This is a genomic window from Paenibacillus sp. J2L1-98 (assembly GCF_056269405.1).
Map to the genome: position 1 here is coordinate 57,672 of NZ_JBWDNW010000013.1, position 57,671 is coordinate 115,342.

The following is a 57,671-nucleotide window of genomic DNA, read 5'->3' on the forward strand; positions in this document are numbered from 1 at the left end:
GACCATGAAAAATGGCTAGAACAATTTGATTGCTAATATCCTTCCACTGAGGATTGGGACGTGCAAAATGCCCATATAAGTATTTGTTCTCCTTATCCAATATTAAAGGTAAATGAGTAGCAAAGGGTACTCCATTTTGTAGTGAAAACAGTGTTGCAAAGCTGTGTTCTTTGATAATATCGTAAGCGACTTTTATTTCATCAATGTGAAAGTGTGAAGGAATATACATGGTTTTCTCCTCCTCGTTTGCTCTTATTGAGCATCCCCATTCGCTCGAACAAGACAAGCGTGAGATGTTCCACAAGCAACCCTCCCGCCGCATTAACTGAAAGCCCTTTCTATAGCGAAAACAATCTCTTTCCTATTTTAGGATAAATGCTTATTCTTGTCCGCGCAATCTTTTAAAGGAAATATCATCATTCGGGTTTGCAAACGTAAATGCATTTCATATCAGCCAAATTTTATGTATGTTATGGAACAGGCCGCCGAGAAATTCTCGACAGCCAGTTATTTCAAAGTTTAATTAATACATCAGCAAGTGCTGAATATTAGGTATCTGCCAACTCAAAAACTTCTACATCTGTTCATCCATTTCATCCAGCCAATCCAATTCATTTAGTTCGCTGTCCATCCGTTCGCCATTCCAATTCGTCTTTTGAGCAACCGGGCTGCTTCTTTTCTGGTTTGCAGCTGGATTTCGATATCCGGAGCCTCTGTTGATAGCATGACTGATCGATTTACGATTTTCGGCACCATTTATTTTTAGATCCGGGACCGGGCTTCTGTCTCGTTTTATTACTCCGTCTCTTTGGCGGTGACGGCTGCGGTTCCGATTGAAACTCGGTTTGCTAACATTCGACAAATAATTGTTCGTAAAATACGGGGCTGACTTCCTTATTAGCATGCTGCAACACACCACCCTTACAAAAAATGGAACCATTCAGCATATTCAAAAATTAAGTTAAGTCTACCGACAACTAATAAAATGTATTTATACCTACGGGCCAGACTCCAGCACGCAATGAGCGGATGTGATGTATTAGGTAACAGATTCAGATTAAGATTCTAACTTCCCGCTTCAATCGTTTTGCGATGAAGAAATACTCCCAATGAGCGTCGCTCCCCGCTCCTCTTCCTTGAGAGCAACCTGAATCATCGCGACGAATACGGCGATACCGATGCTGTTCGTAATAACCATGGGAACACCTACCCGATTGACTAGCTCGATAGCTGTTTCCGAGGAGGTGGTGACATTCAATAGGACTCCCATCTGAAGGATAGGAGCAAACACCCCGATGAACATCGATTTGATCGGGGCGATAATCCGTTCTTCATAGAAAAAACGAGCGACGAATCCCGCCAGAAGGCCGATGAGCGGAGAAGAAAAGGCATAGGAAACGCCGGCAAGTCCCCCCAAAGCATAAGCATGCAGGCCCGTCAGAAATCCCGCTCAGGCACCGACATAAACGCCTCCGAGCAATCCGACCTTCACAATGCCGATGAGTGCGCTCAGGCGCGGTAAGTTAGTTGGACTTGAGTGAGAACATATATATCGCTAGATAATGGCATCCTTGAAGTAAAGCAAAGCATTTCACATTCGGTAAGACAGTTGCCCAAATTCTCTTGTCTTTTTCTTGCAATATATGAACATGATTAATGAACCTTATCTTTAGCAAACTTCCTTGTACATTTTTCATTTTTTCCTCCTATTTTCTGTTCATACAAGTTGTTTCTTTGCCCCGTAGGAATTTGTCTTTCATGTTGTAACTCGGAATAAATAAAGTAGCATTAAGCCTAATCAAATGAAGGAATTTGTCCCGCATTGTTGAATAAATTAAAAACTTAAGAATAAAAAATTTCAATAATATTAGGTGGGTGTATTTGTGATTACTGATGAGCACATAAAAGAAGGCCTAAGTTTAGCATATATTACAGCAGTCGCTCATATGGCAGGTATGGATATTGGAAATACGAAATTTGATTATGGAATAGATGGCACGTTCGAAGACATTAAGAGAAGAGATGGAGGTAGGCGAAACAATACGGGGTATAAAATTGATTTTCAACTTAAATCTACTGTGAACCTATCATTTGATAAAGATTGGGTTGTATATAATTTAGAAGCAAAAAACTTCAATGATCTTGTAGAAGAGGACATAGGTACACCACGGATATTAGTAGTCTTTTATATGCCACACGACAAGCATAATTGGATAAACCTTACAGATAAAGAGTTGGTTATGAAACATTGCGCTTGGTGGACATGTCTAAGGGGTCAGCCTTCTACGAAGAATAAAAGCAAAATAACAATCAGAATACATAAAGATAATTTATTTAATGCAGAATCATTATCGGATATGATGAGCCGGCATAAGGAAGGTAGGTTCTATGCAGGAATATAGAATTAATCAATTAAAGCAAAGGATGTCTATAGAGCGAATTAAATCTTACTTGACGGTTAAGGGGTGGAAGTATAACGACAATTATCCTTATAGGAACCTGCTTATCTTTGAATCCCCTAGCTTACAAGAAGAATTAGAAACGATTGTATTACCTTCCTCAATGTCATTTAAAGACTTCGACAATCGGTTCTTTGAAATGTTAGAAGAACTCAGCCTAATTGAAAAAAGGGATAAAGAAGAAATTCTTTATAATATGCTCAACCCAGAGACGGACAGGTTAAAAATACGAATTCAATCTGAATCAACATTAAATGGTGCCGTTCCCCTTAGTTATGCTAAACAATGTATCGATGCAATTAAACAGCTAATAATTTCTTCTATTAATAACGAGATTCAGCCGCGACCACATTATCGCAGACCTAGAAAACAAGTTTTTGAAATTGCGGAACAATATTGCCTTGGCCAAAGTGAGTTTGGAAGTTTTACCTTTGTAGTTGAGGCTCCTGTCTTCATCACGAGGGAAGAATCTAATTCAAGTGCTACACCACAAGCGTCGCAAGAAACAATGAGCAGGCGAGTTATTAAACGTATAATTAGTGGAATACAAGAGCTAGAGTCAAAAGAAACGTTTGACGATTCAAACAAGTACTTAAAAGGACTTAATTCTAATATGTGTGATGCACTTTTAAAGTTAAATAACCCAAAAAAACAATCTGAGACTAGTATCGAGTGTAGTGTTTATTGGGCGTCTCAATTCCCAATTTCTGATAATAAAGACTATTCCGTTGTGTTATATCCAAGTACTTTTGAAAAGCTACAAAGGGTTTCCGAATTGTTACGTGACCATCCAGAATATCATTTTTACGAAAGTGCAGCTTTAGAAGTTGCAGATAGAGATAGGTTAATGCCACCGAAGATAGTCGAAGATAAACCTACAACACATTTGCTGAAAGAAAATGTTACAATTACCGGCAGAATAATAGAAGTGAGACCTGATCATCGTAGCCCTTATTTCGTTGTTATGGAGGTACAGGAGGGAAGTATGTTCATCGGTGCAGCTCTTGACCTACAAAACTTCATAACAGCATGTGTTGCCTTAGAAAGTGGTGCTTTTATTAAAGTTACTGGTACATTGGAGCAGGAAGGTAATCAATATTTATTAAGCGATTTATTTGATTTTAAAATTGAAAATTAATTTTACGTTTAGCTAATGGAGCAATATAACCAAAAGAAGACACCTAAAATAACATGTTTTTCTCGAATTTTTTAGGAAATATCATCATGATAGAATAAAAGTTATTGAACCGTGAAAATAAATCAAATAACATAAAAACACCTGATAGTAACTTCAGGTGTTTTTATGTTATTTCATCAACAAACAATCAACTTACTATTTACTCCCCTCTCTTTTTCTTATCTATGACTACTGCCTAAACTCACTCCACCGATCTCAGCGATATGTACCAATTACTCACGAACAAAGCCACCGCTTCTCCGTCATCGGTATGCGATTTCTTTAAGGAGAACAAGTAAACTGTTCTTCCTATTCTTGAACATTATTACTACTAAAACGGCTTTTAGTATGATAAACATATGATATTCCATGCGCATTTATCTGGTTTCTTATGTTTATTTGATTCTTAATGTAACCAACCCTGACCATTGCAAATATTCCAATACCTAGACCAATCCACTTTATGTGTTTTGGAGCTGAAAGAGCACTTATTCCTATTCAAAACCTATACTTCCTTATTTACAGTTATTCGACTCCGAATGTGAACCCGTAAATAATGAGCTTTGTGATAATGGCGTTGTAGGTCGAAGCACCTTCTCCGCTCTAACACCGCGAATATGGTTTAGCTTTGAATAGACGTAGGTTAACACCTCGCCTTGCTCATCTAGCTGTAGCTCCTCATATTCCGACTGAACTAGGCTATCCTTTAAGGTAGCTATCATCTCGTTGCAGGTCCGAACCTGCGCGAATATGGCCTCCTCATCATTGCTGTTTTGTTCCCGTACCGCCTTCAGCACCCTGCGGGTGACCATAGCCTAATAATTCGAAAGCAGCTTCCTCGCTTCCTCGGGATCTAGTAATTCCTTCCCGATTTCATACAAAGACGGATCCAAGTCAGCTAATCTTCATGAGCATTTTCGGTCCAATAATAACTTCCGTTTAACTCTCTTCCTTCAATTACCTTCTTATTAAAATTTTCAATACTCACATGCGGGCAATCTATTACATGAACTTTTACTGTCTTGGTAGGTTTATCACTTATCGTAATATAACCTTTCTTCTTTCTTAACATTTCAAACTCGTCAGATGTAGTAATTTTCATACCAGCCTCCATCTAAGCGGATTTATCCGATTATTTACTCATTGATGTATAGCAAGCCATTTCATAAAGAAAGGTCTGTCATTCATCTTTATATGTCTTAACCATGAATAGTGAATAGAGTAAAGATTCATCTATTTCAATTTTTATATATAATTTTAAACCTCATTCGAACTATCAGCCTTCTTCTCAAAATACCCATGCAGCCGATACTCGCAAATCTCCCTCGTCCAAGCATAGACCAGCTCTGCGTGCTCCGGCTGAATATCTAACTGAACCGTAAACTCCCCATTGTTAAACGCAATCTGTCCCTTTGAGCTTCCGCTCCATTTGATCATAGGCATACGCGCTATATGCGCCGCTACCTTCTGCTCGTCATACTCAGTTAGCCGGAGCGTCTCTTTATCTGAAAAATCGATCCGCCGCCGATACTCCTTCTCCGTCAAATAGCGATGGAAGAACGGAGCTGCCTTTTGCGGAGTAATCGGAGCATTCCAATCCAAAGCACCTCTCTCCAGCATTGCCAGCAATAGCACCATTTTGTAGCTTTTGTTCATTAGCGTGCTTTCCACTTCCTTGAACCACCGCTCATAGCGCAGATAGACGGATTCTTCCGTCTCATCCAGCTCCCCGCACCAGTACAGAAAACCGACGTATGAACCAAACTCCTGACGATACTCCTTACTGCTCGTCTTTCCCAGCAAATGCAGCTCCAAATAATGAGGCCAGCGGCCGAGCTCTTCTTTAACCTCTAAGTAGACACTACGCAGCTTATCCTTACGAGGCTGCTTCTTTCGGGCAAGCTCCTCCAGCATATCAATAACGCTTGTCTCCAGCTCGATTACGCAGCCTGCCGGTGGGATTGACGTTACGCTTTCTCTTTTTCCAGTAGCTTCATCACTTGCTCCCGTGTCAAATAAACTCAGCTTAATATCCGCATTACGGTAGTTGCCGATCAGATCGATAATCGTACATGTCTGCTTCCCGGCATGAAGGCGGAGCCCTCTCCCTACCTGCTGAGTAAAGATCGTAAGAGATTGCGTCGGCCTTACAAACAGCAGCGTATCGACGGACGGAATATCAACACCCTCATTGAACAGATCCACCGTAAATATAATTTGAAGCTCTTCATTTTCCAGCCTTCTAATTGCTTCCTGTCTCGTCATCGAGCGAGTATCCGAGTGTAAGCTTAAGCTTGCTACACCCTGCTTCGAAAAATAGTCGGACAAAAAATTTGCCTGTATAATCGATGAGCAAAATCCAATCGTACGCGTCTGCTTATGACGAACCCAAGCCTCATAAATGTTGAAGGCCACCTCTTCACGCAGCTGAACGGCGAGCAGCTCGTCTTCATCATATTTCATCCCTAGCCAGGTAAGCTGGGAATAATCCGTAGCGTCATATACGCCGTAGTAATGAAATGGAGACAGCCAACCCTTTTGAATCGCCTCGATAAAATGCAGCTGATACGCTACGTTCCCATCGCAAATGGCAAAAACATCTTTCCCGTCCATACGATCTGGCGTAGCCGTTATGCCTAGCAGAAATTTAGGATGAAAATAAGACAGTACCGTCTGGTATGATTTTGCGGCGGCATGGTGAAATTCATCGATTACAATAAGATCGAAGGCATCAGGATCAAAGCGTTCACGGTGCATTTTCGTGCTCAAGGTGTAAATGGACGCGAACACGAAATCCGTTCCGGTTTCTTTGTCAAGCCATTATATAATCCAGCCGTTTTGTCTGGCATAATGTGCAAGAAGGAACGCTTCGCTTGGTTCAGAATTTCTTCACGATGAGCAACGAACAAAACACGTTGAAACCTTTCTTTGGCGAAAAAGCCAGCCAGGTACGTTTTTCCGAGCCCTGTCGCCATAACGACCATCGCCTTGTCATAACCTTCCGCATAGGTAATATCAAGCGCTTCAAGCGCTCCTTGCTGTGCGGCTCGGGGAGAAATCAAGGCCAGCTTCTCATTGGGCGCGGTGTCCTCCTGCTTATAATCCTTTTGGGGGAGCATGAGCTCCGACTCCTCCATCTCGGAAATCGACTGAATAAGCTCTGGATATTTCTGATGATAAGCCTTGTAGGCCGTTTCATAATAGGAGATGGTTGTTTCGTTTAATGTCTGCGTAAATTCGTGATAGAAGTTTTTCATAAAATTGTCTAGCGCATGCCGGAATGTAAAGGGCTCTGCCTGAGCGTTTACGGCCAGATTCCATTCCACGCCCATTCGAAAAGCAGACAAAGACAAATTGGACGAGCCCACAATGAACAGCCCTTGTCCGTCGCCGTAATCGAATAAGTAGGCTTTTGGATGAAAGGACGTGCCCCGACTGCATAATAGTCCGTTTCTTATCCTGTTTCTTTGCCAGTGATACAATTGTTTCATAGGCAATCTTTTGCTCATCAAGTAAAACAAATTCAGAGTTGCCTTCAAACAGAGCATTAATATGATCAACCAGAGATTTAGATGGAGTTATTTTTCCATTCTCCATATCATAAAGGAGTTGTAACCCTTTACCTTTACCCACATATTTAAAGATAAACTCTTGTAGTTTTTTTGTCTCATGTTGTAAGAATAATGGAGCTTCCATTATCGTCTTCTTGTACTTTTCCGCTTTAAGTGGCTCCGGTGTTTTCTCCCGATAATTATGTAGAAATGCCACAGAATGTGCTGTGACATCTTTGTCATACACAGCCGAATTCATATCAACTATAAACTGTCTGTAAGACCAAGCTTGATAGGATGGATGAGTCGTTTCTCTAATTGCACCATTTATAGAGGTTTTGACGATATCCTCTTTATCGGTGGACCACGCTTCTTCCCACTGCTTTAGCTCTACAATAATAAAATTTCTATTATGCTGATCGTCTTGTCCAGCGATTACGAAGTCGATTCGTTTACTTGTAGATGGAATATTATATTCAATCATAACCCCACAGTCGTCAGCAACCCTCGAATTACGGATAATACGCTCCATAAACTGCATAGAATTATTCCATGAACGCCATTCTGATACGGACGGACGCTTACCCAGCTTCTCAATAAACGCCGACTCAATATTAATAGCGATTTTATTATCATCGACTGCCTCTTTAAATTCAGCAACAGAACTGCTATATACGATCACTAGGGCACCTTCTTATGTAAGTGAATCCTATTATTTAAATCTCATCTTCATTTCGCTTAAATTTAATAGACGGCAAGTTAACCTTCTCGATGACCCACCCGGCAAATAACCATGCTTTAGCCTGGGAATGTGAGAAGTCATTTGACCACCAAGCTCTGTGCTGATGCGCAGATGCTGGCAGTTTGAATCCAAGTATGTTCTCAAGCTCCTCTATTGTGAGCATTATCTCCGTAACTTCCAAAGTAATCAACCAAGAAAGTAGCGGAGCATATTTTCCTATCTTTGTAGATGTGATTGATGTCTTTTTTGACACTGACGATTGTGATTGTCTCATCATGTCTTGCTCTGTATTTGCCTCATCATTAGATTCTAATGATTGGGTTAGCCTCTGAAGCATATAGCCAATGCCCTTACAATCGCTTAACGGCAGAGATAAGTTTTGATGTTCTTTTAAAAGCGCGTGAACACGTTTAATGTAATGTTTACCACCAAGCACAACGATTTCATCGTACTCATAAAATCTCTTGTCTACTGCTTGTTCCCGTAGCGCTTCAATTGTAATTTGTTCATCTGATGCCTTTATGAATGATACGTTATATGGTTCTCGGACATAATCATCTGGCATTAGAAAGCCATGCTTAGCTGATAATATCATCCAGTTTCCATAAAAAGCTTTTGCATATCTTTGACATGCTGATGCAAAAACTCCTGTATAGACGAACTGCGCTTCTGTTGCTCCTCTATTCGGTTCTTTATCCCATATCTTCGCTGATCCGCATGGTATGATGCACAGCTTGTTATCTCTACTCATACTAACGCCGCCAACTTCCGATAATCCTGTTCGGATAAAGGATCCTTGAATAGCTCATTGACTTGCCATAGACCACTTGCTCTGATCTTTTCTACAGGGGACGATAGACAGATCCAAGCTTTAGATGCCTTACAGTGTTCACATAAAGAAATCGTTGAAATTAATCTTGCTTCCATATATAAACGTTCTTCCTTATCTTGAACTTCTAGCACACAGAATGAAAAATGATCCTGTATATATTGACTAACCTTTGCTTCAATCTGATTTTGATATTCACGGTCAACTAAATGACCATGTTGGGACTTAGCTGCGGAAGTTGTCAAATCCAGCTCCCACAATTTCAGATAGGGATCATTCGAACGATTTAGAATGCTTCTTCCTATATTTTTACGAAAGATACTTCTATCCTTATTCGTTTGGATAAAATGTTGTTTTAACCGAGAACGTAGCTGATTAACTCCTGTATGGGTTCCAACTCGGACGATACGCTCTCCATCATGTCCTTCCTCACCTCTTTCAAAGAGAAGATAGATACCATTTCTAGGTATCTCTTTCTGGTCAAAATGAAACTGATATCGCTTTAGCGACCGCGCTAGCAGATGTATGTTCGCACAGAACTCGTACAAGGGACATTCTCTCCTTTACTTTGATATAGCTTTAGACATATTCACCTTCTGAATATGCTGAGCACTAATAACAGGGTCAGTAATATTAACCGAAGCGATCCTATCTTCTATAGCCCAGACCTCATCCTCCGTAAATCGTGGGGATGGCTGCTCTATTTTTAGTCTCGCTATTTTCCGCTGTATAAACTCTGTTAGCTCTACATCATAAACAATAAGCTCATCTGAGCCGATCTTTCGAAGTTCAGGATCAATGCCGAATCTGCATCTCATCGTGAAGGAGATCATTGAAATGTATCTTATATTCATAAGCTCAGCGAGCAGCAGCTCTACCGCTTTAATATGACCATAGTTCTGCATCAACGGATTATATAGTTTAAACCGATTGCTAACACTCCAATAACGATCCGCACGCATCCCCTTAGTCTCACCCTTGTAATTTTTGGTTTCAATAACAAATAGAGCATAGGGAGAAATAATGAGATGATCAATCTGAGAGTAACCTGAGCATGACTTGGAATTTGGAACAAGTAGATCATTTAGATGGTGACATTCCTTGGGCAGCTGATCCAATTGAATGTTGATTTTATACTCACCCAACTCCCCAATTCGAGTAGGTTCAACTTTAGGCTTGGATGGCTTTTTTGTTTTGGTGGCTGCTGATTCTAATTTTGCCGGTTTCGAAATGAATAGGGAAAGAAGCTTCTTAAGCAAGTAGGGACTCCTTGGAAATGTTTATTTCGTTTTGGTACAATTCGACAAATTGGGTAATGAGTCCTGCTTAAACGACCTATTTCAAGGGAAATAGTGGTAGGGCACTATGCAGTTGGATTCTATAAAAAATAAAAAGCCGTTCTTCACTTTTGATCGTGACAACAAACGGCTTAATCTCTTATTTGAATAATAGATATAACTAAATTCCAGGTTCATTAAGAAAGCTTATCCGGATCAAAATACAACATCCTGTCCTCATAAAATTTTGCAAGCCATTCCCTTTTGCGATCGTTCCATCTGGCATTAGACAAAATCACATTCGCGCAATCATCAAAGCTCAGGAATGCAATTCGTTGACTGATTTCATTCAGATAATCGACGTTATCAAAATACTTCTCCAATCGTGGAATGTCCCGCGCCAAAGATTGGGGATCCTCACGATACTGTTTCATTTTGAAATAATAATAGCGACTTCCTGAGTCTTCCTGATATCTGGCTGGTGTTAACATAAGAAAGAAAAACTGATTGATATCATCCGGAACTGATGCTAATCCGACATCACTACAACGGGCAATCTGATTTCGAGAAGTGCAATGAGTTGTATCTATTGAAATGTCTGATGTGAATTTCGCTTCTACGAATACATTTGCCTGATTGGGAAAGGTAATAATAGCGTCAAAAACAGTGGGGACTTCCCAGTTACGTTTTCTTTGCGCGGCTTCCCTCACATATTTCACCGGATGTCTCATGACTTCCCTTTCAATGGACTGCATAATTTCCACTGTCGGTGATACCGCCTTCTCCAGCACAATATTGATATTGTCCGCAGGCCAATCCGCATCAGGAAATACCTTCATCAGCAGCCCAGCCAAAGCCTGCGGTCCACATAAAGCCAACGCTGCGGTCGTTACCAAGGTTAAGCTCGGCTCGTCTTTATTGACCTGCAGTGATCTCTTCATCGAATGTACTGCTTTCACACCACTATCTTCTTGTTGTTGGAGATCCGCCTGATAAAGCAAATTTTCGAAATGAACGATCCTCGCTTCTTGATCAGCAGAATACAAATTCAAAAGTTGTTGTTTATTGAAAATATGCATGAATTGTTCCTCCTTAGATTTGAGTGAATCTATTATATTCCTCGAATTTCTACACATAATTGTCCTTTCCTTTTTAGATCGTAAACAAATTATATAAGGGTCGAATAACAACTAGACATCGGGCCAGAAAAAAAGAAGCTATGCTCTCGCAAAGCTTCCATGTTTCCTACTATTATTTTATAGAAATCTCATACTTAGACCCCGCATCACCAGCGAAAACAATGGTACCTTTCTCAGGCAGCACAACCTTATGATCGCCGCTGATCACGGTGAAGTTCACACACATGCCTTTCTCGTCGTATACGACAAACGAGCCGTTTGCTGGCAGCTTCACCTGCATGGTCTTGCCTGCGGCCTTATCCGGAATCGTGTACCACTTGGCATAACCGTTCGCCGGGATGGTTGTCGACGACTTATGGCCGGGATAGATCGCCTTCACTGCATCTTCGCGCACAAATAGGCTGCCCGCGGCTTCGAGGTACTCGATTCCATCCTCCATATAAAAGTTATATCCCGTAATGTCTCTGCCGGCTACAACCGGGATTTGTAAATCGCTGACCGCTGTGTTCGGGCCTGTTATTTTTTTGTCCAGAACATAACCTGGCATCTCCTTAACCAAATCCAGATTGATAGTGGACATGATCAAGTACGCTACCGATGTATATTTTTCATTGATCAGGTAATATTTCTTACCGTCACGTTCCTTCCAGGCGGCAGCCGTTTCTTCGGATATGTCATGGGCCGCGAGCTTCTCACCGGAATAATGCGACAAGGCCATCTGGCCAAGCCCAGGAAGCGAGACATAAAGTCTGGACCACAAGTAGGTACGTCCATTCTCTTCCGTCACGAAGCTGACCTTCGTATTCCCATCCGCACTAATGAAAGAACCATCCGCCGTATACATATATTTCTCAGCCGGAATGTCCGGCAATTTCACCATAGAAACTGACATTTCGCCGACTTTGCTGATATCTACCTTGATCAATTGATTCGTCATTCCGTATATCCCCGCATGCTTCAGCAATGTCTCCGGCATATCCGCCTTTACGGGTGTTCCGTACGACTTCTCAGACTTGAATTCGGCAATAGTTCCTTTCTCTTTCAACGCATGAAGCAGCATTTCATTCGCCAACAGTTGATTTGTCGTACTGGAGCCGCCGGAAGAGAGAACGGCAACAGCCATGTCATGCTCAGGAAGCACAACGAATGCTGCGTGATAAAGAATCGTGTCTCCGCCTTTCGCAAGCGCCTTAATGCCGTATTCATCGAAAGGGAACAGGTTGACGCTGTCCCAGCCGAGTCCGTAGCCGACAGACGTGTCTGCCTCATCGGGCCAAAAGCCTCTCTTATATTCTTCTTGTCCCATCGCTTTTACCGATTTGTCTGAGAGTATTCCTTCAGCTTGTCCTGTGAAGATTTGCGAGAATCGGACCAAATCCTCCGCTGTGGAATATACGCCGCCCGTTCCAATGACGTTGACCGACTCGTTTGGTAATTGTCCCTCATAGGTAGGATAGTAGAGTCCCGCCATTTTGGATGCGCCCAGCTTATCCAGCGGTGTCTTCGTATCGGACATTTTCAAAGGATTCGTAAAATGTTGATGGATATAAGAGGTATAGTCCATGCCGCTGACTTCCTCTACCATAATCTCGGCTAACGTAAACCCGTCGTTGCAATAAACCGAATAAGCGCCCGGATCAGCTTTCAAATTTTGCTGGGCCAATTGTTCTATCAATCTATCGTGGGCATAAGTATCGTTGTCTTCAAACAAAAAAGAATTGGTTAACGTCGATCCGTTAATACCCGAGGAATGGTTGAGCAGCATGCGCGGCGTAATCTGCTTGTATCGTTCGTCTTTCATCTTAAAGTAGGGGATGTACTTGACGACAGGCGAATCCAGATCGACTTTCCCCTCATCTACCAGTTTCATCACGGCCGCGGTAACGAACATCTTGCTCGTCGACCCGATGCCGTACATCGTTTCCGCCGTCAGCGGCTTTTTTCCTTTCTCATCGTTTCGACCGGATTGACCGGATACGACAATGCTGCCATGATCGATAAGTGCATATTGAACGCTTGTCGTACCGTAAGTTTCTGTGAGCAGCAGGGCTTTCTCCGCCGCGGCCTTCCGCGTAGCATCGTAGGTAAGCCCATTGCTCTGGCCTGCAGCCATCGCTCCCGTTGGAACAAGTAACGTTAGCACAAGTACCACTGCCATCATCCAAGATCTTCTTTTTTTCATTAGAACCTCCTTAGGGTTTAGTCTATTTTGTATACGTATAGTAATTCCAAAAGTATTCATTTTTGGTAAAAAATAAAAAGAACCTCCTTTGACTAGGAAGTCCTTTCATGTTCTAAGTGAAGTGTTCAATACTGACGGCTCAATATTCTATCTACTACAAAGTGGACAAATTGGGCGGTCTCCGAATAAGTTTCTTCATGTTTACTATTTTCGTTCCGGTAATCTTCACGCCATTTTAAAGCGTTGTCTATTAACCAAGCATATTCGGGAAACTCTTTCTTGAACCACTGTGCCGCCTTTATTTTAGAAACTTGTTCGCCATATTTTAGTGTATATAATGCCCTGCACATCGTTAGAATGGCATATCCTTGATAGGGTCTGGAATGAATGGTGTTTTTAACATATTCTCTCCACTCCAATGCTTGTTTTTCTATAGCCTCTATGAACTCTTCTTTCGAAATGGGTTCGATGAAAGTATTGGGAGCAGGTCCAAATAGAGTAACACCGTAATCTTGTACAAAATACCAATTCGGTAACCACTGTATACTCGCCTCTACAATATGAAGCGGCTCACCGGGGCTAATAACTGCCATTTGGCCAGGTTTTATTTTAAATGTCTTTAATGCGTCAGTCGAATAATACTGCACTTCAATCCTGTTATCCCATTCCTTATTGCGCTCTGCAAAATCGGCATGCATTTTTTGTAGGGTTTGGAGTTCGTCTTCATTAATTTCCGAGGAGACCGCCGCCAGTAAATCAATATCACTGATTTCATAATCGAAATCTCCCCATGCCAAAGAACCATATAAATAAAGTCCGATAAGCTTATCTCCGAGCTCTTCTTGTATTTCTGTGAACAGCGACTGGAGCAATCTATTTACACTCGGATACGAGGTTGGTTTCATTAGGTTCCCTCACTTTATTTTTGGATTCATACGCACTCTTGATTTAAGTCAATGACCCGTCATCATCTTCCTATTAAAATGAAATTCAACAATGCAATATAGGGGGCTATTTTATGGCTAACTCAATAAAAGAACGATCGTATCAGCGGAAATCTGCTCTGACTGCCGGCACATCACTTATCATCATGGCACTCGCCGCATTTTTTTCCTATGGCTTTGTCCATGGAAGTCTCGTAGTGCAAGGCAATGCCAGTACTACATTTAACAACATAATGTCATCCAATATGCTTTTCAAAGCTGAAATCTTGGGGTGGCTCATCATCCTAATTCTTGATATTATGGTCGCCTGGGCTTTCTATATCTTCCTGGAGCCGATTAATCGAAGCCTTTCGTTGCTCGGTGCCTGGCTCCGTCTTACCTATGCGGCTATATTGGGAATGGCTATCCTGAATTTGATATTTGTGCTGCTACTCTCGTCGAAAAGTATCGACTATTTATCATCATTTAAAATCGATCAGCTTCAAGCGCTTACGATGCTGTTTTTTGAAGCATTTGAATCGATTTGGTCTATTGGTTTGATCATTTTTGGCGGGCATCTAATGATTGTGGGCTATTTGGCTTTCAAATCAGACAGCATACCCAAAGTCATTGGTATCTTATTGCTGCTTGCTTCAATAGGCTATATTGTTATTCATCTATGTAAAGCGTTTCTTCCACAATATGACGGGGTCATTTCCATACTTAATATTGTATTTAGTGTGCCAATGATTGCAGGAGAATTGGGCTTTGGGATATGGCTGCTTTTAAGAGGAGGAAAAGTCTCTAAAGGTGTATGAACAGCTTTCTAAAATGTATCTTTATTGATCCGTTTCTTGATTCTGCTTAATGACTCTGGGGTAATACCGAGATAACTCGCCAATTGATGCTGGGGTACTCGGTCGACTAAATGAGGCCGTTTCCGTACTAGTGCTTTGTAGCGTTCTTCTGGTGAAGATGCGATAAAGGAAGCCAATTCATCTTGTACTTCGCCAAAATTTTGCTCAATCATCATGCGTGTCATGGCTTCCAATTGTGAGTATTTGTTATACATGTCCTTTTCGGAATCAAGGTCACCAACAACCAATATACAGTCTTCTAGACAAGTTAAAGAGTACGCGGATGACTTATCTTGTTTATGATGATTAAAATTCGCAATGGCTTGTTCTTCTGTGTAGAAATTGGATGTGACTTCTTTACCTGTTTCATCTATAGAATACTGCCTAACACATCCCTTCAATACGAAGTAACATTTAGTCGGAACATCTCCTTGGCTAAGGAGCATTGTTCCTTTTTTATATTCCTCAACAAGTATCTCTTCAGCGATGGCCTGTTGTTCTTCTTCGTTAAGGGTTGTAAATCTAGTCATATACTTCAGTAATATTTTTTCCATTTTGTTTTCCCCTCAACTTTTTGGCTATCTATTGTTCCTTACCGCGTTCCTTGGATACTTGGAGTCCGCATTGATTTTATCTCTCCATGTGTATCATCAAGCTCTTTAAGTGCTCCACATCCAAGCAATTCACCTTGTTCCTATTATAATTGATAAATCCCATGTTCGATTCGCTGGATGCAATATTTGGAAAATTCGTTTTTCATTTTGCAATTGACCGATTTATGCCCTTCTTTTATAGTTACGCTAAAGCATTAATGCGATTATGCACTGCGTGATCGTTTCGAAACCGCAGAAATTTAAAACCAAGGAGGATCCCTATGAAGTTTACAGCCACACTTGAATTGAGCAAGAAAACAGCGACCGGCATTCAAGTACCGGAAGAAATTGTCGAATCTCTCGGAGCTGGCAAAAAGCCGCCCGTCAAAGTGACTATCGGAGCTTATTCCTATCGCAGCACGGTAGCGTCCATGGGCGGAAGGTACATGCTGCCGGTTAGTCAGGAGCATCGCGAAGGGGCAGGTATTCAGGCAGGGGATGAAATTGAGATCGACATCGAGCTGGATCTGGCGCCGCGCGAATTAAGCGTACCGGATGACTTCACTGAAGCATTGGATACTCATGCGGAGGCTCGTCAGTTTTTTGACAGCCTGTCTTACAGCAACAAACGCCGGTTTGTATTGAATATCGAAGGCGCAAAAAGCGCCGAAACCCGGCAACGACGCATTGAGAAATCCGTTAACCTGCTGAGCGAAGGCAAACTTCAATAGAGTACTTATGGTACGGTTCTCCGTAACATCTATAAAGCGAATTAGAACAAAATCGATCGACCTCTCCTTTATGGAAGCGCAAACCATTTGCGCTAACGACATATCTGATGATCTCACTCATAAGGTTATTCTGAAAAACAAAGAAACCGTTTCTTCGTAAATAGGCGTGCGATCACCCCTTTACGAAAGAAACGGTTTTTGCATTTTGCTCAAGGAAGCGGCCACGTCACCTGTCCAGCCCGGAATCCGCCATCAGGTGCTGAACCCCGCGATTGTCTTAAGGTCCGCCTGCTTATCCCCTCAAGTATGGTTTACTTAATAATGACGTATTCCAAGTTAACCAGCTTGGCGTAGGCTACGATTTGGTCTGTCGTCAGGTTTAAGGAAACGACGGTATGGTGGCCGCCGCCATTCTCGATCCAGGCTTTCACTCCATCCTGGAAGTTCGGCTTCACCGTCCACAGGACGCGAGCGACAGGAAGGTTAGGAGCCGGAACCGTCGGCTCGAATGCGGAAACCTCGTTGATCAGCAATTTATAATGAGTGCCGAAGTCAGCCATGGATACGACGACGCCTTCGCCGGCTTTGCCGTCGAATACCAGACGCGCCGGATCTTCTTTATCGCCGATTCCGAGCGGGGAAACAATAATTTTCGGCTTGTTGCTTGCCAAGGACGGATCTACCTCGAGCATATGGGATTGCAGGATGGCTTCCTGACCGGCCGCCATCTCGTAGGTGTAATCCTCCATAAAGCCCGTGTTTTGATTACGGCTCATCACTTTCAGCAAGCGATCGAGCGCGGCCGTCTTCCAGTCGCCCTCGCCGGCAAAGCCGTAGCCCTGCGCCATCAGACGTTGGACGGCAAGACCAGGAAGCTGTTTCATTCCATGCAAATCTTCGAAGTTCGTCGTGAAGGCATTATAACCTTTCTCGTCGAAGAAACGTTTGAGGGCGATTTCATAGCTTGCTTGGACTCTTACGCTGGCTTCCCATGATTCTTTGCTGTTCGTGCCGTAATCGAATTCGTAGAGCTCCGCATATTGGCCCATCAGATCATCGATTTCATGCTCCGTAACGGCATTCACGTATTGCACGAGGTCGCCGATGCCGTAGTAGTCCACGGTCCATCCGAACTGAATTTGGGCCTCGACTTTATCGCCTTCCGTTACGCCAACGTTGCGCATGTTGTCGCCGAAACGGGCCACTTTGATGTTGAAGCTTTCGTTATAAGCAACCGCTACGTCCATCCAATCCGCAATTTGCTGCTGCACTTCCGGACGTTCCCAGTAGCCTACGACGATTTTATTTTGTTTCTTCAGACGGGCATTGATGAAGCCGTATTCGCGGTCGCCGTGAGCGGCCTGGTTCAGGTTCATGAAGTCCATGTCGATCGTTGCCCAAGGAATGCTTTCATTGAACTGGGTTGCCAAGTGAAGCAGAGGCTTCTGCAGCAACTTCGTACCGCGAATCCACATTTTCGCAGGCGAGAACGTATGCATCCATGTGATGACACCCGCCACTTCATCGCGATAGTTGACCTCTTTCATGATACTTGTAATTTTATCCGCGCTGACAGCCAGATCCTGCAAGACAAGCGGATAAGGGAGCAGACCGCTATTATTCAAGGCATCGGTCATCGTCTGCGCGTGGGCTTTCACTTCAGCGAGCGCTTCTTCCCCGTACAAATTCTGCGAACCTACGACGAACCAAAACTGTTTAGCTGCTGTTACTGACATCTTGATCATCCTCTTTTCTGTATTTAATAATAATGGGTAAGGCTATCACTTCTGCCCGTAGTAAGCGTCTTTCCCGTGCTTCCGGAGATAGTGCTTGTCCAGAATGCCTTGCGGAAGTTCTTTGGCGAAATTGTTCAATTGCCGCGCGTACAGATTCATTTTGCACACTTCCTCCAGCACGACGCTGTTCACGACCGCCGACTTCACGTCTTTCCCCCAAGTGAAAGGCGCATGTCCCTGGAGCAGGACGGCCGGGATCGCCATGACATCCAATCCGCGCTTCTCGAATGTTTCGATAATAACGTGACCCGTCTCCGCTTCGTATCCCCGGTCAACCTCCTCTTGGTTCAAGAACCGTGCGCAAGGCACGGCGCCATAGAAGGTGTCCGCATGCGTCGTTCCCATGACGGGTACATCCAGTCCCGCTTGCGCCCAGATGGTTGCCCAGGTCGAGTGGGTATGCACGATGCCGCCGATTTGCGGATAGTGTTTGTACAAGACAGCGTGAGTCGCGGTATCGGAGGAAGGTCTCAGGTCTCCCTCGACCACCTTACCGTCAAGGTCCACAACTACCATGTCGCTTGGTTTCATCTTCTCATAGCTGATTCCGCTCGGTTTGATCACGAACAAGCCGCTTTCCCGATCGACGGCGCTCGCATTGCCCCAAGTGAATTTCACGAGGCCGTGCTTCGGCAAATCCAGATTCGCTTGATATACCTCTTCTTTCAGTTGTTCTAACAACGTTAGTCCCTCCCGTTCTCTAGCAGATGGTCTACAGCGGCTTGTTCGATGGCAAGCCCTGCTTGGTATCGTTTGATGAATACTTGGAACCCTTCGACATCCGCAGCATCCGGAGCAATCTCCTGTCCTTCGGCATCTTTGAACACCTTCTGCTCGAGGAAGTCCTCCAGGCTCTCTTCTTGATCCTTGCCCGTCATGTAAGAAGCCAGAAGCGCCATGCCCCATGCCCCGCCTTCGCCGGCCGTGGACATGACCGAAATCGGCACGTTCAGCGCAGCGGCTAATACTTTTTGTCCAACGACAGGAGTCTTAAATAGGCCGCCGTGAGCCAAGATGCTATCGATGGCCACCTGTTCGTTTTCGGTCAAAATGTCCATGCCAAGCTTCAACGCTCCGAAAGCCGTGAATAGATGCGTTCGCATGAAGTTAGCCAAATTAAAGTTGCTTTCAGGCGAGCGAACGAACAACGGCCGGCCTTTATCTATTCCCGTTATATTCTCGCCCGAAAGATAGCCGTAGCTAAGCAAGCCGCCGCCATCCGGGTCTGCTTCAAGAGACTTGCCCAGCAGCACGCTGAACAATTTACCGGAATCCGCACCCAATCCCATCGCTTCGGAGAATTCACGGAACAGTCCCATCCATGCGTTAAGATCGCTGGAGCAGTTATTGGCATGCACCATGCCGACCGGACTGCCGTCCGGCGTAGTGACCATATCGATCTCCGGATAAACCTTGGACAATTCTTTCTCCAATACAATCATTGCAAAAACGGATGTGCCCACGGATATATTTCCCGTACGCTTCTTGACGCTATTTGTCGCAACCATGCCTGTGCCGGCATCGCCTTCCGGAGGACAGAGCGGAATGCCGGACTGCAGATCTCCGGCCGGGTCCAGAATGGCGGCTCCCGCCGCCGTTAGCTCGCCGGCTTGCTCGCCTGAGAGATATACCTTGGGAAGAAGATCCTCAAGCTTCCACGTAAAGCCTTTGGCCGCGATTAATTCATCGAATTTCTTGACCATCGATGGATGGTAATTATGAGTTGATTCATCAATAGGGAAGATGCCGGAAGCATCCCCGATGCCGATCACTTTATTGCCGGTCAACAGCCAGTGGATATATCCGGCCAGCGTCGTTACGAAATCAATGCGAGGCACATGCTCCTCTTGGTTCAATATTGCTTGGTACAAATGGGCGATACTCCAGCGCTCGGGGATATTGAATTGGAACAAGTCCGTTAATTCCCTAGCCGCCGCGCCGGTTGTTGCGTTGCGCCAAGTCCGAAACGGCACCAGCAGGTCGCCCGTGCTGTCGAACGCCATATAACCGTGCATCATAGCGGAAAACCCTATCGAACCGACGGACCGGAGGGTGACTCCGTAATGCCGTTCCACTTCCTGCTTCAGTTCACGATACGCGGTTTGGAGGCCTCTTATAATATCCTCCTGGTTGTACGTCCAATATCCGTCTTTCAACAGATTTTCCCACTCAAAGCTTCCCGATGCGATAGTCTCGAAACGACGATCGATCAGCACGGCTTTGATCCGCGTAGAACCAAATTCGATACCCAGCGAAGTTTCTCCATTGGTTATCGCTTCCTTCAAGTCCAGATGATTCATGATCACGTATGTCCCCTCTCTGTTCGTGGTTTGCACAAAAATTAAATCGCTCATATCGCGATCTAACTTCGTGACTTAACCCAACCGATTACGATTCCTATACTAGCTGCTTCCGATCGAATCGGTCACTCGATGAGACAACCGGAAGATTTCAATCGAAAGAAGGCGCTTTCTCTTACTGACAGCCTTAGTATATTTTCTGTACGTACATTTGTCAATATAGTCTAATAGTTATACTAACATAAGTTGCTGTACCATCCTTATTCGTCTGATCATGGAGTTTTCCTGAGGACAAGCACGGAACTTGTACCATTGGAATCGCAAAATGATGTTATTGCATTTGCATTTCATGCAATTCATGCTAAAATGTGTACGTACAACTTTTTTCGAACAACGATGAAAGAAGTGGATTGCATGAAGCCAAAGTACCAGCTCATTATTGAAGATATCAAAAGTTATATCCTCTCTGGAACGTACAAAGCAGGCGAGAAAATCCCTTCGGAGAACGTTTTGCAGGAAAGCTACAACGTTAGCCGGCAGACGGTTCGAAAGGCCATTCTAGAGTTATCGAACGAGGGTTTCCTGCGAAGCGAGAGGGGATCCGGCACGTACGTCAGCAGCCAATATCGGTCCAGAACGGGTGCAAAAACCATGAATAAAACGATCGGCGTCATCACAACCTATATCTCGGACTACATCTTCCCCTCCATTATCCGCGGCATTGAAAGCCGATTAAATGAAGATAACTATTCCTTGCTGTTAGCCAGTACAAATAATGATATCTCCCAGGAAAAAAAGGCGTTGGAAATGATGTTATCCTACGGTGTGGATGGACTGATTATAGAACCTACCAGAAGCAGTGTATACAACCCCAATATCGCTTACTACCTGTCTTTTAAGGAGCAGGAGGTTCCGTTCGCGATGATCAATGCCTATTATGAAGAGTTGGAAGTTCCTTTCTTCTGTCTGGATGACGTGCAGTCCAGCTATCTCGCAACCCGGGAGCTGATTACCAAAGGACATACCCAGATCGGCATCATCGCGAAAATGGATGATTTGCAAGGGAAGTATAGAATGAAGGGATTTATCAAGGCTCTTGGGGAAGCCAAATTACGGTTCCAGCAAGAGCATGTGCTATCTTTCGATACATCGACAAAGCCGGACCTGTCCGCTAACTTGGAAGTGTATCTGAACGACAATCGGGATGAATTGACTGCGCTTGTGTGTTACAACGACGAGGTAGGCTTGGAAGTCGTACATGTCTGCAGAAAACTGGGAATTTCCATTCCGGACGGGCTATCCATCATTGGACAGGACAACTCATATATCGCCAAAAACGCGAATATCAAACTAACGACGCTGACGCACCCCCAAGAACAAATGGGACGCGACGCAGCTGACTGGGTCATTAAGAATTTACAAGGCAAAAAAGACTTGCCCACCAACACCTACTACCAGCCCGTATTAATTGAGGGCGAAACAGTAAAAGCGATCGAAGTGGAATAGTCATGGTCTGTGTTGGCAAAAATAGTTCATCCGTTCCGAAGAAAGTCGGGACGCCGCTAAAAGGAAACAAAAAAGCAGCCCGCCCTCTGTGACGAGGAACGGGCTGCTTTTGCTCTATTTAGACGAAATCTATTATGCTGTTTCTTCGACTTCCGCATGCACCGTTTTGATCTGGATCATGACCGTGGCCGGATCAGTCAACACTTCAATTCCATCCTTGAAGATCAGGTCGGAAACTAGAAGTTGGGCGCCGGCAGCAAGGCCGCTTATATCTACTTCCATTGAAGACGGCAAATCTCCCGGCATGCAGCGGACTTCTATTTCATACATTTCCACCTGCAGTACCCCGCCGGATTTCACACCGATAGCCTCTCCTGAAAAATGGATGGTTACTTTGCTATCCATGCTTTCCGTCATGTTCACATGGTGAAAGTCGATGTGCAGCAATTTGCCCGACATGGTTTCCCTTTGGATGTTCTGAACAATGACCGGCATCACGACTTCATCGGATGTCTTGCCCTGCAGAATAGCCCGCGGATTTTTCTTCAAAATGTCCAGCATTTCCTTTTCATTAACTTCTAATGACATCGTATCTTTACCAATTCCATACAATACAGCCGGGATCCGTCCCTGTTTTCTTGCTTGATTCAAGTGAGACTTTGTTTCGCCAGTGCGCTTGTTTAATTGAATAAATTTACTCATTTGTTTGTTCCCGCTCTCTTTTGACCATAAATTCTTGTCAAAAGGATTATAACATGACCATAGAATCTAGTCAAATGAACCATTTCTCATGATTCATAATCCATAAATGGATCAGGGATTTCAATCTGATAAGCCTCGGCATCGCTAACGCCAACGGAAAGCACGGCCCGGCCATTGCCTGACCTTATAAGCCCGCCGCTAAAAATAACATCCTCCAGCTCTGGACGTTTACCTGGACCTCTTGGAAAATCGCTTCTTACGGCAATAATCTTTATAGGCGTTTTCTCGCAGGTTGCGGGGTTTATCGAGAAGACCATCGAATAATAATGCTTGTACCCTAATTCATCGAAGCAGGCTATATGTCCCAGAACGCCTACATGACCATTCTTCAATAAATGCGCTTCGTTCGCGCCTCCCCATTCTTCGGGGACGAATTGATCTTGAAACATTTCTGCATCGATGAAGGTTTGCTCATTGAGCTCCTCCAGCGAATCGATTATTGTAAATCCGATTTGCCCTCTTCCGCCTCTTGTTCCTTGCGGCCTTGTAAATATGCCTATCCTGCCATCCGCAAGCTCAATGAGACGGATATCCTTCATCGTTCCGGGTCCGGATGAAAAGTGGCATAACGAATCAATGCGGAAACCGCGATAAAATTGAGTAACCCATGACACGATCTTGCCCGGATCATCTTCCGCGGTAATGACTTCAACTCCGCCAATGATTAATTCACCCTTGATGACGGTTTTGCATGGGTCCTGCAAATTATAGGTATGTGTATGTATGCGGGGACTCCAAACCTGATTGCCACATGTAAAAAAGAAGACTTGAGAGAACTCGCTGTCCCGTTCCTCAACTCTTCCTAAGATCACTTCCTCCCCGTCATACTGAAACGGGGCAGTTATATTATATACATCCCGATTTCCAACCCCGGAGAATGACAGCTTCTCCACTTTCGTCAGGCGGGGCTTTGCATAAAAGGCATCCAGGAGCTGTTTACAGGTTTGCGTCTTTATCATTTCCCTTGTCATTGCCATCCTCCTGGTGGTCAAACGATTCATCCATCGTGTAATCGCGATCTTCATCCTCTTCGATCCCAATGAGTTGCCCCGGCTGGACATTAAAATATAGACAAAGCTTTAGCAGCAAATCCCTTGGATACTGTACCATTTCATCCTTATACATACGACGGACGGAATCAAAGTGATAATTTACATCTTTTGCAAGCTTACGTATAGATAATTTTGGATCGTGATTTTCCATAACCTCTTTTAATTTACTGCGTATGACTGACACACACACACCTCCTAGATTAATATATCCGGAAAAAGGGAGTGAGTCAATAAAATTGACAAGAAAAAATGGTCATGTTATAGTGTGGAAGAGGAAATATTTTTCAATTTTCAGAAAATAAAATACCGCTTCTCCTGAAGAAATAAAGATCAATGATCGCTTTATTTCTTTTTTTGTCCAAAAAATTAAGATGGAGGCTGTTTATATGAAAAAGACTATCAGAAACCGGAATATCGTTTTTCTAGGAACCAGCCTGCCGAGAGAATGCGGCATTGCTACATTTACGCAAGATTTATTAGATGAATTCGATCATATTCAAGGCTTCAATAAGCCTTGTATCATTGCGGTCAACAACAACGAAACTTACCTCTATCAAGAGCAAGTGATGAGGGAAATAGAACAGCACAAGCTGTCGGATTATATAGAAACGGCCGAATATCTTAACGTGTCAGACGTTAATCTTCTCGTTATCCAGCATGAATTTGGTATTTATGGCGGAGAAAGCGGAGAATTTTTGATTCCATTCGTCGAAAGGCTGAGTATTCCATATATCGTTATTTTTCATACCGTGTTAACGAATCCTTCCGCTAAGCAGCGGCACATCATGAATCGGGTTGCGGAATTAAGCGTGAAGGTCGTCACGATGGCGCAGTCTACCGTAAAGGATTTGAGCTCTATTTATGGTATCGATGCCGCAAAAGTAGCTTTCATTCACCATGGGGTGCCTAATGTCAAAACCGAATCAAGATCAAAGCTTAAAGAACAGTATGGCTTTGCGGACCGGAAAATTTTATCGACCTTTGGATTCCTTAGCCCTGGCAAAGGAATTGAATACAGCATAGAGGCCATGTGCGGAGTGGTCAAACAGCATCCGGATTCTCTCTATATCATTTTCGGGAAAACGCATCCGGTAGTCAAACAAGAAACAGGCGAGGTATACAGGCAAAAGCTGATGGATCTTGTGGAACAATTTGATTTAAAGCATAACGTTCTCTTCGTCGACAAGCTGTTGACACAGGAGGAAGTCATTCAATCGCTTGTCATGTCAGACATTTATATGACTCCCTATTTAGGCAAGGATCAGGCCGTTAGCGGCACTTTGGCATACGGAGTCGGTATTGGAAGGGTCATCGTTTCCACTCCTTACCGGTATGCCGAGGAAATGCTGGCAGAGGGCAGGGGCTTGCTGGCAAACTTCCGCGATTCCGCCTCTTTGGAAGCATGTATCCTCCAATTACTGGACAACCCTGCTCTAGTAAAAGAAATGGAAAATCGCACGCTTGAACTCGGAAGAACCATGCTGTGGAACGAAGTCGCCAAAACCTATGCCGCCATCTTTCAAGAGAACATAGCGGTTTCAGAGTTAGCTAATAGGAGTGTGATTTAATGGAAGTACAAACGATACTGCAGTTTAAGTCCGATTATATGCGCAGGATAACGGATGATACAGGCATTTTTCAGCATACCAAGTTTGGTGTTCCCGACCGCTCGAAGGGCTATACGACAGATGATAACGCACGGGCATTAATCGCAGCCGTTTTATTGTACAGCAGCAAAAAAGATCCCGTCACGTTGGACCTTATTCATACTTATCTTTCCTTCATTCATCACGCACAGAATACAGCCGGAAACTTTAGAAACTTTATGGATTATAACCGTACTTTCGTTGAGGATAGCGGATCTGATGATTGTCAAGGACGCACGGTATGGGCGCTTGGATTCGCGCTCGCCCACTCCTCCTCCCTGCCGGATAATTTACTGAATACCTGCCGTTATTTAATTAATCAGGCATTGCCGCTTATCGGTACGCTCAGTTCTCCCCGTGCCGGGGCCTATGCCATAATCGGCCTAAGTTACCTGATAGAAACCCCAAAAGCTTTAACTTACTCCTTTCCATATCCCCACACGCCAAGCACCGCGGAAGAGATGGCATTCCTGCCCAGAGCATTCATCTTCGATCTCATCGATACTATGTCTTTCAGATTGCACAATCAATATATCCGCAATAAGGGGAACGGTTGGAATTGGTTTGAAGACAGCCTTACCTACGGAAACTCGATGCTTCCATGGGCACTCTTAAAAGCATGCCGTATTTCAGGTAACGTTAATTTGAAGGAAGCGGCCAAGGAAAGCTTGGATTTTCTGGCATCCAAAACCTTCTCCATAGAAGGATATTATAAGCCGATTGGCAGCCATGGCTGGCTGCTGCGGGACGGAGCGGCCGCTCCCTACGACGAACAGCCGATTGAAGCATGCGAAATGCTTCTTGCTTGCAAGGAAGCCGCGACCGTGCTCCAAGACCCTGCTTATCTGAAATATGCAGCCTTATGCTATGAATGGTATTTAGGACATAATTCATTAAAAATCCCTCTAATTGATCCTCAAACCGGGGCTTGCTTTGACGGTATCCATGGGGCCGGGCTCAACCTTAATCAAGGCTCGGAAAGCATCATTTCCTTCTCTATTGCCCAATCGGTGATGCATCATGAATAAATTCGCGACTATCCTTGCAGGCGGAGGCGGGACCCGCTTTTGGCCGCTTTCCAGACAAGAGATTCCGAAGCAGCTGCTAAATATTAGCGGAAACGATATGGTGATTCTTTAATGGTCGTATTGCCTTCCGATCATGATATAACGGATGAAGCACAATTCCGGCTTACGCTGGACGAAGCCTGTACGTTCGCGATGGAGACGGACAAAATCGTAACCATCGGAATTAAGCCGACCTTCCCTTCTACCGGCTACGGCTACATCGCCTTTGATAGAGAGCCTATTGCTTCGAAACCTGTTGCCGTATACGAAGTAGCTGAATTTGTAGAAAAGCCGGGCTTCCAGAAAGCGCAAGGCTATCTGTCGTCAGGTAATTATTTATGGAATAGCGGGATGTTCATTTGGAAAACATCCGTTATTCCATAGGCGTAGACGGCTTCATCATTGCGGACACCGGGGGTGCACTATTAATCTGTCCCAAGGACAAAGCGCAGTCTGTCAAAGAAATCGTCGAACTGCTGAAGGAAAATGGAATGACCGAGTATATTTAGTGTTGTCCACAAACAAAAAAAGAATCCTTCGACCAGGATTCTTTTTTACACTAAACTAAGTGCTGTCTCCAGCAGACTGAATTGCAGGGTCATCCTTTTCCTTACCGGGTTAAGCTCAGTTCTAATTTCAAGACTGTCTTTCGTTCCATGTCATGAGATCCGTTTTTTTGCTGCAGCCCACCCAAGTGCCAATGCGCCGCATAAACCGGCATTATTTCCTAAACCAGGGGATACAATGTATTCTCCGATATTTGCAGTGATGGCTTCCGAACTGACATAACCCTTCAGATTATTTTGCACCTCGGTACGTATCATAGGTAATAACTGCTTCTGCTGCATGACACCGCCGCCCAAAATAATTTTTTTCGGCGAGAGCATCAGGATCGCTCCTGTAACAGCCTGACCGATGTAGTATGCTTCCATTGCCCATGCCGGATGCTCCAGGGGCAGCTCACTGCCCTTCATATTCCATCTCTTTTCAAGCGCAGGACCCGCTGCCATGCCTTCCAGACAATCTCCATGATAAGGACAAGTCCCTTCAAACTCGTCTTCCGGGTGGCGTCTAGTCAAAATGTGACCGCCTTCAGGATGCACCAGGCCGTGAACAAGCTTGCCTTCCGCATAGACGCCTACGCCGATTCCGGTGCCGATTGTATAATAAATACAGCTATCCAAGCCTTTGGCAGCACCCCACACGGCTTCGCCATAAGCCGCTGCATTGACGTCCGTATCCCATCCGAACGGAACATCAAACGCTTTCTTGAGCGTCCCCAAGAACGGATACCCCGACCAGCCCGGCTTTGGGGTTGTCGTGACGTAACCATACAACTCGCTTGCAGGGTCGATGTTGATAGGGCCGAATGTTCCAATTCCGATGGCCTCGACTCCCTTGTCCTGAAAATAAGCGATGACATGATCGAGTGTACGTTCCGGACGTTCAGTCGGAAAACTGAACCGGTCCTCGATCTCTCCATTTTCATTCCCGATTCCGCAAACAATCTTTGTTCCGCCTGCCTCGATCGCACCGATACGCATTTGAAGTCTCCCCACTATAATAGGTTATTTGTTTAACATTGGCTGTACCAACAGAAAAATCTCCCGGCCGGCCATATACAGGCAGACCGGGAGGGGGGGCGATTGCAGCCGCCTCAATATAGTCCGATAATCCGAGAACGGGTCATCTTTATTTTGTTGACCACAGAGTCTCGATTTCCTCCAGCGATTTGCCTTTCGTTTCGGGAATCGCACGCCAGGTAAAGCCAACTGTGATCAAGGACATGAGAGCGAAAAGCCAGAAGGTCGTCGCCGGACCAGCGGTATGAAGCAGAGGCGGAAATGACTGGGAAACCACGTAATCCGCTATCCAATGCGTCATAGTTCCAATGGCCACGGCTCTTCCGCGAATTCGGCTCGGGAAGATTTCGGATAGAACTACCCAAAGCACAGCGCCGAGCGAAACGGCAAAGGATGCCACATAAAGCAGGATGAAGATAAGTAACAACGGTCCGGAGGTATGTCCTGTATGGAAAGCGAGGCCAATGACCGTCAGGCATATCGTCATTGAAGCAGAACCGATGAGAAGCAGCACTTTTCTTCCCACCTTATCGACGAGCCACATAGCCAATATCGTGAAGAGCAAATTGACGAAACCGATCAAGATGGTTTGAATCAGCGAAGCATTCGCACCGGCGCCGGCTTCCTTGAAAATGACCGGAGCGTAATACATTATGGCATTAATGCCCGTAACCTGTTGGAGGGCCGCCAGAACGATACCCACCATCAAGGCAACTCTCATACCAGGCATGAACAACTGCCGAATCGACCCTCCGCTTTCCTGCTTGGATACTTCCTTGATAGCCAGCACTTCCTGTCTGGCCAAATCTTCACCGTGAATTTTAAGTAAAATCTTCAGCGCATCCGCTGGCCGTCCCTTCTTGATCAGCCACCGGGGACTTTCAGGTACGAAACACAGCAGCACCAGGAACAGCAAGCCGGGGACGGCACCTGCGGCAAACATCCAACGCCAAGCGGTGGAAACGTCCCATGCGTCGTCTCCGAAGCCGGTAATCCACGTATTCACAAAGTATACAAGAAAAATTCCGGTAACGATGGCAAGCTGGTTCAGGGCAACCAGTCGGCCGCGATATTTGGCCGGTGCAATTTCCGCGTTATAAAGCGGGCATAGGGCTGAGGTAATACCGATCCCAAAGCCGCCGATCATACGGGCGATAATATAAAAGGAAAACGTATCAGGGAGGGCAGAGCCGACAGTACCGATCATAAAAATGATAGCCGCCGCTATCAGAACCTTTTTCCTGCCGAACATGTCACCCAAGATCCCGGAGACGGAAGCTCCCGCAATACAGCCGATAATGATACTGGAAACGGCCCACCCAAGCTGCACCTCATTCAATTGAAAGCGCTGTTCCAAAAAGCCGAGCGCTCCCGATATTACAGCCGTATCGAATCCGAATAAAACACCGCCTAAAGCCGCTACGATCGCAACAAGCGTTACAAACATCATATTCGGCTTTTCCAGCTTCTGTACGGTCTGTTGTTCAGACTGTTGTTCAGACTGTTTTTCTATCTGCATATCAATCTCTTTATTAATAACTATTGACAATGTTATCCGCTCCTTTCCGTATTCGCCCTAATTCTTTCCATAGAAGTATAGCATGCGCAGCACCCGGACAAAGCAGCTATTGTCTGCACTTATCCGTGTTCTTCCTGCATTGATTTAACCCGGTGCTATGTTCTGGTGATGATGAGGAGGAAACTAGCATATTTTTGTCCTGATGAACATAAAAAAGTCCATGCCTGCAGGCATGGACTTTCAAAAATTTATATAAAACAGAATACAACTTCGTCATCCGCGGTCAACAGACTGTACGTAATTCGTTTCGGTCTCCTTTCCTAAAGGAATCAGAATCGTAATCTTCGTTCCTTTGCCAGGCTCGCTCTCAATGTCCACAAGATCGTTGTTTCCGTAGAACAGATGCAGCCGTTTGAACACATTTCTTGTGCCAAGCCCCGTGGATTCCTTCTTCTCCGTTCCGGCTTCCAGCCGGAGCAGGGCCTGCCGGAGCTCCTCACTCATGCCGATTCCGTTGTCCGACAGCGTGATACGAACATTCTCCGAAGTACGGGTCACTTCCAGACGGATAAGTGCGCCTTGTTCCATATCTGCAATGCCGTGCATGAATGAATTCTCAACAATAGGCTGAAGCGTTAGTGACGGTATCAGCACATGGAGTGCGGAATCATCGACTTCCATCTCGAAGCTGACGCGGTCGCGGAAGCGTGCCTTTTGAATCGTAAAGTATTCTTTGACGTGCTCTAGCTCATCCCGCAGTGTTACAGGCCGGTCCAGCTTTCGCAAATTGTACCGTAAGAGATTAGACACCGACACGATGAGATCACTGCTTTTCTCCGCTCCTTCCAGCAGCGCCAGCTTGGAGAGCACATTGAGCGTATTGAACAGAAAGTGGGGATTGATCTGGCTTTGAAGCGCCTGAAGCTCCAATTCCTTGACAAACCGGTCTTTTTCCAGGCTTTCTTTATCCTTCTCGATCAATACCATCAGGTCATCCGACATTTTCTTGAAAGCATCAGACAACATGCCGAGCTCGTCATCCGAGCGCGGTGGCGGCTCAAGCTTCAGGTTTCCTGTGGAAACCTGTCTGGCCAACGCGACAAGACGGCTTACCGGCCCGGTGATACTGCGGGAGATCCAAACGGCGATCACGACGCTCAGCAGTGTGTTGACGACGAATATGGCTGCGCCCAAACGGTTGATCCGACTGGTTTCCTGCTGGATTTGCTTATAAACAGGCTGGTAGAAGCTCAGCTCCAAATCCACGAGATGCTGCCCTTCCTCCCGGATAAAGCCGGTTGTTTTCTCGGCTTCTTCGTAATGGGCCAGCGCGATGCGCGGTGACGAGATTCTTACAGCAGTAAGCGCGGCTTGCTCCTGCTCTAATAGCGTATCCAGCATATGAACATACCCCGTTACCGCCGAAGCCAGTGGGGAGGAAGCGGGTGTAGCGATAAGAATTCCGCGTGTTGCAAGCAGCTGCTTCCGCGCCTTCCCCAGCTCGGCTGTACTACTGTCGACCGGGTTGAGCAAATAACCGTAAAGCGTTTTTAGATGATCTTCTGCCGTCTGGGCGGATTGCTTGTACAGCAGGATGCGGTCCATCATCTGATCATAACTCTCCTGCACGGTTTTACCGCTCTCAAATAAGAAGTACATGACCGAATTCACAAGCAGCACGAGCAGGGGAATGAACAGCAGCAGCTTCGTTCGAATCGTCATGGGCAGCTTCCCCCCGTTCCGCTGCCGGCCTTACTGCTTGTAAGGATGTCGGCTTCTGTAAAATACTGCGGCGTCGGCTTCTTCCCTTGGAAATAGTCATGCAGCAGGGAGATTGCGCCATAACCCATCTCATACGGCTGCTGTACGATGGTCGACACGATCCTGCACTGCCGGATGGCTTCCTTCGTTTCAGCCAAATCGTCAAACGCGAAAATGTTCAGTCCTTGCGGCCGTACACGGTCTGCAGCTTCCAAGATCCCCATCCCGTCCAATGAACTGAACCCGACCATATAGCCGACCTGCGGGTACTGCACAAGAATTTCTTCGGCTTGCTGTGCCGCCTGCAAACGAGAAATGTTGGACGAACGCACGTCGACGACGCTCAGCTCCGGGTAACGGTTGATGACCGAACGAAAGCCGATAAGCCGAAGCTGTTGACTGTATGCTTTCTCATTGGCGATCAGCACACCGATGCTGCCTTTGGCTCCTGATGCCTTCACAATTAACTCGCCCATGGTTTTGCCCGCGTTCAAGTTGTCTGTACCAATATAGGACAGCCGGCGGCTGCCAGGTTCATCTGCGTCCACTGTAATTACCGGAATTCCTTGGAGTGCGGCTTTGTCAATCAGCATCCGCTGCTGCGGATCGTTAATTCCCTGCACCAAAAGCGCGTCTGCTTTGGATGCTATGGCTTTCTCGAGCAGCCTGATCTGCTCGGCGGGATTGATTCGGAAAGGCCCGGTATATTCGAAATTCATCCTGTACCTCCCGGACGCCTCCCTGGCTCCCTGTTCGATGGTTCGCCAGAAAGGATTGTCAATCTCCTGGGCGATTAACACGACGCGAGGAGGCGGGTTACCGTCCAGAGGGCGGGATTTCGGATTAACCAGCTCACGGATATGCAGTGTAGAAAGCAAAAACTGCAGGAGCAGATAGGAAAATAAGATAAATAGGATAACGATTCCATAATTCCATTTTCGGGACAACAAGCTGCACCCCTTTTCTGCGTAGTAGACTCATTATATAAGAATAATGAAGCAAACGAAAAGAAAGGAACTCCAATGTTGTCAGACAACAATAAGAGGATTGCCATCATCGGCAATCCTCTCATTAGCTCAAACCATTTAAAATTAAAGCATCTATTGCCACCGCAGGAACGGTTGGACTTACTTAATCACTTACCCTACAGCCCACCACTCATAACGCTGTTTAAAAACGCGAGCGTCCTTGCAAACGCATCACGGGCATAAGTAACGTTATAGGTCGGGTTCGTATCGTTGAAGAAGGCGTGTCTTGCATTCGGGTATATCACAGCTTCAAAAGATTTGCCTTGCTTCTCCATCTCCTCTGCGAAACCGGGTATCAGATTGGTAATATTCGGGTCTTCTCCCCCGTAGAAGCCCAGTATCGGACACTGAATGTCTGAAATGCCTTGCTCAGGCGGGCGTCCATAAAAAACAACGGAGCCGGCGTGCTGCGAATCTTTGGTTGCTAATACAGCCGACAATGCGCCACCCATGCAGAAGCCTACAGATGCAACGGGCATGCCCTTCGTTTTCTCAAATGTATGGCGTGCAAATGAGGCCGTGTCCGTCAGAATGCCGACTAATTGACCGGATTGTGCCGGACTGAGCAGACCAAACAACCCGTCAAGTGTGGATCTTAGCGGAGCCTGGCGGTGAGCGGGCTGCTTCACTATCTCCTTTTCCCTTTCTGCCGGATTAAACCAGGCTGTATGAGGGATGGAATGCAGGAACGCTTTAGCTTCGGCCAGCCGTTCCTCACTGAGCGCTTCCGGACGAACTCCGTTAACGGCAAACAGGTCGGGAGCGATAGCCACATAACCGGCAGCGGCAAACCTCCGGGTGACATCTTGAATATGCGCGTCAACGCCCCAAATCTCTTGTATGATGATAACAGTCGGGCGCAGTTCCGATACAGGCTCCATTGAAGCAATATACGCGCGGCGGCTGCCGTTCATGCCGTTAAATATTTTCCATTCCGTATGTACTGGCATTTCCCAATCTCCTCACGTCATATGATGATGATTCCTTCGAGCTCGCGATTTCCGATCCTATTTCCCACCATTTGGACTAATGCCATTTTAACATATTTCACCTCGCTAATAATCCGCTGCCTTGGCATTATGCCGTTACACTTACTAATAAATAATGAACTCCTCTCGAAATTAATGTGTCAAATCGATTTTAGGCTCATATCTTGTCATATGGGCGGTTAAACCTCTACAGGGAGGAGAAGGAAGATGATCATCGGTGTTATTGGTGCGGGTGCAGTCGGCGGATACTGTGGGGCGATGTTAAGGAGAGCCGGGCATGACGTCATTTTTGTGGCTAGAGGAAAACATTTGGATGCGATGAAGGAACAAGGACTTCTTATTCATTGCGAATCCGGCTCTTTCCGTGTAGATGGGCATTTCACTAATGACGTTAAAGATTTATGTCAGGCTGATCTCATTCTGTTTACGGTTAGTTCCACCGATACTAGAGCAACAGCTGAGAAGCTCCCTCCCTTGCTGAAGGCCGATTCCATTATACTCACTTTGCAGAACGGCGTGGATAACGAAGAAATGCTTACCGAATTGTTCGGGAAAGAGCGGGTGTTCTCAGGCGCAGCCTATCTTAACGTCTCCATAGAAGCACCCGGCGTCATTCGCCAACAACAATTGCAATCCTTTATGATTGGTTCCTTAGCAGAAACCGGTGAGGAACAGGCGGAATCGATCGTTCAATTATTTCAACAAGCCGGACTTGATTGTAAAATATCCCTGTGCATCCTGGAAGAAAAGTGGAACAAACTGATCATTAATGCCGTTTTCAATCCCATATCCGCTATAAATAGCGTAACGGTCGGTGAAATTTTAGATAATGAAGAGCTGAGAACGACCGCTGAACGGACGTTGGCGGAAGCCGTGAAGATCGCGACGGCTTCGGGCATCCATATAAGACAAGAGCTTATCGACCGTTTTTTTGTTATAGCTGAATCGGCAAGACATCATAAAACATCGATGCTGCAGCACAGAGAACAGGGCAAAAAGATGGAGATCGAATCTCTATGCGGCTATTTGGTGCATAAAGGACGCGCATTAGGAATCGATACCCCTGTTCTAAGCTCAACCTATAAAGCTTTGTTATTGTACGAAGGCAGCAACGAAAACGAAATAAGCTGACATCGGATAAAGTAACGACGTCAGCTCCCAATGCTCCCCCATATCCCGCACACACCATTCCGCCACCCGACTATTCCCCTCTAAAATAAGGAGTCCGCTTCTCCCGAAAAGCTTCCAGCGCCTCCAACCGGTCTTTGGTTGTCAGGGTTGCTTCATAGGCTGCGAATTCCAAATCCATTCCCGATTGCAGATCGGTGTCAAAGCCCCGGTCAATCGCAGCCTTTGCTTGATAGACGGCAAGCGGAGCTTGAGCGAGTATTTCAGCGGCTAGCTTCCCGCTCCTTTCCTTAAGCTGCTCATGATCGTCTGCAACGCCGTTTAACAACCCTAGCTTATACGCCTGTTCCGCAGTCAATTTCCGGGCAGTCAGTATAAGCTCCTTCGCCTTGGACGCTCCAATGAGACGCGGTAATCGCTGCGTGCCTCCCGCGCCAGGGATGATACCAAGACTGACCTCCGTAAGCCCCATCTGAGCCTCACGGAGCGAATAACGGAAGTCGCAACATAACGCAAGCTCCATACCTCCTCCGAATGCATAACCGTTTATCGCTGCTATCGTAGGCTGCGGCAGCCTCTCAAGCGCGGAGAACACCTCTCTGATCTTCTTTACGTTACGCCGGACCTGTTGTTCGTCCAGCGTTCTGCGCTCCTTTAAATCCGCACCCGCGCAGAAGGCCCGGCCTTCGCCTCCAATGATCACTGCGCGGATATCGCGCGGGCTTTGCCCGATCGCTGCCACGATTTCGCCGAGAGCAACCAGCATGTCGTAATTTAAGGCATTCAAATGCTCCGGGCGATTGAGCCGGATATATCCGATATGTCCATGCTGCTCCCAGAGCACCGGTCTGATCAAGCTCCCCACCTCCGCGAGAAAATATAGCGTTTAGACTCTCATAGGCCCCCGGAGCCTGCCGGATTAAACCGGATAAACGGGATGCTTCCGCTCTGCAGCCGCAGCAGCGCTATTAAGGGAATAGGCTTCAAACCGTCTGATTAACTCGCTGCGCAAGGAGTCCGCGGGGATGATTCCGTCGATAACCATCTCGGAAGCCAGGCTGTAAATGTCTATATCTCTATTATATTCTTCACGCTTGCTTGCTATGAACCCGGCTCTCTCCGCTTCCGGCAGCTCGGCTATTTTATTCGCATACACAGCGTTTACCGCCGCTTCCGCTCCCATCACGGCAATTTGGGCGGTAGGCAGTGCGAGGCAGCAGTCGGGCTCGAACGCCGGCCCCGCCATGGCATATAAGCCGGCTCCGTAAGCTTTGCGGACGATCACGGATATTTTGGGAACCGTCGCTTCCGATACGGCGGTTATCATTTTCGCGCCGTGCCGGATAATGCCCGCCTGTTCTACTCTTGTGCCGACCATAAAGCCGGGGACATCAGCCAGAAAAAGCAGCGGAATGTGGAAGGCGTCGCATAAGCAAATGAATTTAGCCGCTTTGTCGGCAGAGTCGTGGAATAAGATCCCGCCCTTCACCCGCGGCTGATTGGCAATGATGCCGACCGGCCTCCCGGCAAATCGTCCGAGTCCCGTAATCAGCTCTTTGGCGAACAGCTTCTTTATTTCAAAAAACGAATCCTCGTCGATGATCCGTTCTATGAGATCATACATATCAAACGCCGTATATTGGTTTTCAGGAATGATATCTTCCAGCGATTTCTCGAAACTGACAGCCGGCTTAGCGTCGCGTACTGCAGGCTTTTCCGCACAATTGGCGGGAAAAAAGCTAAGATAATCTCTCGCAAGCGCAAGCGCTTCTTCTTCACTGGTAGCGAGGACATCGCCGCAGCCGGATACCGAGCAGTGCATTTTGGCGCCGCCCAGCTGCTCCAAGGTCGCTTTCTCCCCTGTCACGATTTCCACGATCCGCGGGGAGCCGAGATACATGGATGCATTTCCCTCGACCATAATGACAATGTCGCAAAACGCAGGTATATAGGCGCCGCCCGCTGCGGACGGACCGAATAAAATACAAACCTGCGGGATTTTTCCCGACAGCTTCACCTGATTGTAAAAGATTTTCCCCGCGCCGCGCCGCCCCGGGTACATCTCCACCTGGTCGGTAATCCGCGCTCCCGCCGAATCGACGAGATAAAGCAGCGGCACCCGCATTTTATCTGCGGTTTCCTGCATGCGGATGATTTTCTCAACCGTCCTGGCCCCCCAAGAACCGGCCTTGACGGTCGAATCGTTGGCAATGACGCAAACGGTCTGGCCATGTATTTTGCCGATCACCGTTACGACCCCGTCGGCCGGCAGGTCCTTCTGGCTGCAGTTGGCGAAGAGGGCATCCTCGAACTCGAATTCCGCATCTAGCAGCAGCTTCAGCCGGTCGCGGACGAACAGCTTTCCTTGTTCCGCATTTTTCTCATGATAGCGGGAGGCGCCTCCCTGTTTGATCCCCTCGATCCGCTCCTGCAAACTATCCTTTCCCGATTCGAATGCATGGGACATGCTTCAGTCCTCCCTTCCAATACCGGGCGGCAGTTGATCAGCTTCCGTTAACATCCGATTTGACCCGCGATCACCATCCGCTGGATCTCCGAGGTTCCCTCCCCTATTTCCAAAAGCTTGGCATCGCGCATGAAACGTTCCACCTCATACTCTCGCATATAGCCATAGCCGCCGTGGATCTGAACCGCCTGATCGCAAACCCGCATGCACATCTCGGAAGCAAACAACTTGGCCATCGCGGCCTCCTTCTTAAAGCCTCTTCCCTGATCTTTAAGCCAAGCTGCCTTATAGACCATATTGCGGGCTACCTCGATATTCATAGCCATATCCGCCAGTTTGAACCGGATCGCCTGGAAGGCAGATAAAGAACTCCCGAATTGTTTTCTCTGCTTCGCATATTGGAGAGATTTCTCGTATGCGCCCTGCGCAATTCCGACTGCCATGGCGCCGATCCCTATTCTTCCGCCGTCCAGCACAGCCAGAAACTGTTTATAGCCGTTTCCTTCTATGCCCAGCAGGTATTCTTTCGGTACAGCCACCCGGTCTAGTACAAGCTCGGTCGTATTCGAAGCGTGCAGTCCCATCTTCTCGTACGGACTCAGCACGGTAAAACCAGGCGCATCCGTCGGCACGATAAAAGCGCTTATGCCATTCGTTCCTTTGGACCGGTCCGTTACGGCGGTCAGGACGAGATTATGGGCATAGCTGGCATTGGTAATAAAACATTTGGTTCCGCTGATCAACCATTGGTCCCCGTCTTTGACAGCAGCCGTCCTTGTTCCGCCCGCATCGGATCCGGCATCCGGCTCGGTCAGCCCGAAAGCGCCCAAATACTCTCCCAGACACAAGGGAGTCAAAAAGTTAACCTTTTGCTCCTCCGTTCCAAAACGATCAAGCGGCGCTCCCCCTAAAGAAATATGCGCGGAGTAGGTAATTCCCGTGGATGCGCAGACCCGGCTTAACTCCTCCACGACGATGGCAAAGCTTATCGTATCCGCTCCTCCGCCCCCGTATTGCTCAGGAAATGGAAGACCCATGAGTCCGAGCTTTGCTAATTTCCCGAATATTTCGGCTGGAAAAGCACCTGTGCGGTCTCTTTCGACCGCCCCCGGAGCAACCTCCGATTGCGCAAAATCATGGATCAAATCTTTGATCATCGACTGCTCTGCCGTTAATTCAAAATGCATAAGCTCACAACCTCTCTAATTATGACTGGGAGAGATTTACGCTGTCCTCGACTTCGATTTCCATCCGCATGAAGCTGGCGGCGTAACATTTACCGAGATTATCCATTCGCATGGTCGCCGAGCCGCCCCCGCTTAAGGCTCCCCTGCAAACCAAATTCATCGCCAGCAGCTTCGGCACTAAATAACGGTGCACTTCTCCAACCACCAGTCCGTCAAAATGCGCCTTTACCCGTTCAGCGGTTACTTCTCTGACCAGCACTTCATAAAGGGATGCGTTTGGAGCAAAAACCGCGATATTAACGGTGTTTCCTTTATCGCCGGAACGTGCCTGCACAATATGCCGAAGCTGTACCCGTGCCATCGCTTACACCTCCAATACGCTCACCTGAACTCTGCTTTCAACGATGGCCCGGGGAACGAGACAAGACCACATCCCAAGCAGCTCGCGCGGCTTCAGCATACCAAGAAATCCGCCCATAGAAGGCGGGCCGCTGAGCATAAGCGGAGGAACGAGTCTGCTCAGCTTGGCTGCTTCTTCCCTGCTTCCGGCGCGCACAGCCATTCGCAAATACACTTCGTTCAGCTCCTCGGATGGCTCCTTCGCGAGCGGCCCATGCAGGGAATTATAGCCGAGATAATCCGTATGGACTTCTTCATATTGCAAGCCCATCCGCTGCATCTGGCTGCGGATAATCCGGTCTGCTGCCCTTGCCTTCTCTAATGCGTCCGGCCAGGAATATCCCCATATCGCTTGCCCGAGCCATCCGTCCGTATAGCCCATGACAACCTTAAGCGTATCGGGGCGTTCTTTTCCGAGAGCTCCAGTTACCCGAACCCGATTCTCGCCGGCATGCTGCAATTGAACTTCCGTAAGATCCAGTACAACATCAGGCGTAATATAAGCCGCAGGGTCATGAATCTCATACAGCAGCTGCTCCTTTACGGTATCTACCGAAACCAGCCCGCCCGTTCCTTCCGTCTTCGTCAGAATAAATTGTCCGTCCTCCTGGACTTCCGCTACCGGAAAGCCGATACGGTCTAAATGTTCAACAGCTTGCCAGTCCCCGCTGAAATTGCCGCCCGACGCCTGCCCGGAGCACTCCATGAGATGGCCCATCAACAGGCCTTGAGCCAAGCGGTTCCAATCCTCCTCTCCCCAGCCAAATTCATAGATGAGCGGAGCAAGAAATAGAGCGGAATCGGTCGTTCGTCCGGTTACGATCACGTCAGCTCCTTGCCGAAGCGCTTCCACGACGTGACCCGCTCCCAAGTAGGCGTTGGCAAATACGATGCGGCTGCTGATGGACGCTGCATCTCTTCCATCCTCCATGTGGGCAAGCGGCAGCCCCTGCTGCTTCCATTCCTCCAACTGATCTAAGACGTCATCGCCAGTAACCACCGCCACTTTAAGCCCTTCCATGCCAAGCCCGCCCGCAATACGCAGTACCTCCTGCTGGGCTCCCAGCGGATTCATTCCCCCTGCATTGGTCAGAATTTTAATGCCCTTCTCTTTGACAAGAGGGAGCAGCTCCTTCATCGTAACGGAAATATCTTTGGCATATCCCTTGGCAGGGTCTCTCTGCCGGTCCTTCTGCAGGATGGCCAGCGTTAATTCAGCCAGACTATCGAAGCATAAATATTGGACATTCCCATTCTTCGCCGTCTCGATGGCGGGCAAAAGGGAATCCCCGTAAAATCCTTGTCCTGCCCCAATCCGGATTTTTCTCATGTCGTCCTCCCTTCGAAATCCCATCATCCGGCGCCTAGTTCCTTATAACCATTGTATGGCGCAGCTGAGCACCCTATTCGACTTTCTCTTTCTGCAAAAAACACAAAAAAACGCAAGCCGTTTCGGCTTGAGTCTTAAATTTTCAACAAGTTGTCCGCTGCTCATAACTACCGCTAGTCTAGTCTTTGTTGAAGTGCTTGATTACAACATTTTTAAAGATCGCGGTGCCGCCTTCAGAAAAAAGGGTAATGGCTTTATCGTTTATTCCCGGGAAAATTTCATTGGAAAAAACGACTGTACCATCATCTATAAAAACCTCAATACTTGTTTTATCAATAAGGATCTTTAAGTGAACATTGTTCTTTTTCACATCAAATGGCGCTCTGCTTTCCAGATATCTGTTACTAGTATCGGGCTGCCCTGTAAAAGCTCTATTGACATAAGAGAATTGGCCTTCTGCAAAAACTCCAATATCCACATGGCGGGTTTTATTGGTTGATTCTCGAAGCCTTAATCCAACATTCTTGATCTCCGACCAAGATATATCGGTGTCAAGCTGGTACGTATCGCCTATTACAGGAAGCGTTGTAAATCCATTCACTTTTATTTGTTCAAAGGAATCCGTTGAACTTGTCAATTGATTTAATGCTTCAATTGGTTGTGATACCAACCGATACGTACGATCCTCTACTTGTTTTAATTTAATTTGACGAACAATGGAATCCGTTCCGTTAAAACCTTCTTTCAGCGTTGGCGTATTATGGGGGTAATCCCAATTATTCATCCAGGCCAAAGCATAACGAAGATTGTATTTATCGCTGTCTTTCCCCTCTTCAAACGTTACAGCACCATACCAATCAAAGCCATAATCTAACCACTGAGGTTCATTGTGATCCGGGAAAAATTCCATACCATTAAAGCTTCCAGTCCAGTAGGCGTATGTGTTTGGTTTACCTACCGATTTACCATTTGCGCTGGCACCAAGAACCCACTTAAATGTGCCGTCATTCGCCCGCATCAAATAAAGATCGGGGCACTCCGCAATTCCGATATTTTCCGTAAAGAAGCTGCTAGTATAGTGCCAATCTTTTAAATTGTGAGACTCGTAAAAACCTATTTTCGTTCCTTCCGCCATGACCATCACCCATTTATGAGCTTGGCGATCCCAAATCACTTTCGGATCTCTAAAATTTGCTGTGCCCGGATTCGGCATAATAGGATCGTCACGATAAGACTTAAACGTTTTTCCTTTGTCCGTACTGTACCATAAATATTGTTCCTGCTTCCCGCCGTCTGCAGAGGGCTGTGTTACAATCGCCACAAGAGCCCCTTTTCCAAAGCCTGCCGTATTCTTATCGTCGACAACGACGGACCCCGACCATGGATCACCATTTGGGTTTGTATATTTAGGAATGGCCACCCCTTCATCCTGCCAATGCACCAAATCCGTTGATGAAGCATGCCGCCATTCCGTACCGTTTCCATTTGGATAATCACGATTATAGAGATAATAGTAATGATATTTTCCATCCAAATATATCGGTCTCTGCGGGTCATTCTTCCATTTGTCGGGGACAGTGAAGTGGTAGACGGCACGATAGTTTGGCTTATGAACAACGGTTGTATCCATGCTCTTGTCCTTTCCCGAGTCATAAGACAGCACCATCTTTATCATCATCAAACAGATTAAGCAAAGGATGATTGCTATGATTCGTTTAATCGCTTTGTTATTTTTCTTCATGTCGACCACCTATTTTAAAAAAGAGAGAATGCCGATTAAAAATTGGCATTCTCTCTTTTTGTATTCCGGTATGCTTGCTATTAGTCAATCGTTAACTGCCCTTGTTCCAGGATGCTGTTTTTCACAACCGAAGTCTTGGAACCTTTAATGGTCATCAAGAAGCTAGGTCCGAAAGTGGAATGATTGTCCTCAAAGTAACCTCTGTTCGTCATGTAGTTTGTAATGACAACAGTATTCCCTTTCCCTTGCGGAATCGCAAAGTGGCAGTAACTCCAAGTAATATCATATGGATCAAGATCTTGATGCAATACCAGTCCTGTATCGTTCAATGGCTTGTATGGTCCGGTTAAAGAATCCGCCACATAACCTAACATGTAGATATCTCTCTTGGTGATTCCATCAACGAAAATTTTATTTCCTCTTGTACTTGTAAACAAATACCATTTACCGTTCATTTCAAATACGTTGGCACGTTCAATTTCGTCCGTGATGGTATTGGATGCGATCAGCGGCTTCAATTCTTTCTTGAACGTATAATCGTCGTTCAATTCAATGATACCGAGCGCGCCGTTCGCGATTTCCATATCTTTTTTGTGAGGGCTTAGCAGGTTTTTGTTTTTCTCCGTTTGGAAGAAAGCTTTGTTTCCACCATAGTAAGCTCTATTAAATAAGGATTGTTCACCTTGGTAACCCGTTTCCAAACCCGTATTGGCTTCAAAAACGAGGTATTTGCGGCCGTTCTCCTCGACATAGTGAGGATCTCTCAAGGTGTGGTTGTCGCTGAAATCTCCCTTGCTGAAACCGGTAATGTCAACGTTTTGATACGTCTTGCCGTCTTTGCCGTCATAGATCGATTTGAAATCTTCTACGCCACCGATTTTCAGCGTGGATGCATCCGGATTGGACACATTGATTTGAGCCGTTGTCAAGGTTTGCTTGCCGTAAAAACCGCGAGACGGATCCCATGGATGGCGGTTCGTATAGAACAAGCGAATTTTGCCGTCGGATGTCATAGTTGCGGAGCCGGACCACTCTTCGGCTTGATTGTTAAGAATCGAATCATTTGGAACGAATTTGTCGCTGTCCTTGAATACTCTGCCCGCATTTTTCCAGCTGTCGAGGGAATTGTCTCCTACTTTCTTATAGAACAGGTAAATAAATGTGTCCGATCCTCGTTTAGGGTCTCCCGCCAAAGCAAACACGATTTGGTAGCCCTTATAGTTTGCCGCGGTTCCATCCGCATTTTGCAGCGGCCAGCTATCCCAAACGTCCATCTCGATTTTATTGCCAAACTCGTCGTACTTGACGGCCGCAGGAATGTTGCGAATTTTTGAAGCGTCGAATTGTGGTACTTTGAATTGTTCATTCTTTTGCTGCTCCGGCAGCTTTAGTATGTCGGAACGGGTAATGTGGGAAAAACCGTAGCTCTCGTTGAAATCTTTGCTGTCTTTCTCGGCCGCGAATGCCTGTGCTCCGCCAACTGCCAGTAACAGCGAGGCTAACGTTACTGCTGTTGTTTGTTTAACAAACTTTTTGAAGTCCATAACAATCTCTCCCTCTCGATTATATGTTGCTGTTTCCTGTTTTTTATTTTAAAGAACAGCAACTGTTATGGACATGGTGTAGATTGATAGCTTTCAAGGAATAAATTGATATCATTCACTTATTGCGTTTTTTTCCCAAGTTTTTTGCAGTTCATGAAGCAATTGTTCGCGGTTCAGTTGTTTACCTACATAAGCTTGCATCAGTAAGCCAAACTCTTCTCTTGCCCTCTGGGGAAATTTAAACCAATTCCAAGATAGCGTTTTTTCCTCATCGATATAACGCATAAGATCGTTTACGAGCGGCTTCGAACGTTCCGTCCCGATATTTTTAAACGCCGATATAAATTTGAATTTTTCCTTCATGAACCTTTTACCCTGCTCTGAAGAAACCATCCAGTTTAATAATTTCTTTGCTTCTTGCTTTTTCTCCGGCGAAGATTGTTTATTAACAACCCAGTTATTGGATATGCCTACCGGCAGGGCATCATTTCGGGCGTCATCATTAATCGGCATAGGTAAAAAACCGATGTTCATATTTGGCGTTATTTGATCAATCTTGAACTGCACCCAATTTCCTTGTTTCAGAATCGCTGCTTTACCTGTTGCGAACAATTCGATTTCCGTGTTATAGTCGGTCGTCAAATAATTTTTATTGCCGTATTGAACGGTCAAATCCAGTATCCGGGTAAGGTTCTCGAACTTTTTGTTATGTTCGATCGTTTGCGTCCCTTCGTACAGCCCTTGAATAAAAGCGTCCGGATTGTCCTGTCGAGCGAAAGCAATATTGAGCAGAAGAACGAAAAACCAGGTATCTGAATATCCGTTTACAAAAGGGGTAATTCCGCTTTCATCCAGCTTTTCCGCCGCTGCCTTTAATTCGGTAAACGTTTTGGGCACGGTATCGATCCCGGCCTTTGCGAATAAATCCTTATTGTAAATAAAGCCATAGCCTTCATAATTGAACGGCATTCCGTATATTTTGCCATCCATCTTCATCGGCTCAAGCGCATCATCGTATGCATATTTCACCCATGGCTGATCGGACAAATCCTCCAGGTACCTTTTCCACATGATTGCATCCTCGTAACCGCCGTTCGGAAAAATATCCGGACCATTGTTTGCCGCAAATCTCGCTTTCATTTCGGCAAGGTAGTTTGCCCCTCCGCCAAAGGTTAAAATATTCACGCTGACATTCGGATTTTCCTTTTCATATTCTCTTATCATCTGTTCGAACTCTTTTGAAATTTCCACTTTGGGATTAAGAATCTCCAGGCTGATTTTCTCAATCGCAGCATCACGGTCCGATCTCTTCATCGGTTGGTTATTTGCTCCGCATGCAGCAAGCGACAAGGTAAGCAACCCGACAAAACCAATTTGTACAGCCTTGATTATCATAGATCCCCCTTTAATTTTTAACATAGCAGCCTATTAAATCATTATCCCGCCTCGTCTTTCACTCTCCTTTTTTTCTCAGCATTCCGATATTCAATAGGCGTCATGCCAACGTTCTTTTTGAACAGCTTCGAAAAGTAATTTTCGTCCTGATACCCGAGCGCCAGTGCGATCGAATATATTTTCTCATCCGTTTCGTATAAGCAGCGTTTCGCATGATCGATTCGTAATTGAGCGACATAGTTGGACAGGGTCATCCCTTGCTCTTGCTTGAATCGCCGCGAGATATGTTCACGGCTTAAGAAGAACCGGACCGACAGCTTGTCCAAGCTCAAATCTTGCATGTAATGCTCGTTTATATAGGTCACAATATCATGCATGCGCCTGTTATCGTCCAAATTCGTCAAGCGGTGGATGGTTCTGAAGTTTTGTTCGGCCATTGCCTTTTGCGCAAATTGAAAAGATTCCGGAAGCTCTTCAAGCGATTGCAGCGAAAAACCGCTTACCAGACGGACAGGAATTTCGGAATTCTGTGAAATCAATTCCTCAACCGAAAGGAAATTACCGTGAACCGAAAGGATCACACAGAGATTGGAATCGTTCTGCAGGGAATAAACATTTCCGAGCTCCCGGGTAACGATCTCTTCCTTCAAAAGCTGAAAAAAGGAACCCGGGTGATGGGTTTGATATAAATAAACCAAGGTAAGATCGTACGCATCAGCTTTAGGAAGCGATAAGGCAATTTTGCCGCAATCATATTGTTCTCCGTTAAACGCGGTGGTCATCTCCCGGTTTAAGCGGAACAGTTCGATCTCTTCACTGATACCCGGCTCACTGTTGCGACGTTCTTCCGCCTCTTTATTCCAGGCATTTACCGCTCCCGCCAAGGTTTCATTCAACGTTTCATCCTCAATCGGCTTCAGCAAATAATCGAAGCTGCCGTGTTGTATCGCTTTGCGCATGAAAGAATAGTCATCAAAACCTGTAATGAAAATCACTTTTCCCGGATAGCTATTGGCATCCAGCCACTCAATCAATTCGATCCCATTCTTTTTTGGCATATTTACGTCAACCATAATGATTTCAGGCTTCTCCCGTTCGATGAGCGGTATTGCCTCTTCTCCGTTTTTAGCCTCCATTATGCGGCTGATCCCATGCTTCTCCCATTTTCCCATGAAACGAATAAGTTTCCTCACATTGCATTCATCGTCCACAATTAGAGCTTTCATAAATGTTCTTCCTCCTCGTGATGGATGGGGATTACCAGCTGTACGGAAAAACCCTGTCCCTTCATCGAATCCAGTGTTATACCCGCTGCCTTTCCATAATGCAGAACGAGGCGGTCATTAATATTTTTTAAGCCGATATGCTCAAGCGACTCTTCCCCTTGGAACGGCGCATAGATTTTATTGTTTAATGCCCGGAGCTCACAACTTGTCATCCCCTTTCCGTTATCCTCCACAACAAGAATCAAATTTTCGGATTGCAATTTTCCGTAAATACGCAAGGAAGCGTTATCGCAGCCCGCTTCATAACAGTGTTTAAAAAAGTTTTCAACAAGCGGCTGCAAAATCATGCTTGGAACTGAAATATCAAGAATCAATTCGGGTAAATCGATGGAGTAGGTAAAATCGGTTTGAAAACGCTCCTCCTGAAGATTCAAATAAGCTCTTACATATTCCGCTTCACTCCGAACAGTTACCTTCAAATCTGTACGAATCGAGTACCGCATCATTTTGGATAAAGAGGTGATCAACCGGTAAACTCTCGGTGATTCGTAAAGCGCGGCCACCGCGCCAATCGACTGAAGAGCGTTAAACAAAAAATGAGGATTAATCTGGGACATCAGCGCTCTGTGCTGGTTTTTCCGGTTCTCGATATCCAACTTGTACTCCCGGTCGATGTGGCGGTTTATCCGTTCCATCATAGCCTTGATATGTCTTTCGAGATGGCCGATCTCGTCTTCCCGGTTATCGTCAAACGGGGCATTCATATTCGTGCCTTCAATTCGTTGAACTTTTCGGCTAAGCCGTTTGATCGGATAAGTAATCTTGTGTGAAATAACGGCGATCATTAATAAGCCCAAGCCGACCACGATTACTCCGACGATAATATTCGTATAGGCGGTCTTCCTAACGTCCTTATATAGAAAATCGCTTTCGGTTATTGTTACTAAACGCCATCCATTTAACGGTTCAGACAGCGTTGTTGAAAGGATAATATTGCCGTCCGATGTGGGTTCACCTTCGGCCGATTGCTGAATTTTGTTTACCAAATCGGCCGGAACAGTTTTGCCGATCATCGCTTCATCGCTTGCGTAGATGACTTGACCATTAGAATCGTAAAGCAGAAAGGCTTCTTTATTCTGCTGAAGAAAAAGCTTTGACAGGCGGGCAAATTTGCTCAAATCGATATCGATCGTGACGATACCGAGAAATTTTTTCGACAAGGCGTCCAAAATTTTATAATGGATCGTTAAAACCATCCGTTTGTCCGATGAGGGTATAATCATCGTGTTGTTATAATTTACAATCGGGTGGGGCGGTTCGATCAGAAAGTTCGTTTCAGCGTTTATCAGCTTTTGGATGGCAGCCTGTTTCATTAATTCCGGCTGCCACTTACGGGAACTGACCATGGCATTATAAACCGTAAACGAGTCTTTTCCTGCATCGATGTAAGTCCGCACCTGCCTAATTTCGCTCTTCATCAGATAAAAGGCGGTCATCCCTTTATTAATTTCACGCTGATTGAAATAAAGGGAGCGCTCAATGCCTCTCTCGAATACCATGAACAAATCGGGATTTCGGTATAAACTGTAAGGAAGATTTATCAGTTCATTGAAGTATTGCTCCAGCTCTTCGGACGCCAGCTGCATTTGCTCGCGGCTGTTCTCAAGCTCGTGCCGTTCCACATTCTCCTTCGTTTGCCGATAAATCAACAGCACGGACAGAATATACGGAAGAATAATAAAAACAAGCAGCATGATTAACAGGCGGCTTTGTATGCTTTTGCTTTTCACAGTAATGCTCCTTGTTTAGTCCCCCAACGCCGTCATAATTTAGCGACGAACTGGTGATTATTAAGTGCGAAGCAAGGAAATAGACATATTGGCCGACCATATCCCCCAATCCGCTAGCTTGCCGCAACTTTTCCGGACGATCAATTCCGTACCGATTGTCACATACATAGACACCCTTCAAGCCGCCGGCTTAACATATTCATCATCATTTCGCAGCCGCTTGCGGTCGATCATGTACGAACGGTTTATATTGAATTTTCTCCGCTATACCGAAATCCGTTGACGCATTTCATCGTTCACCGACAACGCCTGATCGTTATTCGATACCCTTGAAAGAGTGGCTGTAGAAACGTTAGCTAGCGCAGCAATATCTTTAATAGTCGTCAATTTTTATATCCATTAGTTTAGTAAATTTATTAACTAAATTCATTATATCAAAGTGTAACCATTTTGTAATGATAATTATAAAAAAATCGCCCTCGACCTAACCCGGAGGCAGGATCAAGGGCAACCCGATCAAACGGTTACGATTTTATTATATTTTGATAAGAACAGATGCAGCGTTCTAAAGTTGGGGTCTACATTAAAATAGTATCCGTTGATGCCTGTAGAATCGGCTCTAAAAATGACCGATCCCGCCCCGCCGGCTTTATCCAGCTTGAGATCCGTTTCATACGTGAAATTTGTACATGACAAAATCCCCCACAAAACCAACGTCGGTCTCTCTTCCGTCCTTCATTGCGATTACCGTCACAGTATTAATAACTTTATAACTTATTATGTTTAACGGTTACGAGAAATGGATCTGATACGATTTTAAATGTTCTAGTTTTTAATCGCTCGGATCTATCTTCGCATTAAAAAGACAAGCCTAGCCCCCGAAAATAATGAAGGGCAGGCTTGTCTTTCCCGCATTTCTATGTCTTACTTGACGAAGCGGTCGTCTTATTGAATTTTCACTTTGTGGTTCTCATTGACAGGGACTTTAACATACAGAATTTTTTCTGCAGCATCGAAGAAGTAACCTCTTTCCTGTTGGTTCAGTTCCTCCATGCTTGCGGCTTTCGCGTATTTGTTCTTAGCAGCTTGTACTTTTTTCGGTGCTTCAACATCATGAAGCTTCAGCGTGAAAAACTGAATGTCGGATGCATAGTTTTGAGATTTTTTGTTCTGCTCGAATTCGATTAGGCTACCTTTCTTTTCCACATGGAAGTCGGTAACGTTGAATTCACCTCTAGTGTAATCCTCTGAATTTGCATCATCTTCATAGAAACTGTAAGAAGCCTCGTTGTTAAGATAAGTGTCAAGAATCAGATTGGTCAGTTTTTTCTCGCCGGTGTACTGCTGAACTTCACGGCGCGGAATGATCGAGTCCTGCTTTACATAGATCGGCAATGTACCGAGATCGGCTTGGCGGGGAATCGTCTGGCCGCCTTCAAACTTCTCGCCGGTCCAATAGTCCACCCATTTCTCGCCGGCCGGGAGGTACACACTGCGTGACGTTGCGCCTTGATGCACCACAGGCGCGATCATAAGCGAATCGCCGAACATGTATTGGTCTTCGATGTTATAGGTTTTCGGGTCATGCTGGAATTTATACACGAGCGGCTGCTGAATAGGTTGCCCGTTTTCCTGCGCTCTTTTGAACTGGTTGTACAGATAAGGCAGCAGTTCATAGCGCAAGGAGATATATTTACGGCTGATGTCCTCGACTTCCTTGCCGAATGCCCACGGTTCTTGCGCTTTATCCCAGCTGTAATGGTCGCGGGAGAACGGTACGAAGGCGCCGACCTCGATCCAGCGGGCAAACAGTTCCGCACTCGGCACGTCCTGCGACGTAGGTTTCGCAAAGCCGCCGATGTCGTTGCCGACAAACGGTGCGCCGGACAATCCGAGATTTCCGTTCATCGGGATCGTCATGCGTAGATGGTCCCAGTTGCTGGAATTATCACCGGTCCAGATGGCTGCGTACCGCTGGGTTCCCGCATACGCGGCCCGGGTAAGCACGAACGGACGGACGTTCGGCTTGTTTAATTTGAACGCGTTGTACGTCGCTTCGTTCTCCAGATGGGCAAAGATATTATGAATCTCTTTGTTCTCTTTTTTGCTGCCGTCATCCGCCTCAAAGATCGTATCTAGCGGCATCGACCATCCGGGACCGCCGAAGACGGCCGGTTCGTTCATGTCGTTCCAAATGCCGGCTACGCCCTTGTCAAACAGCGCTTTGTGCTTTTTCGCCCACCAATCGCGGACATCACTTTTCAGGAAGTTCGGGAAAACGGAGTCGCCCGGCCAAACATTGCCGATATAGGTGCTGCCGTCGGCTTTTTTCACCCAGAAATTGTTTTTGGTGCCTTCCTGGTACGTATCGAAGCTGTCCTCGACTTTAACGCCGGGATCGTTAATCGTCACGTATTTGAAATTCAGTTTGTCCAAATCTTCCTTCATCTTGCCCGGATCCGGATATTTCGGTCCCCAGGTAAACACGCGATATTCATCCATATAATCGATGTCCGCGTACATCGCATCCGCGGGAATTTCCTTCTCACGGAATGTTTTGGCGATGTTCACGATGTCATGCTGCCAATAACCCCATTTGCTTTGATGGAATCCGAGCGACCACTCCGGCGGCAGATTGATCTTGCCGGTCAACTCGGTATACCGGTCAACGATGTCTTCGATTTCCGGACCGTTAATGAAATAATAAGTCAGTTTTCCGCCGTCGGCATAGAAGTAATAGTAATCGTCGCTTTCCTTCGCCATGTTGAAATGGGAACGGAACGTATTATCGAAGAAAATACCGTACGCCTTCTCGCCCTTCAAGCCGATAAAAAACGGAATGGTGGCATAAATATATTTCGTATCTTTCGTATAGCCGTAAGCATCCGTATTCCACATGCCGATATCGTAACCGCGTTTGTTCAAGCCGCCGGTTTGCTCGCCGAAACCGTAAAAGTTTTCGCTCTTGTCGGTTTTCTTGAACACGTAGGGCTTTCCGGTTTCATATCCGGACCCTTTCACGTCGTCTTCATTTATTACGTCCCCATTCTTATCTAAATATTTGATGCCGAACGGGCTTTTCTTGATGTCTACCGTCAAGTTGTCTGTCGTAAGGACGATTCGCTTATCATCTTCCTTCACTTTGAATTTAGGGGCAGGCCAATCTTTTTTGGCGATCCCAGGAGAAACAAACTCTTCCTCGCCTTTGTTTAAGACCGACACCTTAGCCATATCGGATGTGAGCATCCGTATATAGGATACCTGCCCGCCTAAATTAAGCTTTACGCCATTCTCCAGCTTCTCGACGCTTTGTACCGTCATTGGCTGCTGCAGTTTGTTTTTCTCCAGAGACGTATCGGGAGCCGGCTGCTGGACTTCAGCAGAGACCGGTTCGGCAAGATAAAACTGTGAAACGGCACTACCTGAGAACAGAACCGCTGCTGATAAAAATAATGACGACCATCTCTTTACTTGCTTCATCTGAGTTTTCCTCCTTGAATAAGGATATTAATTTTTCGAAAAAAAGGGTTGGAGACAAGAATCTCCAACCCTATTTTTGTGGTCTGGCTATGGCCGACAGTCTGTATCAGTTTACTCCGACATTCGCCTGAATTTTCACTTTGTGTTTCTCGTTTACCGGGATTTTGATATAAAGCACATTTTCATTCGCATCGAAGTAGTAGGCTCTTTCTTGCCCGTTCATTTCTTCCATGCTGCCTGCTTTCGTGTACTTGTTATTAGCAGCTTGTACTTTCTTCGGTTCTACGGACTTATGAAGCTTCAGCGTGTAGGACTGAATGTCAGATGCGAAGTTTTGAACTTTTTTGTCCTGTTCGAATTCAATGTGGTTTCCTTTGTTTTCCACATGGAAGTTGGTTAGGTTGAATTCGCCTCTCGTGTAATCCTCTGTAGTCGCATCATCCTGATAGTAGCTGTAAGAAGCATCGTTCTTCAGATAGGTGTCGAGAATCAGATTCGTCAGTTTCTTCTCACCGGCATACTGCTGAACTTCGCGGCGCGGAACGATCGTATCTTGCTTCACGTAGATCGGAAGCGTTCCAAGGTCGGCTTCTTTATGGATCGTTTGGCCGCCATCAAACTCTTCACCCGTCCAGAAGTCCACCCATTTCACGCCGGATGGCAGGTAAACGTCACGGGATGTTGCGTCTTTATGAACAACCGGTGCAATCATCAGAGAATCGCCGAACATAAATTGGTCTTCGTTGTTATAAGTGTTCGGGTCATCCTGGAATTGGAACACGAGCGGCTGCTGAATCAGATTTCCGGTTTCATGAGTTTGTTTGAACGCGTTTTGCAGGTAAGGCATCAGTTCATAGCGCATATTAATATACTTGCGGCTGATATCCTCAACTTCCTTGCCGAACTGCCATGGTTCTTGTCTATTAATATTTTGCTTAACCGATGGGCTGTCACCGTCATTATTGTAATGGTCACGGGAGAACGGCAGGAAGGCACCAAGCTCAACCCAGCGTGCAAACAATTCCGGCGTACAGATTTCACCCAATTGTTTATTTTTCGTAAATCCGCCGATGTCATTTCCGACAAAGGGGTGACCCGCCAAACCGACATTGGCATTCATCGGAATGGACATTCTGAGATGTTCCCATGTACTGTGGTTATCGCCTGTCCAAGTTGCGGCGTAACGCTGAGTTCCCGTATATCCGGCACGCGTCAACACAAACGGACGGATGTTAGGTTTGAGTTTTTTGAATGCGTTGAAAGACGCTTCTTCCTCCATATGTGCGTAAATGTTGTGAACCTCTTCATGGGTATGTTTGACGCCGTTATCATCTTCAAGTACAGCATCCAGCGGCAGCGTCCAGTGATCTTTGGCAATGAAACTTACCGGTTCGTTCACGTCATTCCAAATGCCGTCTATGCCTGTATCAAAAAACGGTTTATACTGCATTGACCACCAGTCCTGAGTTTCTTTTTTCATGAAATTCGGATAAACGGAAGATGGCGGGGCCGACGGATTCCAAGGCCAAAGTTTGCCAAGGTAGGTGCTGCCGTCCGCATTCTTAACCCAGAGATCTTTTTTGGTTCCTTCTTCATAAACACTATAGCCCGGCAAGGCCCTGATAGCCGGATCGAAAATATTTACTTGATGGAAACCCATCTCTTCCATACGGTTGCCCAGTCCGGCAGGGTCAGGAACTTTTTTGCCCCATGTAAAGGCTTTATAGTCGTCCATATATTCGATGTCAAAGAACAATCCATCTGCTGGAATTTTCTTTTCGCGGTACCCGTTCGCTACTTCTTCCATGTCGTTTTGTGAATATGCCCAGCTTGATTGATGGAAGCCCAAAGACCATTCAGGCGGCAAAGGGACTTTGCCGGTCAAATCGGTATATCGGTCAACCACGTCTTTGATTTGCGGTCCATTGAAGAAATAATAGGTCAGTTTTCCGCCATCGGCGTAGAAGTAATAGTAATCGTCGCTTTCCTTTGCAAAGTTGTAATAAGTGCGGTACGTATTATCGAACAAAATACCGTACGCCTTTTTATCTTTCAAACCGATAAAGAACGGAACAGATTGATAAATGTATTTCGACTCATACGGGAACGGATCCTGATGCCAGATTCCTTCTTCCTTGCCGCGTTTGTTCAAGCCGTCGGTTTTCTCGCCTAAACCATAAAAGTTTTCATTTTTATTGGTTTTCTTGAACACGTAAGGCTTCCCGTTTTCGTAACCTACGCCCTGCTCCCCATCCTCGTTAATGACGTTCCCGTCTTTATCCAAATATTTGATTCCGAACGGGATTTTCTTGATATCTACCGTTAAGCTGTCAGTCGTAATGACGATTCTCTTATCGTCTTCCTTCACTTTGAATTTAGGCGCAGCCCAATTCGTTTTAGCGATCCCGACAGAGGTAAATTCTTTATCTCCTTTGTTTAAGAGCGACACCTTGGCCGTATCAGCTGTAAGCATCCGAATGTAAGCTTCTTGGTTGCCTAAATTAAGTTTTACGCCATTTTCCAACTTCTCGGAGCCTTGCACTGTCATCGTTTTTTGCAGATTGTTTTTGTCCAGAGGCCTATCGTCGGTCGGCCTGAATGCTTCTACCGGGAACACCAAATCCTCTGCAAACACCTGAACGGAATTACCTGAGAATAGAACAGCAGTTGCTAATAGTAATGGTGCCCATTTCTTCATACGTTTTTGTTTCATTTGTTTTCGTTTCATTCAGCTTCTCTCCTTGTCATAGATAAGAGTGTGATAACAAAACATGATAAATGACATAAAATTTGCATGACTTATCATGCTTCCCAATACTTATACCCTCTCTTATTCTCTCCCCCCGCAAGTCAGAATGTTCTAGCAGTATTCCGTTTACATGATTAATGTTAAGTTAACTGACACATGTACAACAATAGCGACATGGACTCAAAAAATTAGCTGCAAGAAATAGGGGGGATGGTCCGTATTTATATTGATATTGCCTGCTATATCGATTTAATGAAATCATTTTGCAGGAGCTCCAATGTCAAGAGCAGCAAGCATTTCAATCTTTATGCAAGCAGGAAAAATTGCATCAATATAAGTATAGGCCCCAAATTAGAGAACCCCATCTCCAAACAGTGAAGGATAAAAATATGGTATTATTAGGAAAATATATTTTTGATCTTTTAAAAGATTAACAACATGTGCGGCGAACTATAAACTTTACAATAAAAACAAAAAGAGTTGAGAATTATTTAAATTCTCAACCCTTTTGAAATTATTTTTCCGAATATTTGTTCCACGACTTTTGGAATTGCTGCAGAAGTTGATCCCCGTTCATTTGTTTAGCGATATAGGCTTGCATGGCAGGACCAAAATCATCGCTTACTCCGGGTGGGTACTTGAACCAGTACCAAGATAATGTTTTTCCTTCTTTAGCGTATTTCATAAGATCTTCGGCAAGCGGACCCGGATTTTTGACTTTTATATTGGAAAAGGCGGGAATAAATTTAAACTGCTCGGTCATGAGTTTTTTACCTTGCTCCGAAGAAACCATCCAATTCAAGAACTTCTTAGCCTCCGCTTTCTTTTCATTGGTTGTTTTTTTATTCACGACCCAGTTGTTTGGAACGCCAATCGGCAATGCATCATTTTTCAATGTATCATCACTAATCGGAATCGGAATAAATCCTACATTCATATTCGGTGAGATTTTGTCCAAAAACGGCTGTATCCAGTTTCCTTGTTGGATCATCGCCGTTTTACCTTTTGCAAATTCGGTGACTTCCGTATTGTAATCTATAGTCAGTGGATTTTTATTGCCATAGCGGATCGTTAAATCAAGCAGCCGAAGCAAACCTTTAAAATGTGAGTTCCCTTTAATTTTTTGCGTTCCATCCGTTAACCCTCTAATAAAAGAGTCCGGGTTTTCCTGATGGGCAAATGCGATGTTTAACATATGGACACCCAGGAACGGTGTTTCCGCGTATCCAATCGCAAATGGAGTGATATTCATGGCGCTTAGCTTTTTTGAAACATTCATCAATTCGCTCAGTGTTTTCGGCGTTTCCTTAATACCCGCTTTCGCAAACAAATCTTTATTGTATATAAAACCGTAACCTTCCAAATTCATCGGCATGCCGTAAATTTTTCCGTTCATTTTCATCGGTTCTAACGCATGTTCATACGCATTTGCGATCCAAGGCTGATCGGACAAATCTTCCAGGTACTCTTTCCATAGTTTTGCTTCTTCATAACCGCCGTTCGTAAAAATATCCGGCCCTTTCCCCAGAACAAATTGAGTCTTCAGCAAAGCACGGTCATCCGAGCCCCCGCCGACAGTTCGAATGTGAATTTCCACACCCGGATTTTCTTTTTCGTATGCATTTACCAGTTGCTCAAACTGGGAGTCAATTTCCACCTTGGGATTTAACACTTCCAGTACGATTTTCTCATTGGCGGCACTTTTTTTAAGTTCTTCCTCTTTCATCGCTCCGCACGCTGCAAGCAATATGGTCATCACCATCGCCAGCATGATTCTAAAGAGCTGTTTCACTCACTTTCCCTCCTTTCATTTTATTATGTTTTCCGTAAAGGCCGCGGAATTGAGCCGGTGTCATGCCCACTTCTTTTTTAAATAATTTTGAGAAATACTTTTCGTTTTGGTAGCCGAGGTTTACTGAGATCGAGTAAATTTTTTCTTCCGTTTGGCTTAACCATCGTTTGGCTTGTTCGATTCTTAATTGTATTAAATAATTAGATATGTTGATCCCTTGTTCTTGTTTAAATCGACGGCATATATGCTCCCGGCTTAGAAAGAAACGGTTGGCCAATTTATCCAAAGAAAGCTCTTCCGTATAATGTTCTTCCAAATATTCGACGATGTCATGCATTCGCCGAGCGTCCTCTATATCGCTTAGACGATGAATCATTCTGAAATTCTGCGCATTGAACGCTTTTTTGGCCGATTCATAAGCCATAGGCAGATCTTTTAAGAATAACAGCCGATCGCCGCTCACCAGCCGTAACGGAATATCAAAGTGGTTTGAAATCCATTCCTCTATTCGAAGCGTGCAGCCGCGCGAGCTGATCATTACACCTATCCGATCGTCAGTTTGCAGGACAAACGCATTACCCCAATCTTTAGCAATCAGTTCGTCGGCCAATCGATTAATGTAAGTGTCGGCGCTGTGGGTATGGTAAAAATAGAGCAAGGTGAGATCATACGCATCGGCTTTCGGAAGGCACATTGCCAGGTCCTCCCAATTGCAAGGCTCTCCCTCGAAAACCGCAGTAATCAATTGGTTATTACGCAGCCTTTCTGTCTCGTGCTCGACGGCGGAGTCCTTTTTCCGCTGAGCCTCATCATTGTTCCAGGCCAAAATGGCCCCCTCCAAGACTTTATTCAAAGCGCTAGATTCAACGGGCTTCAATAAATAATCAAAGCTTGAGCATTGTATGGCTGTTCGCATATAAGAATAGTCATCGTAGCCCGAGACAATAATCACTTTTCCCGGATAGGCTTTTTGATTTAACCTCTCCAAGAGTTGTAAACCGTTTACTTTGGGCATTTTGATATCGGCAAAAATAATTTCAGGACGCTCCCTATCGATAATAGTTTGAGCCTCTTCACCGTTAACAGCTTCCCATATTTCCGACACACCCAGCCGATCCCATTCTCCCAAATATCGAATAGCATCACGTCCATTCAACTCGTCATCCACAAGAAGAGCTTTCATGATTTTCTTCCTCCTTTGCATGGGTTGGAATCGTAATCAGAACTTTAAATCCTTTGCTGTGTTCCGAATACACCTTAAAGCATCCGCGATGACCGTAATTCAAAATTAATCGATCATGAATATTTTTTAGACCGATCCGGTCATTGGAAGAAGCGGTGTCATTGCCTACCGCATATATTTTTCTTCTCAATCCATCCAGATCTTCACTGGATAAACCGGGACCGTCATTTTCTACCATGAGCTTCAGATTCCCTTCTTCAAGCCATCCCCGAATGTTTAAAAACGAATCATAATGTCCTTCTTCAAAACAATGCTTGAAGAAATTTTCAACAAGCGGCTGTAATATCATGACCGGGACGGACATGTCCATCATAGTATCATCCATTGAGATGGAGTGGCGTAATTCCACCCTAAATCGTTCCTTTTGCAGATCCAGATAAGCTTTCACATAATCTACCTCATCGCGAACCGTAGCCCAATTGCCCATTCGAATCGTATACCTCATCATTTTGGATAAGGAAGTCACCAATTGATAAACTTGCGGAATTTGGGCACGAAGGGCAACCGTACCAATGGTCTGCAAGGCATTATATACAAAATGCGGGTTAATTTGAGATTGAATCGCCCGGTATTGGCTCTTTTTGTTTTCAAGCTCCAGTCGATATTCCTTATCAATATGCAGGTCGATTCGTTCTATCATATCCTTGATATGCCTCTCCAAATGACCGATTTCATCCCGTCCCTCTACATTAAACTGGATATTAGTGTATCCTCCTTCAATTTTCCGGACT

Annotated in this window: 50 protein-coding genes and 4 pseudogenes (2 of these 54 cut by a window edge); 11 read left to right on the top strand and 43 right to left on the bottom strand. The window is 45.6% G+C overall.

The genetic code is table 11. The annotated features are described in order from the left end of the window. From AC0YNZ_RS20930 to AC0YNZ_RS20940, 3 genes are all read right to left on the bottom strand, one after another. Nucleotides 1-229, bottom strand: partial view of an FMN-binding negative transcriptional regulator gene (locus AC0YNZ_RS20930; protein ID WP_475828443.1) — the 5' portion only. Its footprint begins 383 nt before the window's first position; 229 of the gene's 612 nt are visible here — the first part of the coding sequence; its start codon is at nt 227-229; its stop codon lies beyond the left edge, outside the window. A 345-nt stretch (nt 230-574) separates the two neighbouring features. Continuing rightward, nucleotides 575-904, bottom strand: coding sequence for a hypothetical protein (locus tag AC0YNZ_RS20935; protein WP_475828444.1), 330 nt, complete (start codon nt 902-904; stop codon nt 575-577). Nucleotides 905-1,078: 174 nt separating this feature from the next. Beyond that, nucleotides 1,079-1,441, bottom strand: coding sequence for a LytS/YhcK type 5TM receptor domain-containing protein (locus AC0YNZ_RS20940; protein WP_475828520.1), 363 nt, complete (start codon nt 1,439-1,441; stop codon nt 1,079-1,081). Nucleotides 1,442-1,883: 442 nt separating this feature from the next. Here AC0YNZ_RS20940 and AC0YNZ_RS20945 point away from each other — a divergent pair, with 442 nt between their 5' ends. Together AC0YNZ_RS20945 and AC0YNZ_RS20950 are read left to right on the top strand one after the other, a co-directional pair. Continuing rightward, nucleotides 1,884-2,402, top strand: a complete 519-nt coding sequence (locus AC0YNZ_RS20945; protein ID WP_475828445.1) for a DUF4365 domain-containing protein — start codon at nt 1,884-1,886, stop codon at nt 2,400-2,402. After that, complete coding sequence (locus AC0YNZ_RS20950) at nt 2,389-3,597, top strand: hypothetical protein (RefSeq protein ID WP_475828446.1); 1,209 nt, start codon at nt 2,389-2,391, stop codon at nt 3,595-3,597. The genes AC0YNZ_RS20945 and AC0YNZ_RS20950 overlap by 14 nt, the downstream gene beginning before the upstream one ends. A gap of 566 nt (nt 3,598-4,163) precedes the next feature. On the opposite strand, the pseudogene AC0YNZ_RS20955 reads toward AC0YNZ_RS20950, so the two are convergent. The 10 genes and pseudogenes from AC0YNZ_RS20955 to AC0YNZ_RS21000 form a co-directional block, all read right to left on the bottom strand. After that, nucleotides 4,164-4,529, bottom strand: a pseudogene (locus tag AC0YNZ_RS20955) (NgoFVII family restriction endonuclease); the annotation flags it as partial. Nucleotides 4,530-4,534: 5 nt separating this feature from the next. Next, nucleotides 4,535-4,738, bottom strand: coding sequence for a hypothetical protein (locus tag AC0YNZ_RS20960; RefSeq protein WP_475828447.1), 204 nt, complete (start codon nt 4,736-4,738; stop codon nt 4,535-4,537). A 155-nt stretch (nt 4,739-4,893) separates the two neighbouring features. Next, nucleotides 4,894-7,073 (bottom strand): annotated as a pseudogene (locus AC0YNZ_RS20965) (DEAD/DEAH box helicase family protein); the annotation flags it as partial. Between the two features lie 830 nt (nt 7,074-7,903). Further along, nucleotides 7,904-8,206, bottom strand: coding sequence for a DUF7662 domain-containing protein (locus AC0YNZ_RS20970; RefSeq protein WP_475828521.1), 303 nt, complete (start codon nt 8,204-8,206; stop codon nt 7,904-7,906). Nucleotides 8,207-8,224: 18 nt separating this feature from the next. Next, a pseudogene (locus AC0YNZ_RS20975) lies at nt 8,225-8,680 on the bottom strand (DUF6884 domain-containing protein); the annotation flags it as partial. Continuing rightward, nucleotides 8,677-9,306 (bottom strand): GIY-YIG domain-containing protein, encoded by a 630-nt coding sequence (locus tag AC0YNZ_RS20980; RefSeq protein WP_475828448.1) that lies wholly within the window; start codon nt 9,304-9,306, stop codon nt 8,677-8,679. The gene AC0YNZ_RS20980 and the pseudogene AC0YNZ_RS20975, both read right to left, overlap by 4 nt. Before the next feature lie 15 nt (nt 9,307-9,321). Beyond that, the gene (locus AC0YNZ_RS20985) at nt 9,322-10,017 is read right to left on the bottom strand and encodes a nuclease-related domain-containing protein (RefSeq protein WP_475828449.1); all 696 of its coding nucleotides are present in this window, start codon (nt 10,015-10,017) and stop codon (nt 9,322-9,324) included. A gap of 215 nt (nt 10,018-10,232) precedes the next feature. Then, nucleotides 10,233-11,114, bottom strand: coding sequence for a hypothetical protein (locus AC0YNZ_RS20990; protein ID WP_475828450.1), 882 nt, complete (start codon nt 11,112-11,114; stop codon nt 10,233-10,235). Nucleotides 11,115-11,286: 172 nt separating this feature from the next. After that, on the bottom strand, nt 11,287-13,356 hold the full coding sequence (locus AC0YNZ_RS20995) for a serine hydrolase domain-containing protein (protein WP_475828451.1): 2,070 nt from the start codon (nt 13,354-13,356) through the stop codon (nt 11,287-11,289). A gap of 125 nt (nt 13,357-13,481) precedes the next feature. Then, the gene (locus AC0YNZ_RS21000) at nt 13,482-14,261 is read right to left on the bottom strand and encodes an aminoglycoside adenylyltransferase domain-containing protein (protein ID WP_475828452.1); all 780 of its coding nucleotides are present in this window, start codon (nt 14,259-14,261) and stop codon (nt 13,482-13,484) included. A gap of 113 nt (nt 14,262-14,374) precedes the next feature. Between AC0YNZ_RS21000 and AC0YNZ_RS21005 the strand changes: the two genes are divergently transcribed. After that, nucleotides 14,375-15,097 carry a DUF4386 domain-containing protein gene (locus tag AC0YNZ_RS21005; RefSeq protein WP_475828453.1) on the top strand — a complete coding sequence of 241 codons (723 nt, stop codon included), beginning with the start codon at nt 14,375-14,377 and terminating at the stop codon, nt 15,095-15,097. An 8-nt stretch (nt 15,098-15,105) separates the two neighbouring features. Here AC0YNZ_RS21005 and AC0YNZ_RS21010 read toward each other — a convergent pair whose 3' ends face one another. Together AC0YNZ_RS21010 and AC0YNZ_RS21015 are read right to left on the bottom strand one after the other, a co-directional pair. After that, nucleotides 15,106-15,690 carry a Crp/Fnr family transcriptional regulator gene (locus AC0YNZ_RS21010; RefSeq protein WP_475828454.1) on the bottom strand — a complete coding sequence of 195 codons (585 nt, stop codon included), beginning with the start codon at nt 15,688-15,690 and terminating at the stop codon, nt 15,106-15,108. A gap of 56 nt (nt 15,691-15,746) precedes the next feature. After that, a pseudogene (locus tag AC0YNZ_RS21015) lies at nt 15,747-15,830 on the bottom strand (GNAT family N-acetyltransferase); the annotation flags it as partial. Nucleotides 15,831-16,010: 180 nt separating this feature from the next. Here AC0YNZ_RS21015 and AC0YNZ_RS21020 point away from each other — a divergent pair. Continuing rightward, on the top strand, nt 16,011-16,460 hold the full coding sequence (locus tag AC0YNZ_RS21020; RefSeq protein WP_475828455.1) for a YdeI/OmpD-associated family protein: 450 nt from the start codon (nt 16,011-16,013) through the stop codon (nt 16,458-16,460). 311 nt (nt 16,461-16,771) lie between these two features. Here AC0YNZ_RS21020 and araA read toward each other — a convergent pair whose 3' ends face one another. The 3 genes from araA to AC0YNZ_RS21035 are packed head-to-tail and all read right to left on the bottom strand — an operon-like array spanning nt 16,772 to nt 20,556. Next, nucleotides 16,772-18,196 (bottom strand): L-arabinose isomerase, encoded by a 1,425-nt coding sequence (gene araA / locus AC0YNZ_RS21025; protein ID WP_475828456.1) that lies wholly within the window; start codon nt 18,194-18,196, stop codon nt 16,772-16,774. Nucleotides 18,197-18,241: 45 nt separating this feature from the next. Then, nucleotides 18,242-18,937, bottom strand: a complete 696-nt coding sequence (locus AC0YNZ_RS21030; RefSeq protein WP_475828457.1) for an L-ribulose-5-phosphate 4-epimerase — start codon at nt 18,935-18,937, stop codon at nt 18,242-18,244. Nucleotides 18,938-18,939: 2 nt separating this feature from the next. Continuing rightward, on the bottom strand, nt 18,940-20,556 hold the full coding sequence (locus AC0YNZ_RS21035; RefSeq protein WP_475828458.1) for a xylulokinase: 1,617 nt from the start codon (nt 20,554-20,556) through the stop codon (nt 18,940-18,942). A 414-nt stretch (nt 20,557-20,970) separates the two neighbouring features. Between AC0YNZ_RS21035 and AC0YNZ_RS21040 the strand changes: the two genes are divergently transcribed. Further along, nucleotides 20,971-22,062 (top strand): substrate-binding domain-containing protein, encoded by a 1,092-nt coding sequence (locus tag AC0YNZ_RS21040; protein ID WP_475828459.1) that lies wholly within the window; start codon nt 20,971-20,973, stop codon nt 22,060-22,062. 132 nt (nt 22,063-22,194) lie between these two features. On the opposite strand, the gene AC0YNZ_RS21045 is transcribed toward AC0YNZ_RS21040, so the two are convergent. The 3 genes from AC0YNZ_RS21045 to AC0YNZ_RS21055 all read right to left on the bottom strand — a co-directional run bounded on the left by AC0YNZ_RS21045 (nt 22,195) and on the right by AC0YNZ_RS21055 (nt 24,060). Next, nucleotides 22,195-22,764, bottom strand: a complete 570-nt coding sequence (locus AC0YNZ_RS21045) for a 50S ribosomal protein L25 (RefSeq protein ID WP_475828460.1) — start codon at nt 22,762-22,764, stop codon at nt 22,195-22,197. Between the two features lie 86 nt (nt 22,765-22,850). Beyond that, nucleotides 22,851-23,795 (bottom strand): DUF1861 family protein, encoded by a 945-nt coding sequence (locus tag AC0YNZ_RS21050; protein WP_475828461.1) that lies wholly within the window; start codon nt 23,793-23,795, stop codon nt 22,851-22,853. Next, nucleotides 23,761-24,060, bottom strand: a complete 300-nt coding sequence (locus AC0YNZ_RS21055; RefSeq protein WP_475828462.1) for a helix-turn-helix domain-containing protein — start codon at nt 24,058-24,060, stop codon at nt 23,761-23,763. The genes AC0YNZ_RS21050 and AC0YNZ_RS21055 overlap by 35 nt, the downstream gene beginning before the upstream one ends. Nucleotides 24,061-24,262: 202 nt before the next feature. On the opposite strand from AC0YNZ_RS21055, the gene AC0YNZ_RS21060 reads away from it, so the two are divergent. The 5 genes from AC0YNZ_RS21060 to AC0YNZ_RS21080 are packed head-to-tail and all read left to right on the top strand — an operon-like array spanning nt 24,263 to nt 27,098. After that, nucleotides 24,263-25,444 carry a glycosyltransferase family 4 protein gene (locus AC0YNZ_RS21060; protein ID WP_475828463.1) on the top strand — a complete coding sequence of 394 codons (1,182 nt, stop codon included), beginning with the start codon at nt 24,263-24,265 and terminating at the stop codon, nt 25,442-25,444. Next, nucleotides 25,444-26,550 carry a glycosyltransferase gene (locus tag AC0YNZ_RS21065; protein ID WP_475828464.1) on the top strand — a complete coding sequence of 369 codons (1,107 nt, stop codon included), beginning with the start codon at nt 25,444-25,446 and terminating at the stop codon, nt 26,548-26,550. The genes AC0YNZ_RS21060 and AC0YNZ_RS21065 overlap by 1 nt, the downstream gene beginning before the upstream one ends. Beyond that, complete coding sequence (locus AC0YNZ_RS21070; RefSeq protein WP_475828465.1) at nt 26,543-26,662, top strand: sugar phosphate nucleotidyltransferase; 120 nt, start codon at nt 26,543-26,545, stop codon at nt 26,660-26,662. Before AC0YNZ_RS21065 ends, AC0YNZ_RS21070 begins: the two co-directional genes overlap by 8 nt. Beyond that, a complete protein-coding gene (locus AC0YNZ_RS21075) occupies nt 26,662-26,973 on the top strand; it encodes a sugar phosphate nucleotidyltransferase (RefSeq protein ID WP_475828466.1) in 312 nt (103 codons plus the stop codon). The genes AC0YNZ_RS21070 and AC0YNZ_RS21075 overlap by 1 nt, the downstream gene beginning before the upstream one ends. Beyond that, nucleotides 26,949-27,098, top strand: a complete 150-nt coding sequence (locus AC0YNZ_RS21080; RefSeq protein ID WP_475828467.1) for a hypothetical protein — start codon at nt 26,949-26,951, stop codon at nt 27,096-27,098. The genes AC0YNZ_RS21075 and AC0YNZ_RS21080 overlap by 25 nt, the downstream gene beginning before the upstream one ends. A gap of 150 nt (nt 27,099-27,248) precedes the next feature. On the opposite strand, the gene AC0YNZ_RS21085 is transcribed toward AC0YNZ_RS21080, so the two are convergent. From AC0YNZ_RS21085 to AC0YNZ_RS21105, 5 genes are all read right to left on the bottom strand, one after another. After that, nucleotides 27,249-28,133, bottom strand: coding sequence for an ROK family protein (locus AC0YNZ_RS21085; RefSeq protein WP_475828468.1), 885 nt, complete (start codon nt 28,131-28,133; stop codon nt 27,249-27,251). Between the two features lie 148 nt (nt 28,134-28,281). Beyond that, a complete protein-coding gene (locus tag AC0YNZ_RS21090) occupies nt 28,282-29,691 on the bottom strand; it encodes a sugar porter family MFS transporter (protein WP_475828522.1) in 1,410 nt (469 codons plus the stop codon). 273 nt (nt 29,692-29,964) lie between these two features. Then, on the bottom strand, nt 29,965-31,413 hold the full coding sequence (locus tag AC0YNZ_RS21095) for a sensor histidine kinase (RefSeq protein WP_475828469.1): 1,449 nt from the start codon (nt 31,411-31,413) through the stop codon (nt 29,965-29,967). Then, nucleotides 31,410-32,402: a substrate-binding domain-containing protein gene (locus AC0YNZ_RS21100; protein ID WP_475828470.1), complete on the bottom strand. Its 993-nt coding sequence runs from the start codon at nt 32,400-32,402 to the stop codon at nt 31,410-31,412. The genes AC0YNZ_RS21095 and AC0YNZ_RS21100 overlap by 4 nt, the downstream gene beginning before the upstream one ends. Nucleotides 32,403-32,596: 194 nt before the next feature. Then, nucleotides 32,597-33,430: a dienelactone hydrolase family protein gene (locus AC0YNZ_RS21105; protein ID WP_475828471.1), complete on the bottom strand. Its 834-nt coding sequence runs from the start codon at nt 33,428-33,430 to the stop codon at nt 32,597-32,599. 246 nt (nt 33,431-33,676) lie between these two features. Here AC0YNZ_RS21105 and AC0YNZ_RS21110 point away from each other — a divergent pair, with 246 nt between their 5' ends. Continuing rightward, nucleotides 33,677-34,600: a ketopantoate reductase family protein gene (locus AC0YNZ_RS21110; protein ID WP_475828472.1), complete on the top strand. Its 924-nt coding sequence runs from the start codon at nt 33,677-33,679 to the stop codon at nt 34,598-34,600. Between the two features lie 70 nt (nt 34,601-34,670). On the opposite strand, the gene AC0YNZ_RS21115 is transcribed toward AC0YNZ_RS21110, so the two are convergent. The 17 genes from AC0YNZ_RS21115 to AC0YNZ_RS21195 form a co-directional block, all read right to left on the bottom strand. Beyond that, nucleotides 34,671-35,453 carry an enoyl-CoA hydratase-related protein gene (locus tag AC0YNZ_RS21115; RefSeq protein WP_475828473.1) on the bottom strand — a complete coding sequence of 261 codons (783 nt, stop codon included), beginning with the start codon at nt 35,451-35,453 and terminating at the stop codon, nt 34,671-34,673. Between the two features lie 63 nt (nt 35,454-35,516). Next, nucleotides 35,517-37,064 (bottom strand): acyl-CoA carboxylase subunit beta, encoded by a 1,548-nt coding sequence (locus AC0YNZ_RS21120; protein ID WP_475828474.1) that lies wholly within the window; start codon nt 37,062-37,064, stop codon nt 35,517-35,519. 47 nt (nt 37,065-37,111) lie between these two features. Beyond that, a complete protein-coding gene (locus tag AC0YNZ_RS21125) occupies nt 37,112-38,251 on the bottom strand; it encodes an acyl-CoA dehydrogenase family protein (RefSeq protein ID WP_475828475.1) in 1,140 nt (379 codons plus the stop codon). A 19-nt stretch (nt 38,252-38,270) separates the two neighbouring features. Next, nucleotides 38,271-38,612, bottom strand: coding sequence for an AtuA-related protein (locus AC0YNZ_RS21130; RefSeq protein ID WP_475828476.1), 342 nt, complete (start codon nt 38,610-38,612; stop codon nt 38,271-38,273). Between the two features lie 3 nt (nt 38,613-38,615). Further along, entirely contained in the window at nt 38,616-39,980 is a 1,365-nt protein-coding gene (locus tag AC0YNZ_RS21135) for an acyclic terpene utilization AtuA family protein (protein ID WP_475828477.1), read from the bottom strand. Between the two features lie 178 nt (nt 39,981-40,158). After that, the gene (locus AC0YNZ_RS21140) at nt 40,159-41,646 is read right to left on the bottom strand and encodes a glycoside hydrolase family 32 protein (protein ID WP_475828523.1); all 1,488 of its coding nucleotides are present in this window, start codon (nt 41,644-41,646) and stop codon (nt 40,159-40,161) included. 155 nt (nt 41,647-41,801) lie between these two features. Beyond that, entirely contained in the window at nt 41,802-43,265 is a 1,464-nt protein-coding gene (locus tag AC0YNZ_RS21145; RefSeq protein ID WP_475828478.1) for a glycoside hydrolase family 68 protein, read from the bottom strand. A 111-nt stretch (nt 43,266-43,376) separates the two neighbouring features. Beyond that, on the bottom strand, nt 43,377-44,660 hold the full coding sequence (locus AC0YNZ_RS21150; protein WP_475828479.1) for an ABC transporter substrate-binding protein: 1,284 nt from the start codon (nt 44,658-44,660) through the stop codon (nt 43,377-43,379). 41 nt (nt 44,661-44,701) lie between these two features. Continuing rightward, nucleotides 44,702-45,886: a response regulator gene (locus AC0YNZ_RS21155; protein ID WP_475828480.1), complete on the bottom strand. Its 1,185-nt coding sequence runs from the start codon at nt 45,884-45,886 to the stop codon at nt 44,702-44,704. After that, entirely contained in the window at nt 45,883-47,676 is a 1,794-nt protein-coding gene (locus tag AC0YNZ_RS21160) for a cache domain-containing sensor histidine kinase (RefSeq protein ID WP_475828481.1), read from the bottom strand. The genes AC0YNZ_RS21155 and AC0YNZ_RS21160 overlap by 4 nt, the downstream gene beginning before the upstream one ends. Before the next feature lie 264 nt (nt 47,677-47,940). Continuing rightward, a complete protein-coding gene (locus tag AC0YNZ_RS21165) occupies nt 47,941-48,063 on the bottom strand; it encodes a LacI family DNA-binding transcriptional regulator (RefSeq protein WP_475828482.1) in 123 nt (40 codons plus the stop codon). 129 nt (nt 48,064-48,192) lie between these two features. After that, on the bottom strand, nt 48,193-48,390 hold the full coding sequence (locus tag AC0YNZ_RS21170) for a hypothetical protein (RefSeq protein ID WP_475828483.1): 198 nt from the start codon (nt 48,388-48,390) through the stop codon (nt 48,193-48,195). 231 nt (nt 48,391-48,621) lie between these two features. Next, complete coding sequence (locus AC0YNZ_RS21175) at nt 48,622-51,156, bottom strand: glycoside hydrolase family 31 protein (RefSeq protein WP_475828484.1); 2,535 nt, start codon at nt 51,154-51,156, stop codon at nt 48,622-48,624. A gap of 106 nt (nt 51,157-51,262) precedes the next feature. After that, nucleotides 51,263-53,884 carry a glycoside hydrolase family 31 protein gene (locus AC0YNZ_RS21180; RefSeq protein ID WP_475828485.1) on the bottom strand — a complete coding sequence of 874 codons (2,622 nt, stop codon included), beginning with the start codon at nt 53,882-53,884 and terminating at the stop codon, nt 51,263-51,265. 535 nt (nt 53,885-54,419) lie between these two features. Then, nucleotides 54,420-55,661, bottom strand: coding sequence for an ABC transporter substrate-binding protein (locus AC0YNZ_RS21185; RefSeq protein ID WP_475828524.1), 1,242 nt, complete (start codon nt 55,659-55,661; stop codon nt 54,420-54,422). A 19-nt stretch (nt 55,662-55,680) separates the two neighbouring features. Beyond that, nucleotides 55,681-56,880, bottom strand: coding sequence for a response regulator transcription factor (locus AC0YNZ_RS21190; protein WP_475828486.1), 1,200 nt, complete (start codon nt 56,878-56,880; stop codon nt 55,681-55,683). Continuing rightward, nucleotides 56,858-57,671: the 3' end of a cache domain-containing sensor histidine kinase gene (locus AC0YNZ_RS21195; RefSeq protein ID WP_475828487.1), read on the bottom strand. Its footprint extends 974 nt past the window's final position; only the last 814 of its 1,788 coding nucleotides appear in the window; its start codon lies off the right edge, out of view; the stop codon is at nt 56,858-56,860. Before AC0YNZ_RS21195 ends, AC0YNZ_RS21190 begins: the two co-directional genes overlap by 23 nt.

Coding starts and splice junctions, on each gene's coding strand:
- AC0YNZ_RS20935 (WP_475828444.1), bottom strand. CDS start 904: ATGCTAATAAGGAAGTCAGCCCCGTATTTTACGAACAATTATTTGTCG.
- AC0YNZ_RS20950 (WP_475828446.1), top strand. CDS start 2,389: ATGCAGGAATATAGAATTAATCAATTAAAGCAAAGGATGTCTATAGAG.
- AC0YNZ_RS20960 (WP_475828447.1), bottom strand. CDS start 4,738: ATGAAAATTACTACATCTGACGAGTTTGAAATGTTAAGAAAGAAGAAA.
- AC0YNZ_RS20970 (WP_475828521.1), bottom strand. CDS start 8,206: ATGATGAGACAATCACAATCGTCAGTGTCAAAAAAGACATCAATCACA.
- AC0YNZ_RS20990 (WP_475828450.1), bottom strand. CDS start 11,114: ATGCATATTTTCAATAAACAACAACTTTTGAATTTGTATTCTGCTGAT.
- AC0YNZ_RS20995 (WP_475828451.1), bottom strand. CDS start 13,356: ATGAAAAAAAGAAGATCTTGGATGATGGCAGTGGTACTTGTGCTAACG.
- AC0YNZ_RS21000 (WP_475828452.1), bottom strand. CDS start 14,261: ATGAAACCAACCTCGTATCCGAGTGTAAATAGATTGCTCCAGTCGCTG.
- AC0YNZ_RS21005 (WP_475828453.1), top strand. CDS start 14,375: ATGGCTAACTCAATAAAAGAACGATCGTATCAGCGGAAATCTGCTCTG.
- AC0YNZ_RS21010 (WP_475828454.1), bottom strand. CDS start 15,690: ATGGAAAAAATATTACTGAAGTATATGACTAGATTTACAACCCTTAAC.
- AC0YNZ_RS21020 (WP_475828455.1), top strand. CDS start 16,011: ATGAAGTTTACAGCCACACTTGAATTGAGCAAGAAAACAGCGACCGGC.
- araA (WP_475828456.1), bottom strand. CDS start 18,196: ATGTCAGTAACAGCAGCTAAACAGTTTTGGTTCGTCGTAGGTTCGCAG.
- AC0YNZ_RS21035 (WP_475828458.1), bottom strand. CDS start 20,556: ATGAATCATCTGGACTTGAAGGAAGCGATAACCAATGGAGAAACTTCG.
- AC0YNZ_RS21040 (WP_475828459.1), top strand. CDS start 20,971: ATGAAGCCAAAGTACCAGCTCATTATTGAAGATATCAAAAGTTATATC.
- AC0YNZ_RS21045 (WP_475828460.1), bottom strand. CDS start 22,764: ATGAGTAAATTTATTCAATTAAACAAGCGCACTGGCGAAACAAAGTCT.
- AC0YNZ_RS21050 (WP_475828461.1), bottom strand. CDS start 23,795: ATGACAAGGGAAATGATAAAGACGCAAACCTGTAAACAGCTCCTGGAT.
- AC0YNZ_RS21060 (WP_475828463.1), top strand. CDS start 24,263: ATGAAAAAGACTATCAGAAACCGGAATATCGTTTTTCTAGGAACCAGC.
- AC0YNZ_RS21065 (WP_475828464.1), top strand. CDS start 25,444: ATGGAAGTACAAACGATACTGCAGTTTAAGTCCGATTATATGCGCAGG.
- AC0YNZ_RS21070 (WP_475828465.1), top strand. CDS start 26,543: ATGAATAAATTCGCGACTATCCTTGCAGGCGGAGGCGGGACCCGCTTT.
- AC0YNZ_RS21075 (WP_475828466.1), top strand. CDS start 26,662: ATGGTCGTATTGCCTTCCGATCATGATATAACGGATGAAGCACAATTC.
- AC0YNZ_RS21085 (WP_475828468.1), bottom strand. CDS start 28,133: ATGCGTATCGGTGCGATCGAGGCAGGCGGAACAAAGATTGTTTGCGGA.
- AC0YNZ_RS21090 (WP_475828522.1), bottom strand. CDS start 29,691: ATGCAGATAGAAAAACAGTCTGAACAACAGTCTGAACAACAGACCGTA.
- AC0YNZ_RS21095 (WP_475828469.1), bottom strand. CDS start 31,413: ATGACGATTCGAACGAAGCTGCTGCTGTTCATTCCCCTGCTCGTGCTG.
- AC0YNZ_RS21105 (WP_475828471.1), bottom strand. CDS start 33,430: ATGCCAGTACATACGGAATGGAAAATATTTAACGGCATGAACGGCAGC.
- AC0YNZ_RS21110 (WP_475828472.1), top strand. CDS start 33,677: ATGATCATCGGTGTTATTGGTGCGGGTGCAGTCGGCGGATACTGTGGG.
- AC0YNZ_RS21120 (WP_475828474.1), bottom strand. CDS start 37,064: ATGTCCCATGCATTCGAATCGGGAAAGGATAGTTTGCAGGAGCGGATC.
- AC0YNZ_RS21125 (WP_475828475.1), bottom strand. CDS start 38,251: ATGCATTTTGAATTAACGGCAGAGCAGTCGATGATCAAAGATTTGATC.
- AC0YNZ_RS21130 (WP_475828476.1), bottom strand. CDS start 38,612: ATGGCACGGGTACAGCTTCGGCATATTGTGCAGGCACGTTCCGGCGAT.
- AC0YNZ_RS21135 (WP_475828477.1), bottom strand. CDS start 39,980: ATGAGAAAAATCCGGATTGGGGCAGGACAAGGATTTTACGGGGATTCC.
- AC0YNZ_RS21140 (WP_475828523.1), bottom strand. CDS start 41,646: ATGGTGCTGTCTTATGACTCGGGAAAGGACAAGAGCATGGATACAACC.
- AC0YNZ_RS21145 (WP_475828478.1), bottom strand. CDS start 43,265: ATGGACTTCAAAAAGTTTGTTAAACAAACAACAGCAGTAACGTTAGCC.
- AC0YNZ_RS21150 (WP_475828479.1), bottom strand. CDS start 44,660: ATGATAATCAAGGCTGTACAAATTGGTTTTGTCGGGTTGCTTACCTTG.
- AC0YNZ_RS21155 (WP_475828480.1), bottom strand. CDS start 45,886: ATGAAAGCTCTAATTGTGGACGATGAATGCAATGTGAGGAAACTTATT.
- AC0YNZ_RS21175 (WP_475828484.1), bottom strand. CDS start 51,156: ATGAAGCAAGTAAAGAGATGGTCGTCATTATTTTTATCAGCAGCGGTT.
- AC0YNZ_RS21180 (WP_475828485.1), bottom strand. CDS start 53,884: ATGAAACGAAAACAAATGAAACAAAAACGTATGAAGAAATGGGCACCA.
- AC0YNZ_RS21185 (WP_475828524.1), bottom strand. CDS start 55,661: ATGACCATATTGCTTGCAGCGTGCGGAGCGATGAAAGAGGAAGAACTT.
- AC0YNZ_RS21190 (WP_475828486.1), bottom strand. CDS start 56,880: ATGAAAGCTCTTCTTGTGGATGACGAGTTGAATGGACGTGATGCTATT.